Raw genomic sequence first — 50,446 nt, 5'->3', positions numbered from 1 at the left:
ACTGAGTCCAATGGCGTTCGAACAGTTACAAACCGGAAGTTGAGAAATGTCTACGAAAACGGGTGAAGTCCAGACTGCCTGAAAGGGCATATTTAAAAACGGTGTTTACACAATCTGATTTACAGCCCCTCTGATTTACAGCCCCAGTTATTTACAGCCCCCGTGAGCGTGATCGACATCCTAAACGCAGTGCTCCGTGACGGCGCTGGCGAGGCTGTATTTAATCTGTTATCCGATCCAGCGCTTCTGTTATTAATCCCATATCGACAGGTCTGACCAGGCGTGTGATTTCCACACCATTTTTGAGCAGTATCAGTGTCGGCCACAGCTTTACGCCGAATGAACGCCCCAAGCGGCGCCCTTTGCCGTCTTCAACCTTGATATGCCGTATTTGTGGGTGAGCTGCCAGGGCTGCTGCTAGCAGGGGCAGGGCTGCCTGACAATGTCCGCACCAGTCGACGCCGAACTCCAGCGCAACCAAGCCTGTGAGTTGGTCGATTTCGGCCCGGGTTGGCTGGGTTTCTGCGTAGTGTGGCACTGTACTCATGGGCTGCCCCTGTTTAACTGAGTGCCGGAAAACGCGGCTTCAGTGGGTGTTTTCCGTTTTTTCTGTCGTCGGGGAAGATTCGTCGCTGAGATAGGGAAAGCGGACATGGCCGTAGCGTATCAGCAAAATCGCCAGCGCCAGCAACAGGATGGAGCTGGTAACGGCGATCATGCGCCATTCGTCCATCGATTTCATGTCCAGGATCAGGTACCGCGCAAGCGCGACGATACCGATGTAGAGCGGGAAGCGAACCGGCAATTTGCCTGAGGTGTAGTAGCGCTGGATCATGGCGACGACTTCCAGGTAGAGGAAGAGCAGCAGCAAGTCTGTCAGTGTTACCGCTTTGCTGCTGAGCATAATCATTACTTCGCTGCTCATGGCAAATACGGTGGCAATGGCGATGACTAGCAGGCCGATATGTTCTATCAGTGATAGCGCGGAGTGATTGAAATTCTGGATTTGTTTTTTCATATGACTATGCAAATAAGCAGGCTACTAATGTGGGTATTATACCTTTATTGGCTGCGCTAATGACATAGTGCGGGAGTCAAGTTGTTGCAGTGGGAACACCGTCCGGATGCCTTGGACGGTGTTGGTGTTGCAGTTGTTTAAACGCCTAGCTGGTCGTGCCAGTAGGTTTTGATGGCTTTAACGGTGCTGGTTGGCAGCGGGCCGAATGCGATCGATTTGGCCAGGTCCTGGCCGTGTTCGAAGCCCCAGTTAAAGAAATTAACCACTGCCTGGTTGTTTTCTTTAGGTGCGTCTTTTTTCAGGATTTCCCATGTGCAGCCGGAGATCGGCCAGCTATCAACACCGGGCTGGTTGGTGAGGATGACGTAAAAATCTTCAGCCTTGGTGAAATCGACGTTGGCAGCAGCAGCCTGAAAGCCTTTGAGGCTTGGGCTTACCAGTTTTCCGGCCTGGTTGTACATGCGTACATAGTTCAGCTTGCTTTCCAGAATGTACGCGTATTCCACGTAGCCGATGGAGCCGGAAACTTGCTTGACCAGGGCTGCAACACCATCGTTACCTTTGCCGCCGATGCCGTTTACCCAGTTTACAGCGGTATCAACGCCGATTTTCTGTTCCCAGGTCGGATCAACTTTGGACAGGTAGCTGGCGAAGGTGAAGGTGGTGCCGGAACCATCGGCACGGTGTACCGGGGTGATGGTCATATCCGGTAATTTCAGGCCTTTGTTCAGGCCGGTGATGGCAGGATCATTCCACTTGGTGATTTCGCCCAGATAGATTTTGGCGATGACCGGGCCGCTCAGGATTAGCTGGCCGGGCTTGATGCCGGGCAGATTGACGATCATGTCTTCTCCTGCAATGGCGGTCGGAAACTGGATCAGGTGATTATCCTGCAGGTCTTTTGGTTTAAGCGGCATGTCGCTGGCGCCGAAATTCACGGTACCGGCTTTGATTTGTTTGATACCGCCACCGGAACCGATAGCCTGGTAGTTGATTTTGACATGGGTAGCTTGCTCATAGGGCTGGCTCCATTTGCTTAGCAGCGGGTATACCCAGGTGCTGCCTGCACCGGTGATTTCGGTAGCGCTGGCATAGGCAGCGCCGAATCCCAGACTAAGGGCTACGGCTGTCGCGGTGAGTGTCTTGATGAAGCGTTTGGTAGGCTGCATTGTTTACCTCATATGTATAAAAATAATGACCACAACATGGATTGCAGTGACATTATTTTAAGCATTCTCTACAAGGTATAAATGAATTTTGAATTACTTGTTGCTGACAAATTGTCAGGTTAATCAATGCGTTGTATGTAAGCAACAAGTAAGCTTGGTTGTGTTATAGCAGGTTTTGTTAGCGTCCTATTTCGTGAGTGCCATGAACAGTTTTGGCAATTGTTCCGGCAAACGGGCGATATGATCGATGACGGTGTAGTGCTTGCCGAAGATATCACCGACGTAATCACCTGCCTTGGGATCGAGGGTGATGCAGTAGGTGTAGATGCCATCCTGATCCAGTTCACGCACGGCGACTTTGGCATCTTCGATCAATAGGCGTGGGTCTTTGGTGTCGATATCGGCTGGCTCGCCATCGGTCAGGATCAATAGCAATTTTTTATCAGCCTGCTGATGTGCGAGGTAATGGCCGGCATGGCGAATGGCTGCACCCATGCGCGTTGAGTAACCTGCCTGCATCGCAGCAAGTCGAGCTTTTACCGGGGTATCCCAGTGCTCGGAGTAGCCCTTGATATGCAAGTATCGTACTTCGTGGCGGGTATTGGAATGGAATCCGCTGATGGCAAATTTATCGCCCATCTGTTCGATAGCCCAGCCCAGCAGGGTGACGGCTTCCTGACTTAATTCCAGTTTGCTTTGCTGGCAGCCTTCAGGCACGTCGGCTAACGAGGCGGACATGTCCAGCAATAATGATACGGCGATGCTGCGTCCGTCGTGGCGATGGTTCATGTTGATGCGCGGGTCAGGCACGGCACCGCTTTTATAATCAATCAGCGAGCGGATAGCCACATCCAGATCCAGCTCGGAGCCTTCTTCCTGATAGCGGATGCGTACTTTATTCTGCGGCTTGAGCAGGTCGATGATTTTTTTCAGCTGTTTGGCCAGTCCGCTGTGCTTGGCCAAGATTTTGTCGATGTCATTAGCATCGCCCATGGGGTGCAGATGTTCGTAGACGCTGGCCCAGTCCGGACGATAGTGTTCAGCGCCGTAATCCCATTCCGGGTACAGTCGGGGAGGCAGGCGTTTGTCAGGCTCTTCCTCTGGTTGTGCTTTTTGCGGTTTTTCGTCGTAATCTTCTTCATCGCCATCTTCAATGTATTGCCACATTAGTCGATTGTCATCACGGTAATCGACTTCGGTGTCATCAAAAAAGGTTTTGGCGCTGAGGTCGCTGCCGACGCGGGTTTTGGCGATAAACTGCACACCCAGCGTGACCATTTCGTCAGTGCTGCTGATGCCGGTAGCCATTTCCGCATGAAAGCGTGCGACGAAATCAAGCAGGTCGGGATTGGTGTAACTGTGCTGTGGGTCGAGCAGCGCGCGTGACAGTGTGTACAGGCGGTGACGTATGCACGAATGTTCTTCAGGACAAGTGCCTTCTTTGGGAACAGGGTGGATGGCAGCCCACAGTTTGCGCAAGCCGGGGTAACGCTGCATGGCGAGGTATTCGACGCGAGAATCTTCGAATACTTCGACAGCCATGCGCTGAAACGGGCTCAGGTTATCAGCGACAACGGATTTGGTCCACAGGCGATGTGCGCTGATATGTGCCAGCAGGGCGCGATAGCGGTCTACGCCACGCACGCCGGGCATGTCGTCATAGACGTCAGGCAAGTGCACACCGAGCGCATCAAAATACGGGATTGGTTTGCGGATTTCGTCAAATGCCAGTGAATAAGGTACGAAGTTGGTGTCGGCTTGCCATAGGCCGCGCAAATACAAATCCAGCTGCCGTTCGCTGTCGGTAAACAGCGTGCCATGCCGCTCGCGTTGCATGACAGCGCGACTATCCGCGGTTTTCAGCAGGAAATATTCTCGCTGACGGTCGGGGTCATTGGCATACGCTTTGACGCCGTAGTCTACCCAGTTGCGCAGTCCGCCAAACGATAAATTGCCGAACATGTACGGTGCTGTGTTCAGGAATTCAACCAGGCATTCGCTGGTGTACATGGAGTCGATGCCATGTACCTTGGGGCTGGTGCGCTCCATGGTTTGCCACACCAGGTGGAAATATTCGTTGAACAGCGCGCGGCTTTCCAGCGCGCGTGCGGCCGAAGCCAGGCTTTGCAAAAACGGTGCAATGGCCGCGCTGTTAGGGGTGCGGGTCAGTTTTTGTACGAATGCGACGACATCACCGATGATCTCTTCGCCTAGTAGCACAGCAACTTCCGGTGTTTCTTCCAGGAATGCCAGTACCGGTTCTTCGCCGCGTCCCATTTTGCACAGGGTGCGCGCGCCGTCAATATAAGCTGTCAGTGCAATGGGTGACAGGCGTTTCTGGGCGTAGGCAAAGCAATCCGGAAATACGCTCTGCACGCGGGCAAAGCCGCAGGACAGTGCTTTGATTTCGTCGATAAGCGTATCAGTCATGTCGTGGTCGGGTCGCGCTTAGGCGAAAATCGCGTCGATAGCGTGGTCTAAGGTATCGCGGATGTCTTTGTCGTCAGTGATAGGACGTACCAGTGCCATGCGGCAAGCATCACGGGCAGTGATGCCACCGTTGATCAGAGCTGCTGCGTAGACCAGCAGGCGGGTGGATATGCCTTCATCCAGACCGTGGCCCTTGAGCTTGCGTGCCGTCTCGGCAATGCGTACCAGACGGTCAGCGGTATCGACGTCGATGCCGGCTTCTTTGCTGACGATTTCGGTTTCCACCGAGCGTAACGGGTAGTCGAATTCCATACCGGCAAAGCGCTGTTTGGTTGACTGCTTGAGGTCCTTCATCAGGCTCTGGTAGCCCGGGTTGTAGGAAATGACCAGCTGAAAATCCGGGTGAGCAACGACCAGTTCACCTTTTTTATCCAGCGGCAGGGTGCGACGGTGATCGGTCAGCGGGTGGATAACCACGGTAGTGTCCTGCCGCGCTTCAACCACTTCATCCAGATAGCAGATAGCGCCATAACGTGCGGCTAAGGTGAGGGGGCCATCTACCCAGCGGGTGCCGTTGCTGTCGAGCAAATAGCGTCCGACCAGATCCGAAGCGGTCATGTCTTCATTGCAGGCCACGGTGATCAGCGGCTTGTTCAGTTTCCATGCCATGTATTCGACAAAGCGTGACTTGCCGCAGCCTGTCGGGCCTTTGATCATGACTGGCAGGCGTGCTTTGTAAGCGGCCTCGTACAACGTAATTTCGTTGTTTTGTGGCTGGTAGTAAGGTTGCTCGGTGACTTGGTATTGGGTGATGTCGAATGTATTGTTCATTATCGTCTCGCTGAAAGTTGAGTGCGTATTCCAGTGTGTTCTGGCGCAAAACACGTTGGAATAGGCGTTAAAAAAGCCCCTGTAACATCCCAGGGGCTTTTAACAACTCGCCGCCTGATGGCAGCGAGTTACCTGGGAGGTACGTATTACTTGTGTACGCCCAGTTTTTCACGCCAACCTGGGTAGATCTTGTCAGCATCGCCTGGGAATGACTCGAATGCGCGGGCGAATTCTTTGTGTTCTTTAGCGAACTCAATAGGATCTGAACCGGACTTCCAGCACTCGTATGACTGACGCAGGGAGATTGCACCAGCAGCCGGGCTATCAATGTGACCGTATGCGCCACCACCCGATGTGTTGATAACGTTACCGTGACCCAGGTTCTCGAAGAAGCCTGGCAGACGCAGTGCGTTCATACCGCCGGAGATAATGGATGTGGTAGGTTTCATGCCGTACCATTTCTGGAAGTAGACAGGACCTTGTGCTTCATCACGTTCCAGCATGTAGCAAATGTTCTTGTCTGAGTTCTCGCCTTCCATTTTGCCGTATCCCATGGTGCCTACGTGGATACCTGAAGCACCTTGTAAACGTGAGATTTTAGCCAATACGAATGCGGTGTAACCGCGTTTTGCTGAAGGCGATGTAATCATGCCGTGGCCAGCGCGGTGGTAATGCAGGTACTGTTGTGGGTATTGACGACGCGCGGTGGTGATCATGCCTGGACCGCCTACGAAACCGTCAACCAGGAATGCAACTTTGTCAGCATCTGGTCCGAATGTTTCAAGGATGAAGTCAGCACGAGCCATCATTTCGTAATGGTCATCTGCAGTGATGTTTGCAGAGAAAATCTTAGCTTGACCAGTTTCGTCTTGAGCGCGCTTCATTGCGTCATAAACTAATGGGTACACTTTTTTAGCTGGGCAGAATACTTGGTTACCTTGTGGCTCATCATTCTTGATGAAGTCACCACCTAACCAGAACTGGTAAGCAGCTTTAGCAAATGGCTCAGGACGCAGACCTAATTTAGGCTTGATAATGGTTCCAGCGATGTAACCGCCATCTTTCATTGGGCGGCCAAGGATGCGCCATAAGTCGGTAATGTCTTTGGAAGGACCATCAAACAACTGGATTGCGCGCTCTGGGAAGTAGATATCGTGGATTTTACCGTGCTCGATATCGCCCATACCTTGGTTGTTACCGATGATCAGAGTCAGAATGGATACCATCATCATGCGACCGTCAGTAACGTTACGGTCAAACAGATCCATAGGATATGCAATGCGCATATCTTCAGTTGCTTCATCGATGTAATACACCAGCGCGTCTAAGCCTTTGGTGAAATCATCGGTAGTTGAAACTTCAACGTTGGTGCCGGTTGAAGATTCAGCTGCAAAGTGGGCTGCACATGCCAGGTAAGTGCCGAAACCTGGCTTAGGCTTCATTTTGTAAGCAACTAATATGTGCTTGCCGCCTTTAATTAAATCTTCTTCGTTCAGACTAAGGTCTGCATAACGTCCTGACTGATCCATTGCTTTCTCCAGTGATTGATGGGCTTGCCTAGGCTTTGCGAGTTACTGCTTAAGCCAATGCATGCACTATACAGTCTGCAATGCATAAGATATATTCAATTGTTATTCTTATTATGATAAGTAAATGCTTATAGTAATTTTTTAATAAGATAAAGTATAGAAAACTTCCAGAAATTAGCCGCCGAATATAATGAAGTTATTATTAAGTGTGTGTTGTGAGTGGGCGAGTTAGTGCCCAGTGTAGATAAGCACTGAATGAAATTCAGAATGTTAGTTTAGCGGTTAAGCTGATACAGATTGGGTGATGACGGATGGCAGGCGCTTGGGAGACTTTATGCGCAGCTGCTTATTGACGTTCATGTGTCCGAATACGACTTCGATATCTGCGTAGGCGACCCCGAATTCTTTAGCCAGGAAACGCACCATGTGTTCGGTGGCTTTGGCTGCGACAGGTGCTGCGGTTACGCTGATCTTGAGTTGGTTGCCTTTAACTTTGCCTATGACATCCTGCTTGGCGCTGGGCTTGCCTAGTATGTTGAGCACCAGAGTATCGGCATCCCAATAAAAGAAAGCATCACTGGTGGATTTGCGGGGTGTGGCGACGGGCACATCGACTTTCTGGCGTTTTTTGGCTGCCATGCTTAGCTGGAGGATGTGCCGTCGTGGGTGTGGGAGGGATTACTCAAGTAATGCTTTGGGTATGGGGAAGGTAACGTTTTCGGTAATGCCGGATAGTTCGTTGACGTTGTCCGCGCCGAATTGTTTAAGTTGGGCGATGACTTCCTGCACCAGCACTTCTGGCGCGGATGCGCCGGCAGTCACGCCTATGCTGTTTTTACCCAGCACCCAGCTTGCATCAAGCTGGCTGGCGTTGTCGACCATGTAGGAAGTTATCCCAAGGTTTTGCGCCACTTCACGCAGACGGTTGGAGTTGGAGCTGTTGGGCGAGCCGACGACGATCACCAGATCGCATTGCTGTGCCAGCGCTTTGACTGCATCCTGGCGATTCTGGGTGGCGTAGCAGATATCGTCCTTCTTCGGCCCGATGATATTGGGGAAGCGGGATTTGAGCGCATCGATGACGCGGGCGGCGTCGTCAACCGAGAGAGTGGTCTGGGTGACAAAGGCCAGTTTTTCTTCATCGTTGACGCTGAGCGTGGCTACGTCCTCTGGCGTTTCGACCAGATACATGCCGCCTTCGCTTTGCCCCATGGTGCCTTCTACTTCAGGATGGCCTTTATGGCCGATCATGATGATTTCCATACCCTTGTCGCGCATGCGTGCCACCTCAAGGTGAACCTTGGTGACCAGCGGGCAGGTGGCATCGAATACGGTGAGGCCACGTGCTTCTGCCTCGCGGCGTACCGCCTGGGATACGCCGTGCGCACTGTAGATCAAAGTATTGCCGGTCGGCACATCATCCAGGTCTTCGATAAAAATCGCGCCTTTGGCCTTGAGGTTTTCCACCACAAATTTGTTATGCACGACTTCATGGCGTACATAAATCGGTGCGCCGAAACGTTCCAGAGCGCGTTCGACGATTTCGATGGCACGATCAACGCCGGCACAGAAGCCGCGGGGGTTGGCAAGCAGGATATGAGTAGTCATGGTAGTCGGGGATGTATGGTTAAAATTTCAACTTCAAATTCTATGGTTTTTCCTGCCAGCAGATGATTAAAATCAATGCTGACGTCGTGTTCGTGTATCACTGCAACGTGTCCGCTGAGGTGGCTGCCATCAGGCAATTCAAATTCGATCAGGTTGCCAACGACCGGCGGCGCATCATGAAATTCGTCAATAGGCACGTCTTGCACCAGTTGCGCGTCATGCATGCCAAAGGCCTGTTGCGGTTCGAGTATGAACACGTGCCGTTCGTTCAATGGCAGGTCGATCAGCCAGCTTTCCAGTGCGGGTTCCAGCGTACCGTCACCCAGCGTGAGTGTGATCGGCGCATCATCAAAACTGCTGTCGATGTCTTGGCCACCGTGGATGCGGATGGCGAAATGCAGAGTAAGGGTATCACCCGGTTGGACGTGTGTGTTCATGCGTGTTTAGGCTGTTTCAAGCTGTCCCAGATTAACAGAACCGCACCTATGGTAATGGCGGAGTCTGCGATATTAAACGCTGGCCAGTAGTAGCTGCCTAGATGCAACGACAGGAAGTCCACGACATAACCATGCGCCAGGCGGTCAATAAGATTGCCCAGTGCGCCTCCCAGGATCAGGCTGAGAGAGAGTTTGGACAGCATACTGCCGCTATCCTTGCGCAATAGATAGAGGATAAAGACGGATGCAATGCTGGCGACTGCAATAAAAAATCCGCGTTGCCAACCGGGTTGGCTGGCAAACAGGCTGAATGCGGCACCGGTATTGTGGGCACGCACCAGGTCAAAGAAGCTGGTGACTTTCAATAAATCACCCCAGGCGAACACTTGTATCACATAGTATTTGCTGATCTGGTCGAGTGCGATTACCAGAGCGGCTATGCTGAGCCCTTGTTTGAATTTAAGCATGATGTCTGTGCTCACCTTCGCCAAATAAATTGCTATGGCAACGTCCACACAGGCCGGGATGGTCAGCATGCGTGCCAACATCGGCACGGTAATGCCAGCAGCGCTCGCACTTGGCGTGACTGCTTGGTTGCGCGCTGATGTGCGGTGCGGCATCAGTGGTCAAGTGCAGCTCCGCGCTAGACGTAATCATTGTAAAGCGCAGGTCTTCGCCCAGTGTTGCCAGCGCGGCATAATGTGCGGCACCGGCATGGATGGCTACTTCGGCTTGTAATGAAGAGCCGATATCGCCAGCGCTGCGCAAGGTTTCCAGATGTTTGCGCACATCTGCCAGCGTTTCACGGATCAGTGCCCACTGTTCAGCCAATGCCGGCGCGTGATCCGGCATTGGGATGTCATGCCATTGATGCAGGAAGATGCTGTCATCCTGATCCTGCACTAATTGCTGCCAGACTTCTTCAGCGGTGAAACTGAGGAACGGTGCCATCAGCCGGGTCAGGCTGTGGGTGATGTGGTACAGCGCGTTCTGTGCGGAACGGCGCGCCGCCGAATCGGCAGCAGTGGTGTAGAGCCGGTCCTTGAGAATGTCGAGGTAGAAACCACCGAGGTCTTCCGAGCAGAAGTGATGCAGTTTCTGCACGATATGGTGGAATTCATACTGGTTGTAATGTGACAGCACCTCATCCTGAAACTGGTGCAGCATGACCATGGCATAGCGGTCGATGCTGAGCCACTCATTAACCGGCAGTGCCTGTTGCTGAATGTCGAAATCAGCCAGGCTGGCTAGCAGGAAGCGCAAGGTATTGCGAATACGGCGATACGACTCAACCACACGCTTGAGGATTTCGTCAGAGATGGTGAGCTCGCCGGAATAATCGGTAGACGCTGTCCACAACCGCAAAATATCAGCACCGTAGGTATCCATGACCTTTTGCGGGGCGACCACATTGCCCTTGGATTTGCTCATCTTGTGGCCATTGCCGTCAACGACAAAGCCGTGGGTAAGTAGCGCGCGGTAAGGTGCATGGCCGTCAGTGGCGCAACCGGTGAGCAGGCTGGACTGGAACCAGCCGCGGTGCTGGTCAGAGCCTTCCAGATATAAATCAGCCGGATGTGCCAGTTCAGGGCGCATTTTGAGCACGCAGGCGTGGGTAACACCGGAATCGAACCACACGTCCAGCGTGTCGGTGACTTTCTTGTAGTGTTCCGTATCTGTGCCTAATAATTCGCTGGCCTCAAGCGAGAACCATGCTTCGATACCGACTTTTTCTACTTTTTCGGCAACTATCGCGATGAATTCGGCTGTGCGCGGGTGCAGTTCACCACTTTCCTTGTGGATGAATAGCGGCATAGGCACGCCCCAGTTGCGCTGGCGCGATACACACCAGTCCGGGCGGTTTTTCATCATGCCTTCCAGACGCGCGCGTCCCCATGCCGGGAAAAATTCGGTTTTTTCGACGGCGTGCGTGGCGTGCTTACGTAAGCTGGCATTGCTGGCATCGGTCTTATCCATACCGATGAACCATTGGTGTGTGGCACGGAAAATGATCGGCGTTTTGTGGCGCCAGCAGTGCGGGTAGCTGTGCAGCAGCTTGGCATTGGCCAGCAGCAGATCATTATCGGTGAGCAGCTGGATAACCGTTTTATTGCCTTCCCAGACAGTTTGACCGCCAACGAAAGGAATGCTGTCGAAGAATTTGCCGTCATCACTGACTGGATTTTCTACGGGTAAATGGTATTTCAGGCCAACCTGATAGTCGTCCACGCCGTGAGCGGGTGCGGTATGCACCAGGCCGGTACCGGCTTCCGAAGTGACGTGCGTGCCGCAGATAATCGGCACCAAACGATCCAGGAACGGGTGTTGCAGGTTGACATGTTCAAGCGAGCTGCCGGTGCACTGGCCAATGACTTCAACCGACTCGAAACCATAGCGTTTGATGGCTGACTCCGCCAGGTCGCGTGCAAGTATGAGGATGCCTTTAGGCGTGAGGATCAGGTCATAGATGAATTCCGGATGCACCGATACCGCCTGGTTGGCTGGCAGTGTCCACGGGGTGGTGGTCCAGATCACAGCATAGATTGGCTCTTTGAAGTCAGGCAATCCAAGTTTGGCGGTGAGTTGCGCCGGGTCGGCAACAGCAAAGGCCACATCAATGGCGGCGGAAGTTTTGTCTTCGTATTCAACTTCAGCTTCTGCCAGTGCCGAGCCGCAGTCTACGCACCAGTGTACGGGTTTGGCACCCTGGTAAAGATAGCCATTGGCGAGGATGCGGCCCAGCTCGCGCATGATGCCAGCTTCAAACTCAAAATCCATGGTACGGTAGGGGTGATCCCAGTCGCCCAGCACGCCGAGACGGATGAAGTCGGCTTTCTGGCGTTCGATCTGGCTGGCAGCGTATTCGCGGCACAGCTCGCGGAAACGTGCCGCAGGAATGGCTTTGCCATGCTGTTTTTCGACTTGCAATTCGATTGGTAGGCCGTGGCAGTCCCAACCCGGCACATAGGGAGCATCAAATCCCGCCAGGGTTTTGCTTTTAACGATAATGTCCTTGAGGATTTTGTTTACCGCATGACCAATGTGGATGTCACCGTTGGCGTAAGGCGGGCCATCGTGCAGGATGAATTTGGGGCGTCCCGCCGCCACTTTGCGGATTTGCTGATAGCGATTCAATTCACGCCATTGTGCCAGCCAGTTAGGCTCGCGCTTGGCAAGATCGCCGCGCATGGGAAATGGGGTGTCAGGGAGATTAAGCGTGTTTTTGTAATCAGACATTGGCGTTAAGCGACGGGTAAATGGTTAAAGTAGTCATGCGCGCATTCGACATCGCGCTGAATCTGTCGGGTTAAAGTTGCGAGATCAGGATATTTCTCTTCGTCACGTAGTTTAACAAGAAAATCAACGTGGATGATGCGGCCGTATAAATTGTCATCAAAATTAAGCAAGTGGATTTCGAGCAGCGGTTGCGCTGCGGTTTTAACCGTGGGACGCACACCCAGGCTGGCAACGGCAGGCAAAGCCTGCGCAGCAAGGCCGTGTACTTCGACCACAAAGATGCCGGTGAGCGGTAATTTGGTGTGTTTGATCGGCAGGTTGGCCGTAGGGAAACCCAGTTCGCGACCAAGCTTGTCACCATGGGCGACGCGCCCGCTGATGCGGTATGGGCGGCCGAGCAGTTGTTGCGCTAGCGCAAGCTGACCCTTGGCAAGGGCATCACGCACTGCGGTGCTGGAGACGCGCAGGTCGTTTACTGTAATGCTGGTCATCGCATTCAGATCGTAACCGTGTGTCTTGCTGTATTCCTGCAATAAAGCAAAGTCGCCGGCGCGCTTTGCGCCGAAGCGGAAATCGTCACCAATTAACAGGTGCTGCATGCCCAGGCCGCGTACCAGTATCTGTTCGATAAATTGTGTTGCCGGCATGTGCGCCAGAATGTCATTGAAGCGGCAAATGTGCACGTGTTCTATGCCCAGTTCACGTAATCCGTCCAGTTTGTCGCGCAAGTTGGATAAGCGTGCGGGAGCTTGTTCGGGGGTGAAAAATTCGCGTGGATGAGGCTCAAAGGTGATGGCACAAGGCGTTAACTGGCGTGCACGTGCAGTTGCTACTAATTGCTGTAGCATCGCCTGGTGCCCGAGATGGACGCCGTCAAAGTTGCCTATGGCCACCGCGCTGGGGCGAGTGGCCATAGGGTGGATGCCGTGAGTGATGCGCATAAAAAAGTTTCAAGCCGAAGAATAGTGAATTTTAACGGGTCGCAAGGATGGGGTCAAAGTATCAGGCGGCGCGACGCATGAACTGGCGTGCGCGGATGCCGAACAATCTGAGTGTGACAAAGTAACCCGTAACACCCAGCACTACCAGCCCGGACAAATGGATGATGCGGCGACCGAAATGTGCGTGTAGCCAGTCTGCATCTGTGCCCATGCCCCACCACAGCAGCAGCGCCATCACGGCAGTTGCTGTGCTGATTTTGAACATGAATGCATACCAGCCCGGTTGCGGCTGGAAAATACCCTGGCTGCGCAATTTCCATAACAGTAACCCGGCGTTGAGGCAGGCGCCCAGTCCTATAGCCAGCGCCAGGCCGGCATGCTGCAGTTTCCACACAAACATCAGGTTCATGATCTGGGTTGCGCCCAGGGTGATGATGGCGATTTTGACCGGAGTCTTGATGTTCTGGCGAGCATAGAAGCCGGGGGCAAGTATCTTGATCATGATCAGTCCTAACAGCCCCAGACTGTAGGCCATCAGTGCCTGGCGTGTCATCCATACGTCATTGACGCTAAAGTGCCCATATAAAAACAGTGTGCTTATCAGTGGTAAAGCCAGTACCGCCAGTGCGGCCGCGGCAGGTAATGCCAGTAACAGGGTGAGGCGCAGGCCCCAGTCCAGCAGTTGTGAGTACTGGGTAGGGTCGTTGTCGGCGTAATGTTTGGCCAGGCTGGGCAATAAGATGGTGCCCAGTGCCACACCCAGCATCCCGGTAGGGAATTCCATCAGGCGATCTGCATAATATAGCCATGACACGCTGCCTGTGGCCAGAAATGACGCGAAGATGGTGTTGATGAGTAAGGATAACTGGGCGATGGAAACGCCAAACACCGCCGGTCCCATGAGTTTGAGCACGCGCCATACACCTTCGTCATGCCAACTGAAGCGGAATTTTGGCAGCAGGCCCAGTCTGTGCAAGAACGGTAATTGCAAAGCAAGCTGCAGAATGCCGCCTAACGCCACGCCCCAGGCCAGCGCCATAGCCGGTGGATTGATGTGCGGCGCCAGCCATAAGGTTGCCGAGATCATCGCCACATTCAGCAATACGGGCGTAAATGCCGGCACGGCAAAGCGGCTGTAGGTGTTTAAAATACCACCGGCCAGCGATACCAGCGAGATGAGTAGAATGTATGGAAAAATGATGCGCAGCATCTGGACCGTGACCGCGAATTTGTCTGGCGTGTCGATGAATCCCGGTGCGCTGATGTAGACTACGGCGGGTGCGGCGATCACGCCGATGGCAGTAACAATCAACAGGGCGATGAACAGCAGGGTGGCAACGTGATCGACCAGCAGGCGTGTATCTTCGTGGCCGCGGCGGTTTTTGTATTCGGCAAGGATGGGCACGAAAGCCTGAGCAAATGCGCCCTCGGCAAATAAGCGTCGCAATAAGTTAGGAATCTTGAAGGCAACAAAGAAGGCGTCGGTATATATGCCTGCGCCGAAGCTGCGTGCAATAATGGCATCGCGTACAAAGCCGAGGATGCGTGACAAGAGCGTCATGCTGCTGACTTTGGCGAGGGCTTGTAACAGATTCATTGTGGTATTGGTTCGGAAGATTGAGGCGCAATAGTAGCGCTAAAGTGAATCAATCGCTAGTTGGGGCTTGCTATTGGTGGAATAGCTATTTATAATCTCATGCTTTAAGAAATTCGATACAGGAGCTTCACATTATGGCAAATAGCGCACAAGCCAGAAAGCGCGCAAGACAAAACGACAAGCAGCGTGCTCATAACGCCGCATTGCGTTCTACCTTGCGTACCGCGATCAAGAAGGTTCAAAAAGCGGTATTGGCTGGTGATAAAGCTGTTGCGACCAGCACTTTTGGTGTTTCCATGAGTGTGATTGACCGCATCGCTGATAAAAACATCATCCATAAAAACAAAGCTGCTCGTCATAAGAGCCGCTTGTCTGCTGCTGTTAAAGCAATGGCGTAATTATTCCTGCCTGGCAACAAAGCCGGGTCTGGAAGTGAAAAAACCTTATGGCTGAAAAGCGTAAGGTTTTTTTTCGCCTGTTGTTTGGTGAGTTTAGGTTGGGTACGGTAGGGTTGATGCGTTAGGAAGCGGGGTTGCTTAGGTGTTGGTCTGGCTTGGGTCAATGATGGTCAGATCGTTCTCTTTGGCAAACCCCATCAAAAATCCGAAAGCAGCAGGTTGTTCTTGTTGCAGCGCTTTGTCGACAATGACGCACTTGATGCCATTGACAGTTAAAGGGCGCACAAAGGGTGAATAACTCATGCGATGATCTTCCCCGAAAGTGGAAAGCGAGCCCGACAAGCGTTCAGCCCAGTCGCTAGGGCGAAAGGTGCGACCAGATGAGGTTATGCCCTGAATAAGGATTTCGTTATTGCTTAGCTCAGACATTGTGTGTACTTCACAAAAAACAACATAGTGATAATTTTATCAGACTATCGCGTGCTTGCGGTTAGATGTTTTGCGAGTAATTGCAATAGCACCCCAGTTTCATCCTGTTTGCAGTACGCGCTCGCATGAATTGATAGAACATACTGGCTAACACCTGCTAGAATATGGCTAAACATTTTTTTAGTAAATTATTTATTCTGATCGGAGAAAAAAATGATACATGAACTGCCAGCGCTACCGTATGCCAAAGATGCATTGCAACCCCATATTTCTGCTGAAACGCTGGAATATCACTATGGTAAACATCACCAGGCTTATGTGACCAACCTCAATAACCTGATCAAGGGTACCGAGTTTGAAGAAATGAGTCTGGAAGACATCATCCTGAAATCGGCCGGTGGTGTATTCAACAATGCAGCGCAGGTATGGAACCACACGTTCTACTGGAATTGCCTGAGCCCGAATGGCGGCGGCGCACCTGCTGGCGCACTGGCTGATGCGATTAATGCTAAATGGGGTTCGTTCGATGCGTTCAAGGATGCATTCAGTAAAGCGGCTATTGGCACCTTTGGTTCTGGTTGGGCATGGCTGGTAAAAAATACCGCTGGCGAACTGGAGATCGTTTCTACCAGCAATGCGGCAACTCCGATGACGAATGGTCAGACCGCATTGATGACTTGCGACGTATGGGAGCATGCATACTATGTTGACTACCGCAATGCACGCCCCAAGTATGTAGAGGTGTTCTGGAATCTGGTAAACTGGAACTTCGTTTCTGCTAATTTCGCTGCATAAAGTCTGCTGAATCAGCACTCAAAGGGCGGCGCAAGCCGCCCTCATGTTTTCAACCTTATTTATGTAAGTCCTTGCCATGTCTTATTTGATGAATACCTATGCACGTCAACCTGTCACTTTTGTACGCGGAGAAGGCGTCTGGTTGTGGGATGATGCTGGCAATCGTTATCTGGACGCGCTGGCAGGTGTTGCCGTCAATGGCCTGGGTCACGCTCATCCTGCGTTGACGCAAGCTGTGTGCGAACAGGCGCGCAGTCTGATCCATACTTCCAATATTTATCAGGTCCAACGCCAGGAACAACTTGCGCAGCGTTTATGTGAGTTGTCAGGCATGGACAAGGTGTTTTTCTGCAATTCCGGTTGCGAGGCAAATGAAGCTGCAATCAAGCTGGCTCGGTTGTATGGCCATGGGCAAGGGATTGCGACGCCGACTATTATCGTCATGGAAAAGTCATTCCATGGTCGTACCATGGCGACGCTTACTGCGACGGGTAGCCGTAAAGTGCAGGCCGGTTTTGAGCCTTTGCTCACCGGTTTCGTGCGGGTGCCATATAACGATATCGAAGCTGTACGCCAGGTTGCAGAGCATAACCATGAAGTGGTGGCTGTGCTGGTGGAGCCTATTGAAGGCGAAGGCGGTGTGCAAATACCGAATGCGGGCTATTTGAGTGAATTGCGTCAGGTTTGCGATGCTAATGGCTGGCTGCTGATGCTGGATGAAGTGCAGACTGGCGTTGGCCGTACCGGTACCTGGTTCGCGTTCCAGCATGCCCATATCCATCCGGATGTGATGACGCTGGCTAAAGGTCTGGGTTCAGGTGTGCCTATTGGTGCCTGTGTGGCGCGCGGCGCTGCTGCCGATGTATTCAAGCCAGGTAATCATGGTTCTACTTTCGGTGGCAATCCGCTGGCATGTGCAGCGGGTCTGGCAACTTTGCAGGCTGTGGAAGACGAAAATTTGCTGGCTAATGCCAACCTCATCGGTGCGGCACTGGTCGCAGGTTTTGAGCGTGAATTGGCAGGGGTTTCAGGTGTCAAGGCAATACGTGGTGTGGGCATGATGATAGGCATAGAGCTGGATCGGCCTTGTGGTGAGTTAGTAAAGACAGCCCTGGCGGCACATTTGCTGATCAATGTGACTGCCGACAGCGTGATTCGTCTGGTGCCACCGTTGATTATGAATGCAGATGAAGCGGCGCAGCTGGTCAGCAGTTTAAGCCCGATTATTCGTGAATTTTTGAGTAGGACAGCAGCATGAAACCTATCAAACATTTTTTGCAGTTTCAGGATTTGACGCGTGAAGAGTACGAGTATATCTATGCGCGGGCAAAAATCATCAAGGAACGTTTTAAAAGTTACCAGACCTATCATCCCTTGGTTGATCGCACTCTGGCGATGATTTTTGAGAAACAGTCCACACGTACCCGCTTGTCGTTTGAGGCCGGTATGCACCAGATGGGCGGTGCTGCGATTTACCTGAATACCCGCGACACACAGTTGGGTCGTGGTGAACCGGTGGAAGATGCTGCCGAAGTCATTTCGCGCATGGTCGATATCGTGATGATCCGTACGTTCGAGCAGGACATCATTGAGCGTTTTGCTGCACATTCGCGTGTGCCGGTCATTAACGGCCTGACCAATGAATACCATCCATGCCAGATCATGGCGGATATTTTTACCTATATAGAGCGTCATGGCTGCATACGCGGTAAAACGGTGGCATGGGTTGGCGACTCCAATAATATGTGCAATACCTGGCTGCAAGCCGCGGTGGCACTGGATTTCAACGTGCATGTCTCAACCCCTCCCGGATATGAAGTCGAGCCGGAGCGTGCCGGGTTGTACGACACCAGTCACTATGAGAGTTTTGACGATCCTATGGAGGCTTGCCGGGGCGCAGATCTGGTCACCACTGACGTGTGGACCAGCATGGGTTTTGAAGCCGAAAACGAAGAACGCAAACGCGATTTTCAGGATTGGCAGGTCGATGCAGAAATGATGCAGATTGCTGCACCGGGGGCGTTGTTCATGCACTGCCTGCCTGCGCATCGCGGTGAAGAAGTGGCGGCTGAAGTTATCGACGGGCCGCAAAGCGTGGTCTGGGATGAAGCAGAAAATCGTTTGCATACGCAAAAAGCATTAATGGAATATCTTTTGTTGGGAAAAGTAGAATGAGTGATGTGAAAAAAGTAGTGCTGGCCTATTCGGGTGGTCTGGATACCTCTGTCATACTGAAATGGCTGCAAGATGAATATCAATGCGAAGTGGTTACTTTTACTGCTGATATCGGTCAGGGTGAAGAACTGGAACCTGCGCGTGAAAAAGCGAAGAAGTTTGGGGTGAAGGAAATTTTCATCGATGATCTGCGTGAAGAATTTGTACGCGATTTCGTGTTTCCGATGTTCCGCGCCAATACCGTGTATGAAGGCGAGTATCTGCTAGGTACCTCCATCGCACGTCCGCTGATTGCCAAACGTCTGATCGAAATTACCAACATGACCGGTGCGGATGCCATCTCTCATGGCGCAACCGGCAAGGGTAACGATCAGGTGCGCTTTGAGCTGGGTGCGTATGCGCTAAAGCCGGATATCAAAATCATTGCGCCATGGCGTGAATGGGATTTGTTGTCCCGCGAAAAACTGCTGGCATATGCCGAGAAGCATGGCATTCCGGTGGAAATGAAGCACAAGAATGGCGGCAGTCCGTACAGCATGGATGCCAACCTGCTGCATATTTCCTATGAAGGTCGCGCATTGGAAAATCCTGCCATTGAAGCCGAGGCGGATATGTGGCGCTGGACCGTGTCGCCTGAGCAGGCACCAGATGCGGCTGAGTACGTTGATCTGGAATACAAACAGGGCGATATCGTCGCTATTAACGGCGTGGCGATGAGTGCTGCAACTGTACTGACTGAACTGAACCGTCTGGGTGGAAAACACGGCATCGGCCGTCAGGATCTGGTCGAGAATCGCTATGTAGGCATGAAGTCGCGTGGTTGTTACGAAACGCCGGGCGGTACCATCATGTTGCGCGCACACCGCGCCATTGAATCAATCACGCTGGATCGTGAAGTTGCGCACCTTAAAGATGAGTTGATGCCACGCTATGCCAGCATGATTTACAACGGCTACTGGTGGAGTCCAGAGCGCAAGATGCTGCAAACCATGATTGATGCTTCGCAAGCCACCGTGAATGGCTGGGTGCGCGTCAAGCTGTATAAGGGCAATGTGATGGTGGTGGGGCGCGATTCCAAGACGGATTCGCTGTTTGATCCGACCATTGCTACCTTTGAAGATGATGAAGGTGCATATAATCAGGCGGATGCCGGCGGCTTCATTAAACTGAATGCATTACGTCTGCGTATCGCAGCGAAATTAAGAAAATAGGAATTAAAGATGACACAATTTGATCAGGTCAGCGTGGTAAAACAGGCCAATATTTATTTTGATGGTAAATGTGTATCCCATACTGTGTTATTTGCTGATGGCAGCAAAAAAACCATCGGTGTGATTTTTCCAAGCAAGCTGGTATTCAATACTGGCCTGCCGGAAATTATGGAAGTAAACAGTGGCGTTTGCAAAGTCAAACTGGCGGGTGAATCCGAGTGGAAAACCTATCAGGCTGGCGAGCAGTTCAGCGTACCCGGTAATAGCAGTTTCGACATTGAAACTGTAGAAACGCTGGATTATGTATGTAATTTTGTAACGGCAGTTTAAGCATCGAGGCGGTATGAAAAAGCAACTCAAATTAGCTGTCATGGCAGTGTTGATGGTCGTAGCATTCGATAGTCACGCAATGACTACGGATGAGGCCAAAATGGTAACGGATGCTGCTGTCCGTGGCAGCGCGAGTTCGCAAGTGTTGCTGGCAGTAATGTACCGCCATGGCGATGGCGGTTACGCCAAGAATGACCAGCAGGCTGCGTACTGGTTTGAACAGGCTGCTGAGCAGGGCAATCCCTATGCACAGATGGCGTTGGGTGATTTGTACGAGCAGGGCACCGGCGTTACTAAAAACCTCAAGGTGGCTGCCGATTGGCGTGAGAAGTCAGCCAAGCGCGGTAATGTTCAGGCACAGTTAAAATTGGGGCAGATGTATCTGGCTGGTTCCGGGGTAGATAAAAATCTGACTAAGGCCGAGTACTGGCTCAAGCGTGCGGCAATAGAAGGCAACAGCGAAGCGCAGTTTGAGCTGGGCAAGCTCTATCGTACTGAAGACTGGGCGAACCATGATCCGGCTGAAGGCAACAACTGGCTGGCAAAATCTGCAGCGCAGGGCTATGAAGGCGCTGTTGAGTTCGTGCATTTTTTTGAGCATATCGGATTGCAGCTAAAAGAGGATCTGAGTCAGCGTGCTCCGCAGTTGCGTAAGCTGGCAACGGATGGCGATGCCGAAGCGCAGTACCAGATGGCTATGCGCTACGAGCATGGCATAGGCGAAAAAAAGGATTATGCTCAAGCGATGTACTGGTTTAAGCAAGCCGCGAATCAGGGGCATGTGAAGGCGATTAAAAGTCTGATTCACATCTATCAATTAGGTCTGGATGACAATGCTGTCAGCATGGTGCAAGCACAATACTGGCAAAATAAGCTGGATAGCCATTAATTTAACCTGAACCCCATATGAATAACTTGTCCTTATTAGATAATGCTGGAAATGACCTAATCAGCATGCTGTTTTGCACTGCAATCCTTGGTTTGTATCATCTCTATCTTGCTTACAAGGTAAAGAAACGGCCAACTTATACTATTCAGGCTGTGAACCGGATTGCCCGTACAGCATGGGTGGAAACCATCATGGCGGAACGCCGCGATATTCTTGCTGTGCAAACCTTGCGCAATTCCACCATGGCGGCGACGTTTCTGGCGTCAACCGCAGTATTGCTGATTATCGGCGTGCTGACCCTGAGCGGACAAGGAGCCAATCTAAGTAATACATGGCATGCGCTGAATATGGTGGGGGCAACCCATGATTCCATGTGGCTGGCGAAACTGATGCTGCTGCTGAGCGATTTGTTCGTTGCTTTCTTCTGTTTCTCCATGTCGATTCGCATGTTCAATCATGTGGGGTTCATGATTAACGTACCGCTGGCATTGAATCATAAGATGATATCGCCCCGCCACGTTGCGCTGCATTTGAATCGGGCTGGCAAGTTTTACAGTATTGGTATGCGGGCGTATTATTTCTCGGTGCCGATGGTGTTCTGGTTATTCGGGCCCCATTTTATGGTCGCTTCGACTATACTGCTGATTTTCGTATTGTATTTTCTGGATCGCGCGCCTAAAGTCATGGCGGAAGATTACGCAGAATGAGAGGATAAGCTGTGCCTAGTTTCGATATTGTGTCTGAGGTTGATAAGCAGGAAGTCAAGAATGCAGTAGAGCAAGCCAACAAGGAAGTTTCTACCCGGTTTGATTTTAAAGGTTCTGATGCTCGGATTGAGCAGGCAGACTATGTGTTGACTGTGTTTGCCGATGACGAATTCAAACTCGACCAAGTGCAGGAAGTGCTGAATAACAAGCTGATTAAACGCAGTATCGATATAAAATGCCTGGATTTTGGCAAAGTTGAAAAAATAACCGGCAACAAGGTTAAGCGTACAGTTACGGTTAAAACCGGAGTTGAAGTTGAACTGGCTAAAAAGATAGTCAAGGAAATTAAAGACAGCAAGCTTAAAGTTCAGGCCAGCATTCAGGGTGAGACAGTTCGTGTAACTGGCGCCAAGCGTGATTTGTTGCAAGAAACGATCGCCCTGGTGCGTAAGCAGATTCCGGATTTCCCGCTGCAGTATCAGAATTTTCGTGACTAAGTTTGTTGGTCCGTGTGGTACTTTTCTTCCATACCGCATTGGCATCTGGTATGCTTAACATCTGAGTTAAACTGTTAAGCATAAGGACAACGAAATGATTATACGCGACATTCTGACGTTCAAAGTTGGTGAGATTTGTTCAATTTCCCCCACCCATACCGTAGCGGATGCGATTGCGTTAATGGTGCAACAGGATGTCGGTTCGCTGGTCGTGCGTCAGGATGGCGTGATGGTAGGCTTGCTAACCGAGCGCGATGTTTTGCGTGGCCTCAATCAGCATGGCGGTGTTTTTATGACACAGCCTGTGAGTCAAATGATGGTCACTGAGCCGATTATTGGCAATCCTGATGATACCGTTGATTATGTGCGTGGCGTAATGACCGAGAATCGTGTCAGTCATCTGCCAGTGATGGAGGGTGATAATCTGTTGGGTATCATTTCATTTCACGACGTTGCCAGAGCTTGCCTCAATGCGGCCGATTTCGAGAATCGCCTGTTAAAACGTTACATCAAGCACTGGCCTGAGTAATGCCATACTGGATGAGCAGCCCTGCTCATCCAGCTTCAAGCTGCTAGCACCTCGGGTGCCTAGCCTGCAGTCAAACCCCGTAATATATCCTGATACGCCTGCAGACGTGAGTCGCTGATTTTCCCTGCCTGATGCGCAGCCAGAACAGCACAGTTCGGTTCATGCGTGTGTCGGCAGTTATTGTATTTGCAATGGCCGATATAAGGCCGGAATTCCACAAACAACTGGTCGAGTTCATCAGCACGTACGTGATTCAGGCCAAATGCCTGCATGCCGGGCGAGTCGATGAGCCGGCTGGTTTCGTCAAGGCGATACATTTTTGCACTTGTTGTCGTATGCTTGCCAGAATCCAGCGCGGTCGATATTTCACCTGTGACCAGACCTGCATCCGGGATTAATGCATTGATCAGGCTGGATTTCCCCATGCCGGACTGACCGACAAATGCGCTGACTTTCCCGGTCAAGTACGGACGAAATGCTGCTATATCATGGTGTGCAGACACACGCACGACCGGGATGCCTAATGCAATGTAGGCGCTGAGTTGTTGATATGCCAGTTCAGCTATTTCTCCAAGATCCGATTTGTTTAAACAGATGACGGCTTCGATACCGGCCGCTTCAGCCGCAATCAGGCAGCGGTTGACCAGCAGATCGTAATAGCTGGGGACAGGGGAGACGACGATAACGGCGAGATCCACATTGGCGGCTATCAGCTTGCTGCGATGCGCAACAGAACGATGTAGCAGGCTGGTTCTGGGCATAATTGATTCGATTACGCCCTGATCGAGGCTGGTCAGTTTGAATTTGACACGATCGCCGCAGGCAACATCGCTGCGTTTTCCGCGGGTAACGCAATCGTACTCAGTGTCACCTGATTCAACCTTGTAATGACGGCCATAGCTGGCCGTCACGAGACCCTCAAGCAGATTGGTCATGGTTGGAGAGATTTGAGCGTATAGAGCAACTCTAACGCAGCTTTCGGGCTTAAGGTGTCAGGATCGATGCTGTCAAGCAGGTCGATGGCGGGGTGTGGTTCGAGGGCAGGGGTTTTGTCGGTAAATAAGTCAGCTTGCTGGGTACTCAAGGTAGCCGCTTGTTCGAGTTCGATCAGTTTGCGTTTTGCCGACAGGATGATGGCCTGAGGCACGCCAGCCAGAGCAGCGACTTGCAATCCATAACTCTGATTGGCCGGGCCATCCTTGACGCTATGTAAAAATACGATGCGGTCTTTATGTTCAACGGCTTCCACATGTACGTTGACGATTTGCCGCCAGGTGACAGGGAGTTGCGTCAGTTCAAAATAGTGCGTGGCAAACAGAGTGTAGGCGCGAGTTTTTTCAGCTAACTGCCGTGCCACAGCCCAGGCCAGCGCAAGGCCGTCAAAAGTTGATGTGCCGCGCCCGATTTCATCCAGCAGTACCAGGCTTTGTGCACTGGCGTTATGCAGAATGTGCGCAGTTTCGGTCATTTCTACCATGAAGGTGGAGCGCCCGCCAGCCAGATCATCCGAGCTGCCGATGCGGGTAAAAATCTGATCGATTACGCCGATACGAGCCTGTTTCGCAGGAACCCAGCTGCCACAACAGGCCAATAGAGTGATTAATGCCGTCTGGCGCATGTAAGTTGATTTACCACCCATGTTCGGACCCGTAATCAGCAGCATCTGCCGGGTGCGTGTCAGCTCGGTGTCATTCGGAATGAAATTGCCGATACGGTTTTCAACCACAGGATGTCGCCCTGCACTAATGCTGATGACGGCATCGTCGGTGAGTTCAGGCTGGCTAAAATTCAGGGTTTCAGCACGCTCAGCGAGGGCGCAGAGGGTATCGAGCTGGGCCAGTGCTGAAGCCAGCATTTGCAGTTGTGGCACAGCAGGCAATAGCGATACCAGCAACTCATCATAGAGCATCTTCTCGCGTGCGAGTGCACGGTCAGCTGCGGATAAGGCCTTGTCTTCGAAAGCTTTTAATTCCGGCGTGATGTAGCGTTCGGCATTCTTTAGCGTTTGCCGACGACGGTAATCTTCCGGCACATTGTCAGCCTGGGCGCGACCGATTTCTATGTAGAAACCGTGCACCCGGTTGTATTCAACCCGCAGCGTGGCAATGCCGGTACGTTCACGTTCACGCGCTTCCAGTGCAATCAGAAATTCGCCACTGTTAGTCTGTAACCCGCGCAGCTCATCAAGTTCACTATCGTAGCCATCGGCAATGACTCCACCTTCGCGCAGCACGACCGAGGGCTCGGTGCGAACAGCACGGCAGAGCTGCTGGTATAGAGCATCTTGTGGATTGCAAGCGGTAGCCAGTTGTTGAACAAGTGGACTGTCTATGGTGATGAGGTGTTGCTGCAGCGCTGGTAGCCAGCCCAAGGTGTCGCGCAAGCCTGACAGATCACGCGGACGTGCACTTGCCAAGGCGATGCGCCCGCTGATGCGTTCGATATCGACGCAATTCTGCAAGGCTTGCTGAAGTTGAGTGCGGCTGTGGCCATACTCTATTAGCTTGCCGATCGCGAGTTGACGCTGACCTAACAGATTACGGTCACGCAGTGGATGATGCAGCCAGTGCCGCAACCGGCGTGTTCCCATGCTGGTGGCACATGTGTTGAGCAGGGACAGCAGCGTGGGCGCAGCTTCACCGCGCAGGGTTTCGCTGATTTCCAGATTGCGTCGGGTAGCTGCATCCATCAGCACGAACTCACTGTCACGTTCGACAATAATGCCGTTAATGTGCGGCAATTGCCCGCGCTGAGTGGCTTGCGCATATTGCAGTAGTGCGCCTGCTGCGCTGATGGCGACATCCATTTGCGCGCAGCCGAAACTTTGTAAGTCATGTGTGGCGAATTGCTGGCACAGTAATTCGTGCGCGCGTTTCAAGTCGAATTGCCACACGGGCAGTTCATGGGTGATGGGTGAGTCGAGTAGAGCCGGGTATGCTGCGCCTTCTGCGATCAGAATCTCAGCCGGAGCGATGCGTTCCAGTGTCGCCGCTAATTGTTTAGGCTCAATTTCGCTGACGTGAAATTCTCCGCTGGATAAATTTAGCCAGGCCAGCCCCAGCAAGGAGCCCGAAAGGGTGGCGATGGTCAGCAGCAAGCTGTCGCGATGGTCATCCAGCAATGCGGCATCTGTCAGTGTGCCAGGGGTGACGATACGGGCGACACGACGTTCAACTGGTCCCTTGCTGGTAGCCGGGTCACCGACTTGTTCGCAAATCGCTATGGATAAACCCAGTTTGACCAGTTTTGCCAGATATTGCTCAGCGGCATGATAGGGCACGCCTGCCATTTTAATTGGCGTGCCGGCAGTGGCGCCGCGTGTGGTGAGGGTGATGCCGAGCAATTGTGAGGCGCGTACGGCGTCATCAAAAAACAGCTCGTAAAAATCACCCATGCGATAAAACAACAGCTTGTCAGGGTGTTCGGCCTTGATGCGCAGATATTGCTGCATCATGGGTGTGTGGTTTTTTGCCTGGATATCGAGCTCTGGATTTTCGTGTGCCGGTGCTTTGTTTTTTGCAGATTCAGCCATTTTGAGCGGAGTTCGATTTCAGGTATTGGGTAATCCCCGAATTATGCCGCAAATTGCGAGTTTGCGTAAAACTGCTTGGGTAAACAGAAGCAACTGGGACGATGGGGTGATTAATTATGTTCGGTTAAACGGGGCGATTGCATTACATGCTGGCATGGTCTATTGCATCGTCCATGCCAGCATTATGAAGGTTTTGACTTTATTGTGCAGGTGCAGGTGCAGGTGGGTTATGTGTACGCATCCCTTCAATTTTTTTGTTGAGATACAGTACTTTCAGTTAAGTCATTGCAACGTCGGCTCTGATTCGCATCGTTTTTTAACTTCATCATCAATGACGCTGTTTATGGCTGACAGCGTTTCCAGTCAAAATAAGGCCCGGGGTCAGTTTTTCGTCCTGGCGCAATGTCACTGTGTCCGGTAATGGCTGCAATTGGATAGGTTCGTTTGAGTGCTACGGTAAGTTGTTGTAATCGCTGGTATTGGGCGTCAGTAAAAGGGGTGCTGTCGTCGCCTTCCAGTTCGATGCCGATAGAGAAGTCGTTGCAGCGTTCCCAGCCCTGCCAGTTGGATATGCCGGCGTGCCAGGCGCGTTTGGTGCAGGGCACAAACTGAATCAGCTCACCATCACGCCGAATAAAGAAATGCGCTGAAACGCGCAGGTGACTAATTTGCACATAGTAGGGATGAGCATGCGCATCCAGCTTTCCAGTAAACAGCTCAATCACGCCATTACCACCGAACTGTCCTGGCGGTAATGAAATGTTGTGGATCACAATCAGGCGGATGTCATCCGTGCGTGCACGCCAGTCACAATGCGGCGAGGCGATGAAACGTGCGGGAGAGGCTACGCCATTGGCATCTATGTGTATGGTCATGGTTCGTCTTGTGGCGGCAGGTTAAGTAGCGTGCCGATCGCCTGAGATAATTGTTTGGGCGTGGCCTCTGCCTGTAATTGAGCGTGAAATTTGCCATCGACAAATAAAAACAGACTCGGCAAATGAAATACTTCGTACTCGCGCGCCACCGCAGTAGCGAGTTGCACATCTACTACATAGCAGTGTTGCAGCAGCGGGTCGGTAAAATCGCTCAGTAAACGTAACCAGACCCGGCAACTGCCGCAACCGGGTGCGCTGAATAGCACCAGGCTGACTCCGTTGCTATCCGCTAGTCGCGGGTGAAAGTCAAACTCGGTGAGTGGTCTGACTTGCATGGTGGTCTAATTGAGCAAGGCCAGTACGCGTGCGCTGGAGCCCACCTGCAGATTGAGCCAGTCGCTTGCCTGACTGGCGACTTTGCTGCCATAGTCAGGATCGTCCAACAGGGCTTTGATGTGGGTGAACAGTTGTTCATTGTCTATGCCTGCCAATACCACGCCAGCTTCAATTGCTGCGGCAATCAATGGCTGGTCGCGATGTGCTGCACCGACTAATACTGGTTTGCCATGCAATATCGGCGAGAGGATATCCGGTACGTTTCTGGCATCAGCATGCAAGGTGGCACCCGCTACCACGAAATCTACGCAACCATAGAATGCGGCGAGTGGGTGTTCCTGTTCGATGTAATACACGCGTGTTTTGATTGGTACAAACGAGGTTGAAAAGCGCTGATGACGTATGGTTTGCAGACGGTATTTAATGGATTCGCGGTATACCGGTTCGCAGCGCTCCGGGTCGCGTGGCGCCAGCAGCATCAGGCCCATTTTGTGCCGCATTGCCCGGCTGAACAGGGCATAGGCGAGATCTTCCTCATTTTCACCCGTTGCGGCGAAATAGCCTAACCAGCGACCGCTCTCGCGTTGTTCCTTGAAGCGCAGGCACAGTTCGGCATCTGCTGTAATGGGCGGCAAGCTATCCAGACCTGCTAACGGGTCGCCAGTGACGACAGCGCCGGTTAAAGCTAGCCCGGCATGCGAGGTGGTGAGTACCTGGCAGCCGGCTTCTGCAGCGGCGGCATCGTGTGCATTAATCCAGTAGCGTGGACATGCTACAGACTTTACCAGTGGGGCATAGTCGCCAGCCAAGCCGAGTGCAATTAAACGTTGTGGCTGGATTTTTTGCAGCCGTGCAATGGCTGCCGTTGTTTCACCAGGTAAAACGATGTGCGGTAATGCAGGTGTGGTGTTCGGTGTGTCGACTAAGGCAATGGCAATATTGTGGAACTTGGCTTGCAGTGCTTCGATGAATGCGCCTGCCCGTGCCAGGGTGGCGGTATCCGTGATGAGCAAGCTGCTATTTGTTACGCCTGCAGGTAACTTGTTAAAACCCAGAAAATCAAACAAACCCATAATGTGCCTAGCGTGTTTAGTGCGGTTAAAAAAAATACTTAAGGATACCTTAAATGAAGGGGTGAATCCAAATGCTTTGCATTGTCCGTAGTGTTGCAGCGTGGAGAAAAATTTGGCTTGAGTGCTTTCCTGTTGCAGCAGGTTGACGCCGGATAGCGAGTGGTCTACTGTGAAAGTGTTGCATAGCACAATTAAATTTAATCCCATTGTTAGCGAGGAGTTGCCATGTTTTATACCCAGGATCTGGTTGATGAGTTGAATGCACTGTTACGTTATGATCTGGGAACCACCCAGCAAGGGGTTAAGGTACATAGCAATGCGGATCCGGTAGTGATTGCAGCGACTAGTCGTTTGCATGCAAAAGGGCTGGTGACGGATGAGGATGGCGGCTACTTGACTGATCTGGGGCGTGAAGTGGCCGAACATGCGCAGATGGCGTTGACGATATTAACGTCGGTTGTAGATGTCAGGGGTGATCTGCTGCTGATGGCTTAATTTAGTTACGGCGGAAACGAAAAAGGCTTGCATTTCTGCAAGCCTTAATTTTCTGGTGGGTCGGGCGGGGGTCGAACCCGCGACAAACGGATTAAAAGTCCGCTGCTCTACCGGCTGAGCTACCGACCCAGTTGAGAGCCGCAATTATACTGGTTTTCACAAATTCGTCAAGAAAGTAAATTGAAAAAAACGAATCAGAATTTTATGAGGAGAAATTCCGGGTGAAGTTGCGTGCCATCCCTGGAGAGTATGGGGATACTAATTGTGGTGGCGACTTCACGATGGGCACGTCCGTGCACGTCTGCCTGAATGGCATGATCCGGTGTGTGTTTTTGTGCGATAAGGGTCGGGGGCTGGTCGATGATTTCGACAGCAAGGTAGTGATTGTGCCGCCAGGTAAAACTCAGCCCTATCATCTCATGGAGTTGGTCGAGGCTGATTAAGGTGTTCATGGCTGCGACAAGCCTTTGATCCAGCGACTGTACAGGCGGTCTGCTACGCGATTCAGTTTACCCAGTTTAACGCTCATGTCTACTTGCATATCCGCTGGCTTTTGCACGGCAGGGCTGGCAATGGCAGCCTGGATTTCATCTGCACCGTGCTCGCACCAACTGATGACCATATCTGCGGTCATTTCAACGTGGCATTGCATTGCCAGATGTTTGCCGACCACGTAGGCCTGATTGTCGCAGTACTGGCTTTTAAGGATGTGTGTGGCGCCTTCAGGCAGTGCGAAGGTTTCGCCGTGCCAGTGGAAGCTGGTGAATTGACTGAGGCCATCCAGCCAGGCACGGGCGCTGTCATTGTCACTGGCGTATACCTCGCCCCAGCCGATTTCTTTCACCGGGTTGAGGCTGATGGTCGCGCCCAGCGCTTTGGAGATGAGCTGACCGCCCAGGCAGTGTCCGAGCACCGGAATATCTGCGGCGATAGCGTTGCGTATCAATGCCAGCGATTGTGCTATCCACGGCAGCGGATCATTCACGCTCATGTTGCCACCCATGAATACCAGTCCGGAAAACGCTGTCGGATCTGCAGGGATGGGCTCGTTTTCATCTATTTTGACCAGCAGCCAGGGAATCTGGTGTTGGTCGAGAAAGTCGGCAAAATAACCCGGGCCTTCAATGGGAATATGGCGAAAAATGGCGACTGGCTTCATGGCGTTTACGCTTGATCTCGGTCAGCTTGCGAGTTTGTCACGTTCAATCAGGGCATAGGCAGAGTGATTGTGGATGGATTCGAAGTTTTCGCTTTCCACCACATAACTGTCTATGCGCGTCTCTCTGTCCAGCGCAGCAGCAACGTCACGTACCATGTCTTCGACAAATTTCGGATTGTCGTAGGCGCGTTCAGTGACAAATTTCTCATCCGGGCGCTTCAGCAAGCCGTATAGCTCGCAGGATGCCTGTTTTTCAGCAACAGCAACGATATCCTCGATCCACATGAAATCGTTGGTACGTGCGCTGATGGTGACGTGTGAGCGCTGGTTATGAGCACCGTAGTCGGAGATTTTCTTGGAGCACGGGCACAGGCTGGTGACCGGCACCACGACTTTGGTGGTGTGTACGTACTTGCCGTTTTCGATCGCGCCAATGAGCGTGACGTCGTAATCCATCAGGCTCTGCACGCCGGAAATTGGGGCGGTTTTGTTGATGAAATAAGGGAAACTCATTTCAATATAGCCGGAGTCCGCTTCCAGGCGTTGCACCATTTGCCGCAAAATGGACTCGAAGTTTTCAATGGAAATCTCGCGTTCGTTGGTGTTGAGTATCTCCACGAAGCGCGACATGTGTGTGCCTTTGAAATTGTGTGGCAAGAACACATACATGTTGAAACTGGCAATCGTGTGCTGGATGCCGCTGCTTTTATCGGCCACTTTGACCGGGTGGCGAATCGATTTGATGCCTACCTTATTGATAGCAATCTGGCGGGTATCCGCATAGTTTTGCACATCCGGCATCGGTGTGGTGATGTCACAACAGTCGTTCATGATGGGTCCTGTTAAGAAGCTAAATATGTGTTCAGTATAACGCGCGCTAATACCTGAGTAAACTACTCGGATAAAGCGCGGTTGACGTTGGTGATGATACCAACTGCATCCAGGCCGCACTCATGCAGCATTTGAGCATGGTCGCCGTGGTCAATATAGTGGTCAGGCAAGCCCAGCTGGATAACGCGAGTGGTTAAGCCTAGCGCATGCAGACATTCGCTTACTGCACTGCCTGCGCCACCCATGATCGCATTTTCTTCCAGCGTGACGATCAGGTCATGGCTGCTTGCTAACTGTTGGATCAGCGTTTGATCAATTGGTTTCACAAAACGCATGTCGGCCACGGTAGCATCAATCTGTTCTGCAGCAGCCAGCGCCGGTGTGACCAGGCTGCCGAACGCCAGCAAAGCGACACGTTGCCCTTGTCGACGCACGATGCCTTTACCTACAGGGAGTGCCTGCATGGCGGCGCTGACAGGTGTGCCTGATCCGGTGCCGCGCGGGTAGCGTACAGCGCTGGGGTGGTCGAGTTGCATGGCGGTATACAGCATTTGCCGGCATTCGTTTTCGTCGGAAGGTGCCATCACCGTCATGTTGGGTATGCAACGCAAATAACTCAGGTCAAAACTTCCAGCGTGAGTAGGGCCATCGGCACCGACCAGGCCGGCACGGTCTATGGCGAATACTACCGGCAGGTTTTGCAGTGCAATGTCGTGGATGAGCTGGTCGTAAGCGCGTTGTAAAAAGGTCGAGTAGATGGCGACTACCGGTTTGTAGCCATCGGCCGCCAGACCGGCAGCAAAGGTCAGCGCATGCTGCTCGGCAATGCCGACATCAAAATAGCGTTTGGGATACAGTTCGGAAAAACGTACCAGGCCTGAGCCTTCGCGCATGGCAGGGGTGATGCCAACCAGACGCGGTTCGATCGCCGCCATGTCGCACAGCCAGTCGCTGAATATTTGCGTGTAGGTGGGTTTGGCACTGGCTTTTTCGAGTACGCCTAACTCAGGATTAAAAGCACCTACGCCATGATACAGGCAGGAGTTTTCCTCGGCCGGCAGATAGCCTTTGCCTTTTTTGGTGACTACGTGCAGGAATTGCGGGCCGGGTAAGCGGCGGATGTTACTCAGTGTATCGACCAGTACATTCAGGTCATGGCCGTCGATCGGGCCGATGTAATTAAAGCCGAATTCTTCAAACAAGGTGCTGGGCGTGACAAAACCTTTGACGTGTTCTTCTGCGCGTTTGGCCAGTTCCAGCATGGGCGGCACATGTGCCAGCACTTTTTCACTGGCGCGGCGTGCCGCTGCATAAAATTTGCCGGACATGAGTCGGGCCAGGTAGTTATTGAGCGCGCCGACATTGGGTGAAATCGACATGTCGTTGTCGTTGAGAATGACCAGCAGGTTGGCATCCATGTCGCCGGCATTGTTCAAAGCTTCGAAGGCCATGCCTGCTGTCATCGCGCCATCACCGATGATGGCAACCGCGCGACGCTCCAGACCGTCCAGTTGGGCGGCGACGGCCATACCCAGTGCGGCAGAAATCGAGGTGCTGGAATGTCCCGTGCCGAAGGTATCAAATTCACTTTCGTCGCGTTTAGGGAAGCCGGCAATGCCGTCTGCTTTGCGCAGGCCGGCCATCGCCTCACGCCGGCCGGTCAGGATTTTGTGCGGATAGCTCTGATGGCCTACATCCCATACCAGGCGGTCATCTGGCGTATTAAATACATAGTGTAAGGCGATGGTCAGCTCGACTGCGCCAAAATTGGAGGCAAAATGGCCTCCAGTCCGGGCAATGCTGTCGAGCATGAAATCACGTAATTCCTGCGCGACAGCAGGAAGTTCATCACGCGGCAGTTCGCGCAAGTCGAGCGGGCTGTTAATGCGGCCTAGCAAAGGGAAAGTCTGACTCAAAATGATCTCTGTACGATAAAGTCTGCGAGCTCGCGCAAGCGTTGGCTATGGTCAAAGCCATTTAATGCATCGAGTGCGTCACGATGCAGTTCCTGGGCGAATGTTTTCGCAGCTGCGATGCCCATGAGGCTAACATAAGTCGGCTTATTCTGCTCAGCGTCTTTACCCGCCGTTTTGCCCAGTGTGGCGGTGGGTGCTTCAGCATCCAGGATGTCATCGACTACCTGGAATGCCAGCCCGACACATTTTGCATAGTGATCCAGTTTGGCAAACTGTTCTTCGGATAGCGGCTTGCCGCAATAAGCACCCAGTAACACCGCAGCGCGAATCAATGCGCCAGTTTTGTGGATGTGCATGAATTCAAGTTCAGGCAGGCTCAGGGCAACGCCTACGCTGGCCAGGTCTATCGCTTGCCCGCCGGCCATGCCGCGCGAGCCGGAGGCATGAGCCAGCAGTTTGATCATTGCCAGTTGTTGTGTGGGCGTGTCGCTCAATGTGGTCGTGGCCAGTAATTCGAATGCCAGACTCTGCAGGCTGTCGCCCACCAGTAATGCGGTGGCTTCGCCGAATTCGACATGGCAGGTAGGTTTGCCGCGCCGTAATACATCGTCATCCATGCACGGCATATCGTCATGCACCAGTGAATAGGCATGAATCAGTTCTACGGCGCAGGCGACGATTTCCACGCGCGCAGGATCCGCCTGGCAGGCTTCTCCCGCGGCAAAAGCCAGTAATGGGCGCACCCGTTTGCCACCGCCTAGCACAGAGTAACGCATGGCCTGATGCAGTGTTTGTGGTGCCGTAGTGGTGTTGGGCAGGTGCTGCTCCAGCGCACTCTCAGTGCGAGTCTGTAAGGCAGTCGACCAGCTTAAAAAATCAATTGTCATCTTGCGTGCTCGGGTTGGTGAAGGCGGATAAAGTGCCGTTTTCGAGTATCTGTACCTGTTGCTGGGCATCGGCTAATGCTGTCTGGCAGAATTTTAATAATTCCGCACCGCGCTGGTAGGCGCTGAGTGACTGTTCCAGGGAAAGTTGACCTGATTCCATCTCGGCAACTATGCGCTCCAGCTCGGTCATGGCTGCTTCAAAACTGAGCGGTGGGGGTGGGGTGCGACGCGTCATTGCATTAATTTGATTAACAAAGTGATAAATCTTACCGAATAATTGCACTTAACGCTATTATTAGCGATAATCTCGCCCTTTGTTTTCGATTGGCTTTATTCTTCTCTATAGGGGGTTAAGCGGCTGTTGTGCCGTCTTAATATATTTTTTGCTTTGGTCACTTCGCTTGGGGTGTACTTGAATTATGTCTGATTTGGCTGTTGCGTCACAATTGACGCACACTACTCCGCAGTTACCCATCAGTTGGTATTTCGATCCCGCTATTTATGCGCTGGAATTGCAGCATCTGTTTGCAAACGGCCCGGGCTATATTGGTCATCAGTTGATGACGCCGAATGTCGGTGACTATCATGTGCTGGATACCGTTAATCAGGCGGCTATGCTGGTGCGTAATGCTCATGGCGTGGAAATGCTGTCCAATGTTTGCCGTCATCGCCAGGCGCTGATGTATGACGGGCGTGGCAATACCCGTAATATTGTGTGTCCGCTGCATCGCTGGACTTACGATATGGAAGGCAAGCTGCTCGGAGCGCCGCATTTTCCCGGCAATCCTTGTCTGAATCTGGGTAAAACCCCATTGCAAAACTGGAACGGGCTGCTGTTTAACGGCAACCGCGATGTCGCAGCCGATCTGGCGCGCTTGGGCGTAACGCAGGCGCTGGATTTTGACGGTTACATGCTCGACCGGGTCATGGTCGAAGAGTACGATTTTAACTGGAAGACGTTTATTGAAGTCTATCTGGAGGATTACCATGTCGGGCCGTTTCATCCCGGCCTGGGTAATTTCGTCACCTGTGATGATCTGAAATGGGAATACGGTGACTGGTATAGCGTACAGACTGTCGGTGTAGCACGCGGGTTGAGCAAATCCGGTAGCGCCGTGTACCAGAAATGGCAGGAGCAGGTGCTGCAATACCGCAATGGCGCAGTGCCGGAGCAGGGTGCTATCTGGTTGACTTACTACCCGAATATCATGGTCGAGTGGTATCCGCACGTGCTGGTGATCAGCAGCATTATTCCTACCGGCGTCGAATCGTGCCGCAACGTGGTGGAGTTCTATTATCCGGAGGATATTGCGCTGTTCGAACGCGAATTTGTCGAAGCCGAGCAGGCTGCCTATGCCGAAACGGCAGTCGAGGACGATGAAATCTGCCGGCGCATGCATGCCGGGCGTCGTGCACTGTATCAGCAAGGGCGTGAAGAGGCGGGGCCTTATCAGTCACCGATGGAAGATGGCATGGTGCATTTTCACGAATTCATCCGCCGTCAGCTTGCACCGCATCTGCCGCAACCCTGATCTGTGACTGTCAGCATGCTAACCCGATTCCAGAATGCGCAAGTGCGCGATCTGGTGTGGGTGATGGCGGCGCCGGGCTTGCTGGAAAATGCAGACTGGGTGATTTCCGATGACGAATGCCAGCAGCTGCTGAACCAGGCCATGCCACAACTGCAGGCACTGGATAGCCAGCCGGATGCCTTGCACGCGTGGATTGCTGCGCGTAATCCGCAACGTCTGGGGCCTTATTTCGAAGTGCTGCTCGGTTACTGGATTACCCATTTGATCGATGCAAGCTGGTTTGCCGCTAATCAGATAGTCAAAGCCGAGCGTATCGTTACCGGCGAATATGACATGCTCTGGCGTGATGCCGGGGGGCAAATCAATCATTGGGAAGCGGCGGTTAAATTCTATTTGCAGATTGATCAGACGGCGGGATTGGCCGGTTATGTCGGTACGATGACCCGCGATCGACTGGACCTGAAAACCGCTCGGCTACGCGACAAACAATTACAGTTATCCACAACACCGGCAGGTGCCGCTGCTCTGGACAACATATTGCCAGTGGAGAATCAAAGCCATCCGGTACGGGCGCGCGCATTGCTCAAGGGGTGGTTATTCTATCCGCGCAATGTGCCGCACCCTCTTACGGATGGGCTGTCGCCCATTCATCTGTCGGGTTGGTGGGCACGTTGGGCTGCCCATGATTTTAGTCTGCCCGCCAATTTGCATTGGCGCGTGCTGGATCGCCTGGCCTGGCTGTCACCGGTCATTGCCGCTGATACAGTCAATTTGCTGACGGAGGCGGAATTTATGGGTAGTCTGTCTACTCATTTTGCAGCGGAAGGTGCGCCGTTGCTGGTAGTCGGGCTGAGTCAGAATTCGCATGGCTGGCAAGAAATGACGCGGGGTTTTATCGTCCCGTTGATGTGGGGCGCAGGACATAGTTCAACCTGATTTTATTGTATACGCACCGTCATTTTTGCTTAATAATGTACGAACTGGGGCAATCTGATCGTATATTCTAAACATGCTATATGCACACAGTCCAAAGACGTCGCTTTAGGCGCATAACAGTCATACAGACCGCCACTTTATTGAGCCAGCATACCGGCTCGATAGCAGGAGAGATCCGTGATTTCTCTTCGAGTGGCGTGTTGTTTACGTTCGCAAAATCGGCCAGTGTAGCGGCCCTGCAAAATCAGCTGGTCACCATTGAGTTTCGACCGAATTTACCGGATTCCAAACGTTATCGAATTGTCGGCCGGGTCGTGCGGGTGTCCGATTTGTCCATCGGAGTTGCGGTAGAGAATTTTCCGGAAAATGCCTATCGGGATCTGGTGCTGCTGACGAGCCAGCCGAAACAGCAAACGCCTGCTATTGCGTCATCTCAATATAGTGCCGTGCAAATTGCCGACGCATTGGCACAGTGCCATAACCAGTTTAAGTCTTTTATCGCGCAGGTCATTGCCCATTTTTATAACAATCTGGGAGCGAAGCTGGCCTTTTCTGCGGATCAGTCGAGCAGTCTGGAAGATCGGTGGCTGTTACATAATGCGTATCCGCTCGTAGCAGCACAGCGCAACAGGATAGAGCAGACTTATCTGGGTGACGAGTATCTGACGCGTGACATGCAGGATGCCTCCGCTGAAGTAACAGAGAGCCAGGGCTTGTCATTGGTGGATGTGGATGAGTTTGATGACTGGGTAGCTGTATCGCAATTAGTCTACAAACTGAATCTGGATTACGCATTTGAAATCGGCAAATTTGAGACGGCCTATGCGGCCTTGACAGGGACAGCGTTGAGTACAAACGCCAATCCGTTTGGTCCACATTATATTTTTCAGACCCTGCGCGAGATGCTGGTGAGTGATGTCTTTAAAAGTCAACTTAAAACGTTGCTCTATAAAACCTGGTATGAAGCCGTGGTGGCATATATCGCTACGTTTTATGGGGGTCTCAACCAGACGCTGGCATTTGTGCATCCACCCAAGGCTATGCCAGCGCCAGCATTGCCGGTAACCAAGCGTACGCCGGGCTTCGGTAATGTCACGCAGGAGCCTGCGCATGAAATGGCTGATTCTGGTCACTCCACCGCGGTCTCGCTGGATGATTACTTGCAAAGCCTGAGCATGGCTGCGCAGAGCGCATGGTCTGCCATGCAGCAACCTGCTAGTGCTTTCCCGCAGGATTATTTACCACAAAACGCGGGGGTGGCTGCGCCAGGCCACCCAGCCTCTCAGGACTATGGTCTGAATTATCTGCTTGAGCAGTTGCATCAGCTGCACAATAGCCCCGGCTCGGATCAGGATTATCTTGCCATCGGTAACCTGCTGCGCGATCTGCCTGCCGTACATCCGCAATCGGCTGGCCTGTCGAGTAGCGTTATTCCGGCCATGCACCAGCTATTGGACACCGCTAACGGTAAGCCCTCTGTTGATTCAGAAGGGCTGGCAGGCGGCAGTCAGGCTGGAGCGATAGATCTGATCACGCAGGTTGATGATTTAAGCCAGATACTGAATGTGCTGAACGTCATCCAGCAGCAGCGTGCCACACAAGGTCATCACGTGGACGAAACGCCGATCAAGCGTCAGTTGATCGATGCCTTGCCGCAATTTGAAAATGCATCCATGCAGGACCGGCTATTCCAATCCATTCATCTGTTTGATGAAATGTTGAGTACGCCGTTGTCGGATGATGCGCTGAATTCAGATATTCGCAGTTTACTGAAGAAAATAGAACTGACCTTGCTCAAACTGGCGTTAATGGATACGAATTTTCTCAAATCCAGTGACCATCCCGCGCAACAGACAGTGAACCTGCTGGAACGGTTTTATGTCGCTGCCGACGATATGGGTAAGCTATTCGACCCGCAACTGCAGCGTTTGCTGAACTCGCTTGCCAATCAGATTGTTGATCAGTTTGAAAGCAAGCCCGGCGTATTTGAAGAGGTGAACAAGGTCCTCGGCAATCTGTTGATGCCGATAGAAGAAACCCGGCAAAACAAAGTTGAACAGATACAAATGGCCTGTGCGCAAAGAGAAAAATTTGCAGCGGCGGAGCAGGCGTTTATTGCAGATGAGCACCTAACTCTGGACGATGGGGATGTCTCGGGTATCAACTTGTTAAGGCAGGGCAATTGGTTGTCGGTGATGGTGAACGATGTGCTGGTGCCCTATCAGCTGGTGTGGTTGAACCAATCCGCCAGCCAGTTTGTACTCACCAGTCGTTCGGCGACGACCATACGCGAATTCTCGCGGCCGGCACTTATGCAGGACTTGGCTGATGGTCATGTTATGCGTTTGCCTGAATACGATACCCCTTTCATGGAACGGTCGGCGCATAAAATCATGCTCAATACCTATGAGCGGGTATATCAGCAGGCCATGCACGACCCTGTGAGCGGCTTGCTGAATCGCAAGGGCATGATTACCCAGCTGGAGAGCGTTTTTGCCAATGATGATTTGCAAAAGCGGCGTGGGGTTCTATGCATGATGATGTTCGATCAGCTTAATCTGCTCTATCACAATTGTGAGTCAGCAGAGGCGGAAGCTTCGCTGATGTCACTGATAGGCGTCATTGCCAATGAGGTCAAACCAACGGATGTATTCTCGCGGCTGGGTGAAAACACCTTTGCGATTTTGCTGCATGATGGTGAGGTGGCCGATGCACTGGCCAGCATGCAAACAGTGGTTACCGCGCTGGGGCAACAACGCATCCGTTGTCAGGGCAAGCAGTTTGCAGTTGCAGTGAATGTGGGTATTACCCAGATTAATGAGGAAATTGATACTGTTTCCAAACTGTTGAAAAGTGTCGGTTCGGCCTGTGTTGCGGCAAAATCCAAAGGTGCTAACTCGGTGCAGGTTTATGCCGCAGACAGCGCCCAAATCAAACATGAACAATCCCTGTTTGAATGGGCCGGGGCGATAGACCGGGTATTGCAGGACGAACTGCTGTTCTTGCGTTGCCAGCGTATTCAGCCTGTCGATTCGAGTAACGGCCATCTGCCGCATTATGAAATCCTGTTGGGTATTGATAAACAGCTCGCCACTAATCCGCAGGAGTTTGTGCTGGCTGCCGAGAAATGGAACCGTTCGGCCGATATTGATTTATGGGTGTTGCAGCACAGCTTCGGCTGGTTGCGTGCGCAGGGGGATAAACTCGCTACAATCAGCGGGATTTCCATCAATCTTTCCGGTCATTCGCTGGCTAACGAAAAAATACTGGACTATATCGTGCAGGCGCTGCAGGCTGGTAAAGTCCCTGCAGACAAGATTATTTTCGAGATTACCGAAACGGCGGTCATGAGCCGGCTGGACACGGCGCAGCGCTTTATTGAAACCATACGTGCCTTTGGCTGTCGCTTTTCACTCGACGATTTTGGCAGTGGTTACTCCTCGTTTGCCTACTTGAAGAATCTCAATGTGGACTATTTGAAAATTGACGGTGTGTTTATTCGTGATCTGGCGAAGTCGCCCACTGATTTTGCAATGGTGAAGTCCATGCATCAGGTAGGCCATGCGCTGGGGCTGAAAACGATCGCAGAGTATGTGGAAAATCAGGCCATTATGGATGTGCTGGGAGAGATCGGCGTGGATTACGCGCAGGGCTACGGCATAGAAATATCCAGACCACTCAGTACGCTGGCGTTGTAACGTATACAGGTATCAGCAGATGTTCAATCGAATTATAAAGTTATTGAAGGGTAAAACGGCCTCATCCGCCCCAACTGAACCTGACGTGTCGGCCACTGGCGCAGAAAGTCCGGAATTTTCGCAACTCAATGCGATAGCGCCAGTCAGTGCTAATGGGGCCAACACGCTGGCATCAGCAGAAAATGGCGGGGACTTTATCAGCGCAAACACTATTCCGCCATCCGTGGTGTGCCGTGAGGCTGTGTTAAATCAGACGCAAAAAGTTGCCGGGTATTTTTTTACCCTCAGTCGTAACATTAACGAACGTGTGCGTGCATCATCGGCTATCGTGCAGCGCTTGTATGATGAAGTGCTGCTCAGAAATATTCTGAACATGGATATCCAGCGCTTGCTTGGTCACCGTCTGGCTTTTATTCCGGTGCTGCCATCATCCCTGGAGCATCCCTTGCTGCAACAGTTACCCCGGCAAGGCACGGTGCTTGTGGTTAACTCTCTGGAGCAATTGCTGAATGATAGCGAGGTGATGCTGGCCCGGCTTACTGCGCTGAAAAACGCCGGCTTTCGCATCGGGTTGCAAGGCAGTATCGACCTGCCAGGCATGCAGGCGTTCATGGAATTGGCGGAATTCATTTTTATCGATATAGGTAGCAGCGACTTGCCGACGATAACTACACGCATCGCTAACATCAATAAACAAGTGTTCGACAAACCGCTGGTAGCAACCAATATCAGAACGCTGGATGAATTTCATGTCTGTGCGAGATTGCCATTTGTTTACTTTCAGGGACAGTTCGTCACCAGTCGGGAAGCCTGGACTACACCACGGATGGATGCGGGGCGGATCAAGATACTGGATCTGTTAAACCGTATTCGCCAGGATGCTGAAAACGCCGAGCTGGTTCAGCTATTCAAGCAGGACCCGGCCTTGTCATTCAAAATACTGCGTTATCTTAATAGTGCCGGTTCCGGTCTGACCACCAAGGTCAACAGCATTGATCAGGCATTGCTGATCCTGGGCAGGCAGAATTTGTACCGCTGGCTCACGCTGTTGCTGTTTACCAGTGGTGCCGGAGATGAGCTGGATTGGGCGCTGATGGAAAATGCGCTGGTGCGCGCCCGTCTGGCGGAATTATGTGCCAGCGATAGCCTGCCCGCCAATGAGCGTGACGAGTTGTTTGTAACCGGGATTTTTTCGTTGCTGGACATCCTGTTGCATATGACCATGCAGCGAGTTCTGCAGCAGATCAGCCTGCCTGCGCTGGCAGAAGAAGCGTTGTTGCATCAGACTGGCAAATACGCGCCATATCTGCAATTGGCTATTGCCTGCGAAGCGTTTGATCACGAGCGCATTACGGCACTGTCTGCGCAGATCGGACTGGATATGGCGCAGGTCAATGTGTATCACGCCGATGCCCTGATCTGGGCTGAGCAGCTAAACGAGTAACTCGCTATCCTGCGGTTATGGCGCAGGGTTCATATAGCGCAGATGGATAGACTCGATTTCCGCCATGATGTCGTCGCTCAGCGGTTTCTCCCAGGCCGACAGATTTTCTTCCAGTTGCGCCATGCTGGTCGCACCGATGATGGTGCTGGTGACGAACCAGCGCCGATAAACGAATGATAATGCCAGTTGGGCCGGTGTTATGTTGTGTTTGCGTGCCAGCTCGGCATAAGCCATCACCGCCGGCAGGACATTCGGTTTGTCATAACGCTGGGCAAAGCCGGGAAAGTCATTCACGCGTCCCTGTGCTGTGGGGTTGGTGAGGTATTTCGCAGACAGATAGCCGAAAGCAAGCGGCGAATACGGTAGCAGGCTTATCTGTTCGCGATAACCGATTTCAGTCATGCCGAATTCATAGCCGCGATTAATCAGGCTGTAACTGTTTTGTATGGATGCTATGCGCGGCAGATCATACTCCTTGGCGAGACGAACGAATTCCATCACCCCCCAAGGTTGCTCGTTGGATACGCCGATATGGCGTATCTTACCTTCCTGTACCAATTCAGCCAGCGCTTCCAGTTGTTCAAGAATGGGAACACGCTCTTTTTCCAGAGACGGGTCGAATTGATACTGGCCGAATATCGGCGTATTGCGTTCCGGCCAGTGTAATTGATACAGGTCGATATAATCGGTTTGCAGGCGTTTGAGCGAGCCTTCTATGGCTGCGCGGATATTGCTGCGGTCCAGCGATGTGGGGCCACCGCGTATCCACTCGATACCGCGGCGCGGCCCTGCTACTTTGGTGGCGAGGATGACTTTGTCGCGCGACTGGTGTTTGAGCCAGTTGCCGACGATGGTCTCGGTACGTGTGTAAGTCTCGGCGTGAGGTGGCACCGGATACATTTCTGCGGTGTCGATAAAATTGATGCCTTGTGCGCTGGCATGATCGAGCTGGTTATGCGCTTCGGCTTCGGTGTTTTGCTGGCCGTAGGTCATGGTTCCCAGACAGATGGCTGAGACTTTCAGATCGCTGGTGCCGAGGTGATGGTAATCCATGCTGAATATCCTGTGCGGTAGGCTAATGATTTATTCTATCACCTGCCGGTTGCGCCTGGCTTTGAAGATTCAGCGATATGCAACAGCGCTGAACTTCAGTGCAGAAATTCAGCGCTTACTGCGATTAAGTTACAGTTTTCAGGCCTGAGTGCTGATGCTGGTAGTCGCAACGCCCTGGCTTGCGGTCTGTGACAGTGCCTGCAAGTAATCGTTAATTGATGCATAGCTATTACCCGACAGGCTTTGGGCAGACTGGGAGATGTCAGCACCGGACTGGTATGACTGATAGATGCTTTGCAGCGAAGACAGCGCCTGTTGCCGGTTTTGGGTAGCTTCCGGACTGGATGCTGTCGCCAGCAAGCTGGCCGCGGTGGATGTTGCTTGCGCGATAGCTGCCGAGAATTTCCCGTTGCCGCCAGACTGGACACACGCCTGGGCATCCGCCATACGGGATTGCATTAACGCTTTGGCGTTACTTGCAAAAGCGCCTGTTCCTATTTGCCCCACATTACATGACATTTTGAGCTCCTTGGGATTGATAAAGTTGAAATACGGAATAAGCCGATTTTCAATATAGAACAATCTTTTATGAATCAAAATGTTGAACAGAATGGTAAAGCCGTGTCATTTCAAAGTATGGGTTTGCAATTTTAACAAGCGGTATGCCGCTGGGTTATTGAACGGCTTCTACTCTGCAGTACATTGCCCAGGTGAGTCGTCCCAGTAGCAGAAATCCTATCATCCCCACTGCCAGATAAATCGGCGAGAATGACAGCATGGGGGAAACGATGCCGGCGACCAGGGCATTGAGCATGGTTTGCACAAAACCCTGCATCGATGACACCAGGCCGCGATGCTGCGGGAACAGGTCGAGTGCGAGCAGGGTGATGCTGGGCATGGCCAGCGCCATACCCGTGCCGTACAAGGCGATAGGCAACACCGCCCAGGGCCAGCTCGGCGTGAAGAAACTGTTATAGCCAAGATTGATGGCCGCGGCGCTGAGCAACAGCACATAGGCATACTTGACTGTCTGCTGTGGGCTAATCCGGCCAGCGACACGTCCGGACAGATATGCGCCTATCATCACACCCGTGATGGTGGGGATGAACAGCCAGGCAAATTGATCTTCGTGCAAATGCAAGGTCTGCAGCACGAACACCGGTGCTGACGCGATATAGAGGAAGAATCCGGCAAAGTGCAGCGCAATCGTACCCGCCAGCACCAGAAAATGCGGATGGCTGGCAACCTGGTGATAGTTACGCACCAAAGGTTTGAATGAAAACGGATTGCGCCCGGCCAGCGGATGGGTTTCCGGCAGGTAACGCCAGCTCAGCGCCAGCAGGAGCAGGCCCAGTATGGCCATGAATACAAATACGGAATGCCAGCCGAACATCAGGTGCAGCCAGCCGCCAATAATCGGCGCGATAGCGGGGGAGATTGCGAACATCATGGTGATCTGCGACATCAGGCGCTGCGCTTCCGCGCCGGCATACAGGTCGCGGATAATCGCCCTCCCTACGATCAGACCGGCACCGGCAGACAGGCCCTGTGCACCGCGCAGCACAATGAGCGTGTTAATGTCATTGGCAAAGACGCAGGCGATAGACGTCAGTACGAATGCTACCAGCGAGCCCAGAATAATCGGGCGCCGCCCGAATGAATCCGAAAATGAGCCATGGAACAGCATCATGATCGCAAAGCAGAACAAATACACGCTCAACGTCTGCTGCACCTGCAAGGGCGACGCATGCAGGCTGGCCTGTATTGCAGGAAACGACGGCATGTAGGTGTCGATGGAAAACGGCCCTAATGTCGAAAGGCCTGCCAGAAGCATGGCGAGTGTAGTGCGGTGATGTTTGCGATGGGGCATAGAAGACGTATGTCGATTGCAGGACTGACTGGTGCTGCTTTATACCACACCCGCATGCGGCTGAATATCTTCGTATAAGTCGACCTGATGCTGTTGCAGACATTGACTATAATGAATTGGGTAATAGCGCAATTTTGCATGCGCTGAAACCATAATTGATGGATAGGAGGCGACATGAATCATTTATCGCAGACACAGCAAGCGCAGTTGGTTCAGGTCATGAATCAGCGTTATCAGGCATTGCTCGAACAAGTGCGTGATGAGCTGGAGAACTCGGGGCAGCAGTACATTGAACTGGTGGGCAATGTACCCACGGACAGTGGCGATGCCTTCATGGGCGATGTGTTGGCAGATTTGAATGTGGCGATGATAGATCGGCAAATTCATGAACTGCGCGATATCGAGGCAGCCCGGCTGCGTATTCAGAATAAGGTGTTTGGGGTGTGTTTGGATTGCGGTGACCCCATTGCATTTGAGCGCTTGATGGCCTATCCCACCGCCAAGCGCTGCATGCGCTGTCAGCAGCAGCATGAAAAAGCCTATGCCAGTGAAAATACACCTACGCTCTGAAGGGAGCAGATGAAAGGGGAATTATGCCTGACCATAACACAGAGATAGCTGCAATCTTTGACGAGATTGCGGATCTGCTGGAAATACAGGACGCTAAGGTTGTTCAATCACTGTGCACGGAATGATCAGGCTTGCGAGATGCCAGTCTGAGTAATGGCAGCAGTTTTAAGCCGTAGGAAAGCAGCACCGGGTAGTTACGCCAGCTCATTTGGGCAAAATGAAACAGCCCTTTGCGACGCCACACCAGCAGCAGAGTGACGCTGCCTATCACCCATCCCGGATGGGCGCGAATATAGCGTACCGCTTTCAAGCCGAGATCTGCTGCTGCCAGTGGCTTTTGCCACTGCCGTGAGCGCGCAGCCAGTTCCATGCGCTGATCATCTATTTTTGCCAGTAGCGCCTGGCGGCGGTTGGTAATGTCTGTCAGGTGGCGTTTCATGAGCGGGATGACAACTGTTCGCGGTCTTTGTTTAATTCGGCCAGGCTGGCAGCAAACAGTTTCGGCCTCTCCCGGCACAAAGTACGGAAAGTATTCAGTGACAGCAATCCGCCAACCATAAATACAATAGCAAGTCCGCCGATTGCCATTAGACGGTGGCTGTCCCAGAACAGCACCACCACAAACAGGGTCGCCAGCAGAATTGCCAGACCGAAGAAAAATAAGGTAATCACGCCAACCACCAGTATGCGTGAGATGCGAAAGCGTTCTTCTTCCAGTTCGTTAGATAATAGCTCAAGCCGGGTCTGACCGATGGACACTAACGTGTGCACCAGTCGTTTCAGCGATTCCATGAGTCCGGAAGCAGCTTCGGCCATTGATTAGCGTCGTGCGATCAGCATGCCGATGATAACCCCCACGCAGGTGCCAATCCCAACGGCCTTCCATGGGTTTTCGTGCACGTATTCATTGGTGACTCTGGCTGCTTGGCGGGTACGCTCTACCAGTGCTGCTTCAGCTGTGGCCAGGCGTTCTTTGGCGGTGTACAGGCTTTCCTTGATGCGTGCCCGGGCAGAAGCAACCCCTTCGCCACTCTGGCTGGCTGTGGCGTGTAACAAGGCTTCTGCATCTGTTACGACAGCGCGCAAGTCTTCCATGAGCTGTTCTTTTGGTGTGGCATTATCTGCGTCTTCGGTAGCGCTTATGTCAGCATACATTTCTAACTCCTTGGTAATTTATGGATACAGTTTAAGCATAGTCAGATTTTCCCGAGTATCAAGGTGATTTTGTCGGGTGTGCTAATGTGATCTCGTGACGATTTTTTGGCCGGGCTGGCCACGCGTTTGCCAAACACCATTGAGGAAGTGGCAAACGGTGTCGAACAGATCAATTCAGCTAATCAACAATAATGATGGGCTTTGCTGATTACTCGCCTTTTTCCCGTACTGGTTCACTCGGTGAAGGTTCGCGATCCCAGTGCAACACTACGCGCTTGGTGTGTTTGCCATCCAGGGTAACCTTGGCGGACTGGGCTACGCCGTTGGATATGGCTTTGACCGTGTAGTTGCCTTTGGGCAGGCGCACTAACAGTATCGGGCCGACATTGGCCAGATTCAACACTACTTTGTCATGTGAATCGGTAACCGTTACCGGGATATCAGCGAGGAATGAGCCGCGTTTTCCTTCGGAGAGCTCAATGCGTAACGGAAATTCTTTGGCAATGCGCAGCATCATGGCCTGATCGCCTTCGCCGATGCCGCCGTTTACGTAGCTGCATGAGTTGCTGTCAGCATAGGCCAGCGGCATCGCTATGAGTAATGCGCTTGCCAGTAGCAGGGAGTTTTGCAGTTTCATGGTGCGAGTCCTTTCATCAATGGATATTGATAACAGAGCTGCTTGGTTAGTTCATACGTGAAACTGTATTGGCAAGTCTGTTAATTTCAGAAGACCGGAATTTGAAATTCCAGTTTCAGTATAGACCGCAGTCGGTAAATCACAAGCTCGCGTGATTTGCCGCCAGGTATTTACAAGACTGAGTGTTTTAACCGTGAACTGTTTCCGTTGAAAAGGCAGCACGTCCTTTGCCGGACTTCTTGGCGTGATACATAGCGGCATCTGCATTGCTAATGGCGACATCAACTTCCAGGCTCTCGTCCCCTAACAGGAAAATGCCCACGCTGGCACCTATGAGCAAGGTTTTGCCATCATAATCAAAAGGAATGTTTGCCAGGCTGATGAGTTTTTCGGCGATATGTAAAGCCTGTTTGCGTGCAGTGGCTTGATCAGCGTTGAGGTGATTGATCATAACCAGAAATTCGTCACCCCCCATACGACCTGCCATATCTTCGATACGGATAGCCGAGCGGAAGCGCTGGGCAATTTCGATCAGCACAGCATCACCGGCATCATGGCCATGTAGATCGTTGATATGTTTGAACCCGTCCAGGTCAATGGCCAGTAGTGCGCCATACGTTTTATGTCTGACGCAACTGGCGATCAGTCCCTGCAGATGATGCACGAGATGGCGTCGATTGGCTAATTGCGTTAATGCATCGGTAAATGCTAGATTGCTGATTTGAGCGAGGGCTTCGTCACGTGCATTCACAAAAGGTCGAACAACCCAGAGATAGATCAGCGGGGTAGAAAACAGGATCAATAAAATATCGTCCAGAATTGCTTCGGAATAAGTGCTCATGCCGGAGGGCACCAGGTCCAACATGAGCATGACCATGAATTCCACGGCTGCAATGATCCCAGCGATGCGGATGATGACCTGTTTAGTCGTTAAAAGCGGCATGGTAATGTGGTTAATTTGTTAATGTTGCAAAGGATAGCGACAGGATAGTGCAAATACAAATTCATGACGGATTTTTTTGGAAAAAAAACGGAGCCGGGGAAAAGTCCCGACTCCGTATACTGCAAGTCAGAATTACGTGCAGATAAAATTCAATGCACAATTTTACTTGCGCTAGCAAATTTGAATTTATCCGAATAATTTGCTTTGCAGCATAGACATACCTTGCGATAACAGATCCCCGCTAGGTACTTCACCGTTCGGGGTCAGTTGGTCGACTGCGTTAGGCAGCATCTGGGCCAGACCAGTGGACAGCATCTCTGGTGAAATTCCAACTTTGCTGGCGAGTGCCTGTACAGTTTCGCTACCCAATGCAGCTTGCAAAGCAGACGCAGTGACCGATTGATTATTTCCTGTGCCTACCCAGGAATTCACCGCCTCACCTAATCCACCTTGCTGTAATTTGCTGACCAGGCCAGCCAGGCCGCCCGTCTCGGAGTTGTTAAGTAATTCACCTATTGCACCTATTACACCGCTCTGAGTACCGGATTCGTCGCTTACCTGGTTCTTTACCAGATTTAGTGCATCGTCAAAGAAGCTCATAATTTACCTCGAAAAATAAATGGACTGTATACAGCCAGCCTCGTTATGACGAGGCCAGGCCGAGATAAGTATTAATGCACTGTCGCCGGGACTGGCTTATCAGCCTGCTTGGCAGCTTTAGCCGCTGCTTTGGCTTCTTTCTTGCTCAGTTTTTTATCTTCTGGTGCAGGAGTTGCTGCTGGCGAAGCGGTTGCTGCATCGGTCTGCTTGGCAGCCTTGGCCGCTGCTTTAGCTTCTTTTTTGGTAAGTGCTTTGTCAGCAGGTGCTGGTGCAGTTACCGGTGTTGCAGCAGCTGGTGTCGCTGCAGCAGGTGCCGGTAATGCTTTGGCAGGAGTAGTTTTAACCGCTGGAGCTGGTTGGGTGGCCGGTTTTGCTGTGGTCTGAGCGGCCGCCGGAGCAATGCGTGTAGCACCCGTTACACTGACTTCACCACGTAGTTTATCGACAGATTTCATGCCGAAGCCTTTAACGCGATCCAGATCCTCAAGGCTCTTGAATGGGCCATTTTTAGCGCGATCATCAATAATCATTTTTGCCTTGACCGGGCCTATGCCTTTGACGGTTTCCAGTTCGGCTTGTGTTGCGGTGTTCAAATTCACAGCAGCAAAGGCAAATTGCGTAGCGGTCAGCAACATTACAATCAACAAATAAATTCGTTTCATACATCCTCCAGAAAACATCGTTTTAGAAAAAATCAGGCACAGCATCAACCATTGCAGTATAGCCACAATATTGTATTTGGCGGTGGTATGGGTATCCAACATATTGATGTGTTTGCAATTGTTTACAAATGAGCTGTCGGGAATAATGTTCACATGCACATACGACAGTCAGCTACAGCAGTGGGATGGTGTTGCGGAAGAGGATGCGGTTAAACTTAAGACGGGGTAAGCCTTAGGTATGGGAAACGGCAAGCGCATGCCGTTTCCCGGGTGGAGATTGCTAATTGTTATTGAACCGGGCGGATGGTCAATTCATCTTTGGAAGCCTGGATGAATCCGTGGCCGGTGTATGCAGCCTGACCAGCCGGGCTACCCAGGAAAGTCAGGTAAGCTTGTGCGGCTTTTTCATGCGCTGCACCGGGTACATTGCCTGCAATGTAATTGACCTCATTTTTCATGCTGTCTTTTTCCGGCAAGTTGACCACGTCTACTTTGAGGCCTTCTTTCAGTGCATTCTTATACTCTGTGGCCCAGACGATGCCGACATCCACTTTGCCTGCCTTGATGCCTTCCGGAATTTCGCGGTGGTGAACAGAGGTAAAGTATACGTTGGCAGCGCCGTAGCAGGATTGACACTCTTTGCCGGTGGAAAGCTTATCCCACAGCCCGTTGTTCTCCAGCACTTTCTTGGCGTAGAACTTCATGATGCCTTCAGTGACCGGATTAGGCAGCATGACCTGCAGTTCAGGCCGGCCAAGATCGGCGATGCCTTTGATGTTTTTCGGGTTGCCTTCGGCGACCATCAGTACCAGTTGATTGTGCATATAGGTCACATAATTCTGGCCCTTGCCGGCTTCCTTGAGTTTCTTCACCGAACCCATGTCCACCATGCCGAACACATCTGGTGTCATGGCGTAATCTTTGTCTTTGTAAGTCCAGCCACCCTTGAGAACAGCGTCTTTTACCTTGCCGGGAGGCATGGTGATTACGCCTACGATATCCTTGTGTGATTTCTGGAAAGCGTGAATGACATCTTCCATGGCAAAGAACTGGTTACCAGCCAGCCAGATGTTCAAGCCTGGTTTGCCCGCCTGCATCAGTTCCAGCGCGGCTTCACCCTTGATAATTTTACCGTCAGGATAAAATACGCGAAGATCATCATCCTTATTTGCTGGAATTATCTCGAGCTTTTTGGCAACTGGGCTCTCAGCATCGGCTGCGATGGCAGTGCCGGTGTTGATGCTCATGCAAAATACGGAAACCAGTGATGCAGCAAGCAGCTTGTTTAATCGCATAATTTATCCTTGAATATTATTAAATGTGATGTATGTCCTCACACCAGGCGGGGAGGCGTTTACGATCTGTACTCAGCGTGCAGTCTGCTCAAGCTGAACATGACCGAAATTCAGCATATCAGTTTCGCAGGAGCGGGATAATGGGAGGTAAATACTAGGTTATGTTACCGGCGGATGTCAGGTAGCCCCG

The 50,446-nt window shown here is 52.0% G+C and carries 52 protein-coding genes and 1 tRNA gene; 16 read left to right on the top strand and 37 right to left on the bottom strand.

Annotation, left to right across the window (positions count from 1 at the left end; genetic code table 11):
• Window positions 1–220 precede the first annotated feature (220 nt).
• The 13 genes from EJE49_RS11725 to murJ all read right to left on the bottom strand — a co-directional run bounded on the left by EJE49_RS11725 (window position 221) and on the right by murJ (window position 14,797).
• Window positions 221–547, bottom strand: coding sequence for a thioredoxin family protein (locus EJE49_RS11725; protein ID WP_124951051.1), 327 nt, complete (start codon window positions 545–547; stop codon window positions 221–223).
• 39 nt (window positions 548–586) lie between these two features.
• The gene (locus tag EJE49_RS11720; protein ID WP_124951049.1) at window positions 587–1,018 is read right to left on the bottom strand and encodes a phosphate-starvation-inducible protein PsiE; all 432 of its coding nucleotides are present in this window, start codon (window positions 1,016–1,018) and stop codon (window positions 587–589) included.
• Window positions 1,019–1,155: 137 nt separating this feature from the next.
• Window positions 1,156–2,187: a phosphate ABC transporter substrate-binding protein PstS gene (pstS, locus tag EJE49_RS11715; RefSeq protein ID WP_124951047.1), complete on the bottom strand. Its 1,032-nt coding sequence runs from the start codon at window positions 2,185–2,187 to the stop codon at window positions 1,156–1,158.
• Between the two features lie 186 nt (window positions 2,188–2,373).
• Window positions 2,374–4,617, bottom strand: coding sequence for a nitric oxide reductase activation protein NorD (locus EJE49_RS11710; protein WP_124951045.1), 2,244 nt, complete (start codon window positions 4,615–4,617; stop codon window positions 2,374–2,376).
• A gap of 18 nt (window positions 4,618–4,635) precedes the next feature.
• Window positions 4,636–5,448, bottom strand: coding sequence for a CbbQ/NirQ/NorQ/GpvN family protein (locus EJE49_RS11705; protein ID WP_124951043.1), 813 nt, complete (start codon window positions 5,446–5,448; stop codon window positions 4,636–4,638).
• Between the two features lie 146 nt (window positions 5,449–5,594).
• Window positions 5,595–6,977, bottom strand: a complete 1,383-nt coding sequence (locus EJE49_RS11700; protein ID WP_124951041.1) for a ribulose-bisphosphate carboxylase — start codon at window positions 6,975–6,977, stop codon at window positions 5,595–5,597.
• 282 nt (window positions 6,978–7,259) lie between these two features.
• Window positions 7,260–7,616, bottom strand: a complete 357-nt coding sequence (locus EJE49_RS11695; protein ID WP_124951039.1) for a DUF167 domain-containing protein — start codon at window positions 7,614–7,616, stop codon at window positions 7,260–7,262.
• Between the two features lie 39 nt (window positions 7,617–7,655).
• The gene (gene ispH, locus EJE49_RS11690; protein ID WP_124951037.1) at window positions 7,656–8,585 is read right to left on the bottom strand and encodes a 4-hydroxy-3-methylbut-2-enyl diphosphate reductase; all 930 of its coding nucleotides are present in this window, start codon (window positions 8,583–8,585) and stop codon (window positions 7,656–7,658) included.
• Complete coding sequence (locus EJE49_RS11685; RefSeq protein ID WP_124951035.1) at window positions 8,582–9,022, bottom strand: FKBP-type peptidyl-prolyl cis-trans isomerase; 441 nt, start codon at window positions 9,020–9,022, stop codon at window positions 8,582–8,584. Before EJE49_RS11685 ends, ispH begins: the two co-directional genes overlap by 4 nt.
• The gene (gene lspA, locus EJE49_RS11680) at window positions 9,019–9,489 is read right to left on the bottom strand and encodes a signal peptidase II (RefSeq protein WP_124951033.1); all 471 of its coding nucleotides are present in this window, start codon (window positions 9,487–9,489) and stop codon (window positions 9,019–9,021) included. Before lspA ends, EJE49_RS11685 begins: the two co-directional genes overlap by 4 nt.
• Complete coding sequence (ileS, locus tag EJE49_RS11675; RefSeq protein WP_124951031.1) at window positions 9,482–12,259, bottom strand: isoleucine--tRNA ligase; 2,778 nt, start codon at window positions 12,257–12,259, stop codon at window positions 9,482–9,484. The genes lspA and ileS overlap by 8 nt, the downstream gene beginning before the upstream one ends.
• Window positions 12,260–12,264: 5 nt before the next feature.
• Window positions 12,265–13,200: a bifunctional riboflavin kinase/FAD synthetase gene (locus EJE49_RS11670; RefSeq protein WP_124951029.1), complete on the bottom strand. Its 936-nt coding sequence runs from the start codon at window positions 13,198–13,200 to the stop codon at window positions 12,265–12,267.
• Between the two features lie 61 nt (window positions 13,201–13,261).
• Entirely contained in the window at window positions 13,262–14,797 is a 1,536-nt protein-coding gene (murJ, locus tag EJE49_RS11665; protein WP_124951027.1) for a murein biosynthesis integral membrane protein MurJ, read from the bottom strand.
• Between the two features lie 134 nt (window positions 14,798–14,931).
• On the opposite strand from murJ, the gene rpsT reads away from it, so the two are divergent.
• On the top strand, window positions 14,932–15,195 hold the full coding sequence (rpsT, locus tag EJE49_RS11660) for a 30S ribosomal protein S20 (RefSeq protein WP_087446267.1): 264 nt from the start codon (window positions 14,932–14,934) through the stop codon (window positions 15,193–15,195).
• Window positions 15,196–15,333: 138 nt separating this feature from the next.
• Here rpsT and EJE49_RS11655 read toward each other — a convergent pair whose 3' ends face one another.
• Entirely contained in the window at window positions 15,334–15,624 is a 291-nt protein-coding gene (locus EJE49_RS11655) for a DUF3579 domain-containing protein (protein WP_124951025.1), read from the bottom strand.
• A gap of 213 nt (window positions 15,625–15,837) precedes the next feature.
• On the opposite strand from EJE49_RS11655, the gene EJE49_RS11650 reads away from it, so the two are divergent.
• The 9 genes from EJE49_RS11650 to EJE49_RS11610 all read left to right on the top strand — a co-directional run bounded on the left by EJE49_RS11650 (window position 15,838) and on the right by EJE49_RS11610 (window position 22,757).
• The gene (locus tag EJE49_RS11650) at window positions 15,838–16,419 is read left to right on the top strand and encodes a superoxide dismutase (protein ID WP_124951023.1); all 582 of its coding nucleotides are present in this window, start codon (window positions 15,838–15,840) and stop codon (window positions 16,417–16,419) included.
• Window positions 16,420–16,495: 76 nt separating this feature from the next.
• A complete protein-coding gene (locus EJE49_RS11645; RefSeq protein WP_124951021.1) occupies window positions 16,496–17,677 on the top strand; it encodes an acetylornithine transaminase in 1,182 nt (393 codons plus the stop codon).
• Window positions 17,674–18,594 carry an ornithine carbamoyltransferase gene (argF, locus tag EJE49_RS11640; RefSeq protein WP_124951019.1) on the top strand — a complete coding sequence of 307 codons (921 nt, stop codon included), beginning with the start codon at window positions 17,674–17,676 and terminating at the stop codon, window positions 18,592–18,594. The genes EJE49_RS11645 and argF overlap by 4 nt, the downstream gene beginning before the upstream one ends.
• Complete coding sequence (locus EJE49_RS11635; RefSeq protein ID WP_124951017.1) at window positions 18,591–19,805, top strand: argininosuccinate synthase; 1,215 nt, start codon at window positions 18,591–18,593, stop codon at window positions 19,803–19,805. The genes argF and EJE49_RS11635 overlap by 4 nt, the downstream gene beginning before the upstream one ends.
• A gap of 9 nt (window positions 19,806–19,814) precedes the next feature.
• Window positions 19,815–20,135, top strand: coding sequence for a pyrimidine/purine nucleoside phosphorylase (gene ppnP, locus EJE49_RS11630; RefSeq protein WP_124951015.1), 321 nt, complete (start codon window positions 19,815–19,817; stop codon window positions 20,133–20,135).
• 13 nt (window positions 20,136–20,148) lie between these two features.
• Window positions 20,149–21,024: a tetratricopeptide repeat protein gene (locus tag EJE49_RS11625; RefSeq protein ID WP_124951013.1), complete on the top strand. Its 876-nt coding sequence runs from the start codon at window positions 20,149–20,151 to the stop codon at window positions 21,022–21,024.
• 65 nt (window positions 21,025–21,089) lie between these two features.
• Entirely contained in the window at window positions 21,090–21,731 is a 642-nt protein-coding gene (locus tag EJE49_RS11620; protein WP_223246935.1) for a DUF599 domain-containing protein, read from the top strand.
• Window positions 21,732–21,742: 11 nt separating this feature from the next.
• Entirely contained in the window at window positions 21,743–22,228 is a 486-nt protein-coding gene (locus EJE49_RS11615; RefSeq protein WP_124951009.1) for a YajQ family cyclic di-GMP-binding protein, read from the top strand.
• Window positions 22,229–22,322: 94 nt separating this feature from the next.
• Window positions 22,323–22,757 (top strand): CBS domain-containing protein, encoded by a 435-nt coding sequence (locus tag EJE49_RS11610; RefSeq protein WP_124951007.1) that lies wholly within the window; start codon window positions 22,323–22,325, stop codon window positions 22,755–22,757.
• Between the two features lie 59 nt (window positions 22,758–22,816).
• Here EJE49_RS11610 and rsgA read toward each other — a convergent pair whose 3' ends face one another.
• The 5 genes from rsgA to EJE49_RS11585 all read right to left on the bottom strand — a co-directional run bounded on the left by rsgA (window position 22,817) and on the right by EJE49_RS11585 (window position 28,573).
• Window positions 22,817–23,692 carry a ribosome small subunit-dependent GTPase A gene (rsgA, locus tag EJE49_RS11605; RefSeq protein WP_189941882.1) on the bottom strand — a complete coding sequence of 292 codons (876 nt, stop codon included), beginning with the start codon at window positions 23,690–23,692 and terminating at the stop codon, window positions 22,817–22,819.
• Window positions 23,689–26,289, bottom strand: coding sequence for a DNA mismatch repair protein MutS (mutS, locus tag EJE49_RS11600; protein WP_124951005.1), 2,601 nt, complete (start codon window positions 26,287–26,289; stop codon window positions 23,689–23,691). The genes rsgA and mutS overlap by 4 nt, the downstream gene beginning before the upstream one ends.
• Before the next feature lie 341 nt (window positions 26,290–26,630).
• Complete coding sequence (ampD, locus tag EJE49_RS11595; protein WP_124951003.1) at window positions 26,631–27,164, bottom strand: 1,6-anhydro-N-acetylmuramyl-L-alanine amidase AmpD; 534 nt, start codon at window positions 27,162–27,164, stop codon at window positions 26,631–26,633.
• On the bottom strand, window positions 27,161–27,499 hold the full coding sequence (locus EJE49_RS11590; protein WP_124951001.1) for a thioredoxin family protein: 339 nt from the start codon (window positions 27,497–27,499) through the stop codon (window positions 27,161–27,163). The genes ampD and EJE49_RS11590 overlap by 4 nt, the downstream gene beginning before the upstream one ends.
• Window positions 27,500–27,505: 6 nt before the next feature.
• On the bottom strand, window positions 27,506–28,573 hold the full coding sequence (locus tag EJE49_RS11585) for a 3-deoxy-D-manno-octulosonic acid transferase (protein WP_124950999.1): 1,068 nt from the start codon (window positions 28,571–28,573) through the stop codon (window positions 27,506–27,508).
• 225 nt (window positions 28,574–28,798) lie between these two features.
• Here EJE49_RS11585 and EJE49_RS11580 point away from each other — a divergent pair, with 225 nt between their 5' ends.
• Window positions 28,799–29,068, top strand: coding sequence for a TIGR02647 family protein (locus tag EJE49_RS11580; RefSeq protein WP_124950997.1), 270 nt, complete (start codon window positions 28,799–28,801; stop codon window positions 29,066–29,068).
• 53 nt (window positions 29,069–29,121) lie between these two features.
• On the opposite strand, the gene EJE49_RS11575 is transcribed toward EJE49_RS11580, so the two are convergent.
• From EJE49_RS11575 to EJE49_RS11545, 7 genes are all read right to left on the bottom strand, one after another.
• Window positions 29,122–29,197 (bottom strand) — tRNA-Lys (locus tag EJE49_RS11575).
• Window positions 29,198–29,262: 65 nt separating this feature from the next.
• On the bottom strand, window positions 29,263–29,520 hold the full coding sequence (locus EJE49_RS11570) for a hypothetical protein (protein ID WP_124950995.1): 258 nt from the start codon (window positions 29,518–29,520) through the stop codon (window positions 29,263–29,265).
• Window positions 29,517–30,227: a type 1 glutamine amidotransferase gene (locus EJE49_RS11565; RefSeq protein WP_124950993.1), complete on the bottom strand. Its 711-nt coding sequence runs from the start codon at window positions 30,225–30,227 to the stop codon at window positions 29,517–29,519. The genes EJE49_RS11570 and EJE49_RS11565 overlap by 4 nt, the downstream gene beginning before the upstream one ends.
• 21 nt (window positions 30,228–30,248) lie before the next feature.
• A complete protein-coding gene (gene folE2, locus EJE49_RS11560) occupies window positions 30,249–31,058 on the bottom strand; it encodes a GTP cyclohydrolase FolE2 (protein WP_124950991.1) in 810 nt (269 codons plus the stop codon).
• Between the two features lie 62 nt (window positions 31,059–31,120).
• The gene (gene dxs, locus EJE49_RS11555; protein WP_124950989.1) at window positions 31,121–32,974 is read right to left on the bottom strand and encodes a 1-deoxy-D-xylulose-5-phosphate synthase; all 1,854 of its coding nucleotides are present in this window, start codon (window positions 32,972–32,974) and stop codon (window positions 31,121–31,123) included.
• Window positions 32,971–33,861 (bottom strand): polyprenyl synthetase family protein, encoded by an 891-nt coding sequence (locus EJE49_RS11550; RefSeq protein ID WP_124950987.1) that lies wholly within the window; start codon window positions 33,859–33,861, stop codon window positions 32,971–32,973. The genes dxs and EJE49_RS11550 overlap by 4 nt, the downstream gene beginning before the upstream one ends.
• On the bottom strand, window positions 33,851–34,096 hold the full coding sequence (locus EJE49_RS11545) for an exodeoxyribonuclease VII small subunit (protein ID WP_124950985.1): 246 nt from the start codon (window positions 34,094–34,096) through the stop codon (window positions 33,851–33,853). The genes EJE49_RS11550 and EJE49_RS11545 overlap by 11 nt, the downstream gene beginning before the upstream one ends.
• Window positions 34,097–34,280: 184 nt before the next feature.
• Between EJE49_RS11545 and EJE49_RS11540 the strand changes: the two genes are divergently transcribed.
• The 4 genes from EJE49_RS11540 to EJE49_RS11525 all read left to right on the top strand — a co-directional run bounded on the left by EJE49_RS11540 (window position 34,281) and on the right by EJE49_RS11525 (window position 41,471).
• Window positions 34,281–35,393, top strand: a complete 1,113-nt coding sequence (locus EJE49_RS11540; protein ID WP_124950983.1) for an aromatic ring-hydroxylating oxygenase subunit alpha — start codon at window positions 34,281–34,283, stop codon at window positions 35,391–35,393.
• Window positions 35,394–35,408: 15 nt separating this feature from the next.
• Window positions 35,409–36,329, top strand: a complete 921-nt coding sequence (locus EJE49_RS11535; protein WP_124950981.1) for a DUF1853 family protein — start codon at window positions 35,409–35,411, stop codon at window positions 36,327–36,329.
• An 80-nt stretch (window positions 36,330–36,409) separates the two neighbouring features.
• Window positions 36,410–40,027, top strand: a complete 3,618-nt coding sequence (locus EJE49_RS11530) for a DUF1631 family protein (protein ID WP_124950980.1) — start codon at window positions 36,410–36,412, stop codon at window positions 40,025–40,027.
• Between the two features lie 19 nt (window positions 40,028–40,046).
• Window positions 40,047–41,471 (top strand): EAL and HDOD domain-containing protein, encoded by a 1,425-nt coding sequence (locus EJE49_RS11525; RefSeq protein ID WP_124950978.1) that lies wholly within the window; start codon window positions 40,047–40,049, stop codon window positions 41,469–41,471.
• A gap of 15 nt (window positions 41,472–41,486) precedes the next feature.
• Here the strand turns inward: EJE49_RS11525 and EJE49_RS11520 are convergent, their stop codons facing one another.
• The 3 genes from EJE49_RS11520 to EJE49_RS11510 form a co-directional block, all read right to left on the bottom strand.
• Complete coding sequence (locus EJE49_RS11520; RefSeq protein WP_124950976.1) at window positions 41,487–42,524, bottom strand: NADP(H)-dependent aldo-keto reductase; 1,038 nt, start codon at window positions 42,522–42,524, stop codon at window positions 41,487–41,489.
• Between the two features lie 138 nt (window positions 42,525–42,662).
• Window positions 42,663–43,043: a hypothetical protein gene (locus EJE49_RS11515; protein WP_124950974.1), complete on the bottom strand. Its 381-nt coding sequence runs from the start codon at window positions 43,041–43,043 to the stop codon at window positions 42,663–42,665.
• Between the two features lie 154 nt (window positions 43,044–43,197).
• On the bottom strand, window positions 43,198–44,394 hold the full coding sequence (locus EJE49_RS11510) for a multidrug effflux MFS transporter (RefSeq protein WP_124950972.1): 1,197 nt from the start codon (window positions 44,392–44,394) through the stop codon (window positions 43,198–43,200).
• Window positions 44,395–44,568: 174 nt separating this feature from the next.
• Here EJE49_RS11510 and EJE49_RS11505 point away from each other — a divergent pair, with 174 nt between their 5' ends.
• Window positions 44,569–44,964, top strand: coding sequence for a TraR/DksA family transcriptional regulator (locus EJE49_RS11505; protein WP_124950970.1), 396 nt, complete (start codon window positions 44,569–44,571; stop codon window positions 44,962–44,964).
• A 103-nt stretch (window positions 44,965–45,067) separates the two neighbouring features.
• On the opposite strand, the gene EJE49_RS11500 is transcribed toward EJE49_RS11505, so the two are convergent.
• From EJE49_RS11500 to EJE49_RS11465, 8 genes are all read right to left on the bottom strand, one after another.
• Window positions 45,068–45,403: a YqjK-like family protein gene (locus EJE49_RS11500; protein WP_124950969.1), complete on the bottom strand. Its 336-nt coding sequence runs from the start codon at window positions 45,401–45,403 to the stop codon at window positions 45,068–45,070.
• Complete coding sequence (locus tag EJE49_RS11495; protein WP_124950967.1) at window positions 45,400–45,780, bottom strand: phage holin family protein; 381 nt, start codon at window positions 45,778–45,780, stop codon at window positions 45,400–45,402. The genes EJE49_RS11500 and EJE49_RS11495 overlap by 4 nt, the downstream gene beginning before the upstream one ends.
• A gap of 3 nt (window positions 45,781–45,783) precedes the next feature.
• Window positions 45,784–46,119: an ElaB/YgaM/YqjD family protein gene (locus tag EJE49_RS11490; RefSeq protein ID WP_124950965.1), complete on the bottom strand. Its 336-nt coding sequence runs from the start codon at window positions 46,117–46,119 to the stop codon at window positions 45,784–45,786.
• Window positions 46,120–46,327: 208 nt separating this feature from the next.
• Window positions 46,328–46,756 (bottom strand): hypothetical protein, encoded by a 429-nt coding sequence (locus EJE49_RS11485; RefSeq protein ID WP_124950963.1) that lies wholly within the window; start codon window positions 46,754–46,756, stop codon window positions 46,328–46,330.
• A gap of 187 nt (window positions 46,757–46,943) precedes the next feature.
• Complete coding sequence (locus EJE49_RS11480) at window positions 46,944–47,699, bottom strand: GGDEF domain-containing protein (RefSeq protein WP_124950961.1); 756 nt, start codon at window positions 47,697–47,699, stop codon at window positions 46,944–46,946.
• A 186-nt stretch (window positions 47,700–47,885) separates the two neighbouring features.
• Entirely contained in the window at window positions 47,886–48,299 is a 414-nt protein-coding gene (locus EJE49_RS11475; RefSeq protein ID WP_124950959.1) for a YidB family protein, read from the bottom strand.
• A gap of 71 nt (window positions 48,300–48,370) precedes the next feature.
• A complete protein-coding gene (locus EJE49_RS11470; protein ID WP_189941880.1) occupies window positions 48,371–48,961 on the bottom strand; it encodes a ComEA family DNA-binding protein in 591 nt (196 codons plus the stop codon).
• 287 nt (window positions 48,962–49,248) lie between these two features.
• Window positions 49,249–50,256: a substrate-binding domain-containing protein gene (locus EJE49_RS11465; protein WP_124950955.1), complete on the bottom strand. Its 1,008-nt coding sequence runs from the start codon at window positions 50,254–50,256 to the stop codon at window positions 49,249–49,251.
• Window positions 50,257–50,446 lie beyond the last annotated feature (190 nt).

Origin of the sequence: Sulfuriferula thiophila, from assembly GCF_003864975.1 — a bacterium.
GTDB classification, from domain to species: domain Bacteria; phylum Pseudomonadota; class Gammaproteobacteria; order Burkholderiales; family Sulfuriferulaceae; genus Sulfuriferula; species Sulfuriferula thiophila.
This window is presented reverse-complemented; position numbering and strand designations above follow the sequence as displayed.

What these genes read in the sequence shown, in the direction of transcription:
- EJE49_RS11590 (WP_124951001.1), bottom strand. Translation starts at nt 27,499, where the DNA reads ATGCAAGTCAGACCACTCACCGAGTTTGACTTTCACCCGCGACTAGCG.
- EJE49_RS11545 (WP_124950985.1), bottom strand. Translation starts at nt 34,096, where the DNA reads ATGACGCGTCGCACCCCACCCCCACCGCTCAGTTTTGAAGCAGCCATG.
- EJE49_RS11540 (WP_124950983.1), top strand. Translation starts at nt 34,281, where the DNA reads ATGTCTGATTTGGCTGTTGCGTCACAATTGACGCACACTACTCCGCAG.
- EJE49_RS11480 (WP_124950961.1), bottom strand. Translation starts at nt 47,699, where the DNA reads ATGCCGCTTTTAACGACTAAACAGGTCATCATCCGCATCGCTGGGATC.
- mutS (WP_124951005.1), bottom strand. Translation starts at nt 26,289, where the DNA reads ATGGCTGAATCTGCAAAAAACAAAGCACCGGCACACGAAAATCCAGAG.
- EJE49_RS11685 (WP_124951035.1), bottom strand. Translation starts at nt 9,022, where the DNA reads ATGAACACACACGTCCAACCGGGTGATACCCTTACTCTGCATTTCGCC.
- EJE49_RS11570 (WP_124950995.1), bottom strand. Translation starts at nt 29,520, where the DNA reads ATGAACACCTTAATCAGCCTCGACCAACTCCATGAGATGATAGGGCTG.
- ppnP (WP_124951015.1), top strand. Translation starts at nt 19,815, where the DNA reads ATGACACAATTTGATCAGGTCAGCGTGGTAAAACAGGCCAATATTTAT.
- EJE49_RS11695 (WP_124951039.1), bottom strand. Translation starts at nt 7,616, where the DNA reads ATGGCAGCCAAAAAACGCCAGAAAGTCGATGTGCCCGTCGCCACACCC.
- EJE49_RS11510 (WP_124950972.1), bottom strand. Translation starts at nt 44,394, where the DNA reads ATGCCCCATCGCAAACATCACCGCACTACACTCGCCATGCTTCTGGCA.
- EJE49_RS11520 (WP_124950976.1), bottom strand. Translation starts at nt 42,524, where the DNA reads ATGGATTACCATCACCTCGGCACCAGCGATCTGAAAGTCTCAGCCATC.
- EJE49_RS11720 (WP_124951049.1), bottom strand. Translation starts at nt 1,018, where the DNA reads ATGAAAAAACAAATCCAGAATTTCAATCACTCCGCGCTATCACTGATA.
- EJE49_RS11710 (WP_124951045.1), bottom strand. Translation starts at nt 4,617, where the DNA reads ATGACTGATACGCTTATCGACGAAATCAAAGCACTGTCCTGCGGCTTT.
- EJE49_RS11515 (WP_124950974.1), bottom strand. Translation starts at nt 43,043, where the DNA reads ATGTCATGTAATGTGGGGCAAATAGGAACAGGCGCTTTTGCAAGTAAC.
- argF (WP_124951019.1), top strand. Translation starts at nt 17,674, where the DNA reads ATGAAACCTATCAAACATTTTTTGCAGTTTCAGGATTTGACGCGTGAA.
- EJE49_RS11725 (WP_124951051.1), bottom strand. Translation starts at nt 547, where the DNA reads ATGAGTACAGTGCCACACTACGCAGAAACCCAGCCAACCCGGGCCGAA.
- murJ (WP_124951027.1), bottom strand. Translation starts at nt 14,797, where the DNA reads ATGAATCTGTTACAAGCCCTCGCCAAAGTCAGCAGCATGACGCTCTTG.
- EJE49_RS11550 (WP_124950987.1), bottom strand. Translation starts at nt 33,861, where the DNA reads ATGACAATTGATTTTTTAAGCTGGTCGACTGCCTTACAGACTCGCACT.
- EJE49_RS11625 (WP_124951013.1), top strand. Translation starts at nt 20,149, where the DNA reads ATGAAAAAGCAACTCAAATTAGCTGTCATGGCAGTGTTGATGGTCGTA.
- EJE49_RS11470 (WP_189941880.1), bottom strand. Translation starts at nt 48,961, where the DNA reads ATGAAACGAATTTATTTGTTGATTGTAATGTTGCTGACCGCTACGCAA.
- EJE49_RS11620 (WP_223246935.1), top strand. Translation starts at nt 21,090, where the DNA reads ATGCTGTTTTGCACTGCAATCCTTGGTTTGTATCATCTCTATCTTGCT.
- EJE49_RS11580 (WP_124950997.1), top strand. Translation starts at nt 28,799, where the DNA reads ATGTTTTATACCCAGGATCTGGTTGATGAGTTGAATGCACTGTTACGT.
- EJE49_RS11700 (WP_124951041.1), bottom strand. Translation starts at nt 6,977, where the DNA reads ATGGATCAGTCAGGACGTTATGCAGACCTTAGTCTGAACGAAGAAGAT.
- EJE49_RS11530 (WP_124950980.1), top strand. Translation starts at nt 36,410, where the DNA reads ATGCACACAGTCCAAAGACGTCGCTTTAGGCGCATAACAGTCATACAG.
- EJE49_RS11585 (WP_124950999.1), bottom strand. Translation starts at nt 28,573, where the DNA reads ATGGGTTTGTTTGATTTTCTGGGTTTTAACAAGTTACCTGCAGGCGTA.
- EJE49_RS11475 (WP_124950959.1), bottom strand. Translation starts at nt 48,299, where the DNA reads ATGAGCTTCTTTGACGATGCACTAAATCTGGTAAAGAACCAGGTAAGC.
- rsgA (WP_189941882.1), bottom strand. Translation starts at nt 23,692, where the DNA reads ATGACCAATCTGCTTGAGGGTCTCGTGACGGCCAGCTATGGCCGTCAT.
- EJE49_RS11525 (WP_124950978.1), top strand. Translation starts at nt 40,047, where the DNA reads ATGTTCAATCGAATTATAAAGTTATTGAAGGGTAAAACGGCCTCATCC.
- EJE49_RS11650 (WP_124951023.1), top strand. Translation starts at nt 15,838, where the DNA reads ATGATACATGAACTGCCAGCGCTACCGTATGCCAAAGATGCATTGCAA.
- EJE49_RS11535 (WP_124950981.1), top strand. Translation starts at nt 35,409, where the DNA reads ATGCTAACCCGATTCCAGAATGCGCAAGTGCGCGATCTGGTGTGGGTG.
- lspA (WP_124951033.1), bottom strand. Translation starts at nt 9,489, where the DNA reads ATGCTTAAATTCAAACAAGGGCTCAGCATAGCCGCTCTGGTAATCGCA.
- EJE49_RS11635 (WP_124951017.1), top strand. Translation starts at nt 18,591, where the DNA reads ATGAGTGATGTGAAAAAAGTAGTGCTGGCCTATTCGGGTGGTCTGGAT.
- EJE49_RS11490 (WP_124950965.1), bottom strand. Translation starts at nt 46,119, where the DNA reads ATGTATGCTGACATAAGCGCTACCGAAGACGCAGATAATGCCACACCA.
- EJE49_RS11655 (WP_124951025.1), bottom strand. Translation starts at nt 15,624, where the DNA reads ATGTCTGAGCTAAGCAATAACGAAATCCTTATTCAGGGCATAACCTCA.
- EJE49_RS11485 (WP_124950963.1), bottom strand. Translation starts at nt 46,756, where the DNA reads ATGAAACTGCAAAACTCCCTGCTACTGGCAAGCGCATTACTCATAGCG.
- folE2 (WP_124950991.1), bottom strand. Translation starts at nt 31,058, where the DNA reads ATGAACGACTGTTGTGACATCACCACACCGATGCCGGATGTGCAAAAC.
- EJE49_RS11505 (WP_124950970.1), top strand. Translation starts at nt 44,569, where the DNA reads ATGAATCATTTATCGCAGACACAGCAAGCGCAGTTGGTTCAGGTCATG.
- ampD (WP_124951003.1), bottom strand. Translation starts at nt 27,164, where the DNA reads ATGACCATACACATAGATGCCAATGGCGTAGCCTCTCCCGCACGTTTC.
- EJE49_RS11565 (WP_124950993.1), bottom strand. Translation starts at nt 30,227, where the DNA reads ATGAAGCCAGTCGCCATTTTTCGCCATATTCCCATTGAAGGCCCGGGT.
- EJE49_RS11495 (WP_124950967.1), bottom strand. Translation starts at nt 45,780, where the DNA reads ATGGCCGAAGCTGCTTCCGGACTCATGGAATCGCTGAAACGACTGGTG.
- EJE49_RS11670 (WP_124951029.1), bottom strand. Translation starts at nt 13,200, where the DNA reads ATGCGCATCACTCACGGCATCCACCCTATGGCCACTCGCCCCAGCGCG.
- EJE49_RS11645 (WP_124951021.1), top strand. Translation starts at nt 16,496, where the DNA reads ATGTCTTATTTGATGAATACCTATGCACGTCAACCTGTCACTTTTGTA.
- EJE49_RS11465 (WP_124950955.1), bottom strand. Translation starts at nt 50,256, where the DNA reads ATGCGATTAAACAAGCTGCTTGCTGCATCACTGGTTTCCGTATTTTGC.
- EJE49_RS11500 (WP_124950969.1), bottom strand. Translation starts at nt 45,403, where the DNA reads ATGAAACGCCACCTGACAGACATTACCAACCGCCGCCAGGCGCTACTG.
- EJE49_RS11610 (WP_124951007.1), top strand. Translation starts at nt 22,323, where the DNA reads ATGATTATACGCGACATTCTGACGTTCAAAGTTGGTGAGATTTGTTCA.
- ispH (WP_124951037.1), bottom strand. Translation starts at nt 8,585, where the DNA reads ATGACTACTCATATCCTGCTTGCCAACCCCCGCGGCTTCTGTGCCGGC.
- ileS (WP_124951031.1), bottom strand. Translation starts at nt 12,259, where the DNA reads ATGTCTGATTACAAAAACACGCTTAATCTCCCTGACACCCCATTTCCC.
- pstS (WP_124951047.1), bottom strand. Translation starts at nt 2,187, where the DNA reads ATGCAGCCTACCAAACGCTTCATCAAGACACTCACCGCGACAGCCGTA.
- EJE49_RS11705 (WP_124951043.1), bottom strand. Translation starts at nt 5,448, where the DNA reads ATGAACAATACATTCGACATCACCCAATACCAAGTCACCGAGCAACCT.
- rpsT (WP_087446267.1), top strand. Translation starts at nt 14,932, where the DNA reads ATGGCAAATAGCGCACAAGCCAGAAAGCGCGCAAGACAAAACGACAAG.